This window comes from Lyngbya aestuarii BL J (genome assembly GCF_000478195.2).
Classification (GTDB): Bacteria; Cyanobacteriota; Cyanobacteriia; order Cyanobacteriales; family Microcoleaceae; genus Capilliphycus; species Capilliphycus aestuarii.
Genome location: NZ_AUZM01000003.1, coordinates 57,672 through 115,342, shown reverse-complemented (window position 1 = coordinate 115,342; position 57,671 = coordinate 57,672). Strand labels below are relative to the sequence as shown.

34 protein-coding genes, 2 tRNA genes and 1 pseudogene (2 of these 37 cut by a window edge) are annotated in these 57,671 nt (G+C 41.9%); 19 read left to right on the top strand and 18 right to left on the bottom strand.

Annotation, left to right across the window (positions count from 1 at the left end):
• Positions 1-3,666, top strand: partial view of a response regulator gene (locus tag M595_RS02275; protein ID WP_023064287.1) — the 3' portion only. 579 nt of this gene lie to the left of the window's left edge; 3,666 of the gene's 4,245 nt are visible here — the last part of the coding sequence; its start codon lies off the left edge, out of view; its stop codon occupies positions 3,664-3,666.
• A gap of 95 nt (positions 3,667-3,761) precedes the next feature.
• Here the strand turns inward: M595_RS02275 and M595_RS02270 are convergent, their stop codons facing one another.
• Positions 3,762-6,383 (bottom strand): dynamin family protein, encoded by a 2,622-nt coding sequence (locus M595_RS02270; protein WP_023064353.1) that lies wholly within the window; start codon positions 6,381-6,383, stop codon positions 3,762-3,764.
• A gap of 223 nt (positions 6,384-6,606) precedes the next feature.
• Here M595_RS02270 and M595_RS02265 point away from each other — a divergent pair, with 223 nt between their 5' ends.
• A complete protein-coding gene (locus M595_RS02265; RefSeq protein ID WP_023064292.1) occupies positions 6,607-7,872 on the top strand; it encodes a hypothetical protein in 1,266 nt (421 codons plus the stop codon).
• 470 nt (positions 7,873-8,342) lie between these two features.
• On the opposite strand, the gene pyrF is transcribed toward M595_RS02265, so the two are convergent.
• Both pyrF and tyrS read right to left on the bottom strand, forming a co-directional pair.
• On the bottom strand, positions 8,343-9,050 hold the full coding sequence (gene pyrF, locus M595_RS02260; protein ID WP_023064367.1) for an orotidine-5'-phosphate decarboxylase: 708 nt from the start codon (positions 9,048-9,050) through the stop codon (positions 8,343-8,345).
• Positions 9,050-10,300 carry a tyrosine--tRNA ligase gene (gene tyrS, locus M595_RS02255; protein ID WP_040483452.1) on the bottom strand — a complete coding sequence of 417 codons (1,251 nt, stop codon included), beginning with the start codon at positions 10,298-10,300 and terminating at the stop codon, positions 9,050-9,052. The genes pyrF and tyrS overlap by 1 nt, the downstream gene beginning before the upstream one ends.
• A 320-nt stretch (positions 10,301-10,620) precedes the next feature.
• On the opposite strand from tyrS, the gene M595_RS02250 reads away from it, so the two are divergent.
• The 4 genes from M595_RS02250 to folK all read left to right on the top strand — a co-directional run bounded on the left by M595_RS02250 (position 10,621) and on the right by folK (position 15,868).
• On the top strand, positions 10,621-12,549 hold the full coding sequence (locus tag M595_RS02250) for a transglycosylase domain-containing protein (RefSeq protein WP_023064390.1): 1,929 nt from the start codon (positions 10,621-10,623) through the stop codon (positions 12,547-12,549).
• 247 nt (positions 12,550-12,796) lie between these two features.
• Positions 12,797-13,027, top strand: coding sequence for a type II toxin-antitoxin system CcdA family antitoxin (locus M595_RS02245; RefSeq protein WP_023064360.1), 231 nt, complete (start codon positions 12,797-12,799; stop codon positions 13,025-13,027).
• 469 nt (positions 13,028-13,496) lie between these two features.
• Complete coding sequence (locus tag M595_RS02240; RefSeq protein ID WP_023064385.1) at positions 13,497-15,344, top strand: GAF domain-containing protein; 1,848 nt, start codon at positions 13,497-13,499, stop codon at positions 15,342-15,344.
• An 8-nt stretch (positions 15,345-15,352) separates the two neighbouring features.
• Entirely contained in the window at positions 15,353-15,868 is a 516-nt protein-coding gene (gene folK, locus M595_RS02235; RefSeq protein ID WP_023064395.1) for a 2-amino-4-hydroxy-6-hydroxymethyldihydropteridine diphosphokinase, read from the top strand.
• 31 nt (positions 15,869-15,899) lie between these two features.
• Here folK and M595_RS02230 read toward each other — a convergent pair whose 3' ends face one another.
• Both M595_RS02230 and M595_RS02225 read right to left on the bottom strand, forming a co-directional pair.
• Positions 15,900-17,822 carry a S8 family serine peptidase gene (locus M595_RS02230; RefSeq protein WP_023064334.1) on the bottom strand — a complete coding sequence of 641 codons (1,923 nt, stop codon included), beginning with the start codon at positions 17,820-17,822 and terminating at the stop codon, positions 15,900-15,902.
• A 1,146-nt stretch (positions 17,823-18,968) separates the two neighbouring features.
• Positions 18,969-21,719 (bottom strand): annotated as a pseudogene (locus tag M595_RS02225) (class I SAM-dependent DNA methyltransferase).
• 712 nt (positions 21,720-22,431) lie between these two features.
• Here M595_RS02225 and ltrA point away from each other — a divergent pair.
• Positions 22,432-24,174 (top strand): group II intron reverse transcriptase/maturase, encoded by a 1,743-nt coding sequence (gene ltrA, locus M595_RS02220; RefSeq protein ID WP_023064325.1) that lies wholly within the window; start codon positions 22,432-22,434, stop codon positions 24,172-24,174.
• Between the two features lie 168 nt (positions 24,175-24,342).
• On the opposite strand, the gene M595_RS29985 is transcribed toward ltrA, so the two are convergent.
• The 4 genes from M595_RS29985 to M595_RS02200 form a co-directional block, all read right to left on the bottom strand.
• Positions 24,343-24,738: a polyphosphate kinase 2 family protein gene (locus M595_RS29985; RefSeq protein ID WP_203418996.1), complete on the bottom strand. Its 396-nt coding sequence runs from the start codon at positions 24,736-24,738 to the stop codon at positions 24,343-24,345.
• A 399-nt stretch (positions 24,739-25,137) separates the two neighbouring features.
• Entirely contained in the window at positions 25,138-25,740 is a 603-nt protein-coding gene (locus tag M595_RS02210; RefSeq protein ID WP_023064392.1) for a pentapeptide repeat-containing protein, read from the bottom strand.
• A gap of 121 nt (positions 25,741-25,861) precedes the next feature.
• Positions 25,862-27,268 (bottom strand): HD domain-containing phosphohydrolase, encoded by a 1,407-nt coding sequence (locus M595_RS02205; RefSeq protein WP_023064406.1) that lies wholly within the window; start codon positions 27,266-27,268, stop codon positions 25,862-25,864.
• Positions 27,269-27,619: 351 nt separating this feature from the next.
• Positions 27,620-28,699, bottom strand: coding sequence for a PIN/TRAM domain-containing protein (locus tag M595_RS02200; RefSeq protein ID WP_023064435.1), 1,080 nt, complete (start codon positions 28,697-28,699; stop codon positions 27,620-27,622).
• Positions 28,700-28,986: 287 nt separating this feature from the next.
• Between M595_RS02200 and hemW the strand changes: the two genes are divergently transcribed.
• The 3 genes from hemW (at position 28,987) to M595_RS02185 (ending at position 31,333) form a co-directional block, all read left to right on the top strand.
• Complete coding sequence (hemW, locus tag M595_RS02195; protein ID WP_023064345.1) at positions 28,987-30,228, top strand: radical SAM family heme chaperone HemW; 1,242 nt, start codon at positions 28,987-28,989, stop codon at positions 30,226-30,228.
• Positions 30,229-30,791: 563 nt separating this feature from the next.
• Positions 30,792-31,085, top strand: a complete 294-nt coding sequence (locus tag M595_RS02190) for a DUF1830 domain-containing protein (RefSeq protein WP_023064405.1) — start codon at positions 30,792-30,794, stop codon at positions 31,083-31,085.
• Positions 31,086-31,256: 171 nt separating this feature from the next.
• Positions 31,257-31,333 (top strand) — tRNA-Met (locus M595_RS02185).
• Positions 31,334-31,690: 357 nt separating this feature from the next.
• On the opposite strand, the gene M595_RS02180 is transcribed toward M595_RS02185, so the two are convergent.
• Entirely contained in the window at positions 31,691-32,884 is a 1,194-nt protein-coding gene (locus tag M595_RS02180) for an aminotransferase class V-fold PLP-dependent enzyme (RefSeq protein ID WP_023064288.1), read from the bottom strand.
• A 198-nt stretch (positions 32,885-33,082) separates the two neighbouring features.
• Here M595_RS02180 and M595_RS02175 point away from each other — a divergent pair, with 198 nt between their 5' ends.
• Positions 33,083-34,624, top strand: coding sequence for a TM0106 family RecB-like putative nuclease (locus M595_RS02175; RefSeq protein WP_023064270.1), 1,542 nt, complete (start codon positions 33,083-33,085; stop codon positions 34,622-34,624).
• 23 nt (positions 34,625-34,647) lie between these two features.
• Complete coding sequence (locus tag M595_RS02170) at positions 34,648-35,841, top strand: esterase-like activity of phytase family protein (RefSeq protein ID WP_023064342.1); 1,194 nt, start codon at positions 34,648-34,650, stop codon at positions 35,839-35,841.
• 112 nt (positions 35,842-35,953) lie between these two features.
• Here M595_RS02170 and M595_RS02165 read toward each other — a convergent pair.
• Positions 35,954-36,025: transfer RNA gene (locus tag M595_RS02165), tRNA-Thr, on the bottom strand.
• 79 nt (positions 36,026-36,104) lie between these two features.
• Entirely contained in the window at positions 36,105-38,084 is a 1,980-nt protein-coding gene (locus M595_RS02160; protein WP_023064266.1) for a sensor histidine kinase, read from the bottom strand.
• 459 nt (positions 38,085-38,543) lie between these two features.
• On the opposite strand from M595_RS02160, the gene M595_RS02155 reads away from it, so the two are divergent.
• Positions 38,544-40,049: a cryptochrome/photolyase family protein gene (locus M595_RS02155; protein WP_023064358.1), complete on the top strand. Its 1,506-nt coding sequence runs from the start codon at positions 38,544-38,546 to the stop codon at positions 40,047-40,049.
• A 5-nt stretch (positions 40,050-40,054) separates the two neighbouring features.
• Here M595_RS02155 and M595_RS02150 read toward each other — a convergent pair whose 3' ends face one another.
• The gene (locus M595_RS02150) at positions 40,055-41,284 is read right to left on the bottom strand and encodes a class I SAM-dependent methyltransferase (protein ID WP_040483451.1); all 1,230 of its coding nucleotides are present in this window, start codon (positions 41,282-41,284) and stop codon (positions 40,055-40,057) included.
• 627 nt (positions 41,285-41,911) lie between these two features.
• Between M595_RS02150 and M595_RS02145 the strand changes: the two genes are divergently transcribed.
• Both M595_RS02145 and M595_RS32650 read left to right on the top strand, forming a co-directional pair.
• On the top strand, positions 41,912-44,023 hold the full coding sequence (locus M595_RS02145; protein WP_238987009.1) for an alginate lyase family protein: 2,112 nt from the start codon (positions 41,912-41,914) through the stop codon (positions 44,021-44,023).
• Entirely contained in the window at positions 43,948-44,181 is a 234-nt protein-coding gene (locus tag M595_RS32650; RefSeq protein WP_083492759.1) for a PEP-CTERM sorting domain-containing protein, read from the top strand. The genes M595_RS02145 and M595_RS32650 overlap by 76 nt, the downstream gene beginning before the upstream one ends.
• A 1,261-nt stretch (positions 44,182-45,442) precedes the next feature.
• On the opposite strand, the gene psaB is transcribed toward M595_RS32650, so the two are convergent.
• Both psaB and psaA read right to left on the bottom strand, forming a co-directional pair.
• Positions 45,443-47,671, bottom strand: coding sequence for a photosystem I core protein PsaB (gene psaB, locus M595_RS02140; RefSeq protein ID WP_023064332.1), 2,229 nt, complete (start codon positions 47,669-47,671; stop codon positions 45,443-45,445).
• 148 nt (positions 47,672-47,819) lie between these two features.
• The gene (gene psaA / locus M595_RS02135; protein WP_023064347.1) at positions 47,820-50,081 is read right to left on the bottom strand and encodes a photosystem I core protein PsaA; all 2,262 of its coding nucleotides are present in this window, start codon (positions 50,079-50,081) and stop codon (positions 47,820-47,822) included.
• A 523-nt stretch (positions 50,082-50,604) separates the two neighbouring features.
• On the opposite strand from psaA, the gene M595_RS28960 reads away from it, so the two are divergent.
• The 3 genes from M595_RS28960 (at position 50,605) to M595_RS02120 (ending at position 54,285) form a co-directional block, all read left to right on the top strand.
• The gene (locus M595_RS28960; protein WP_071809859.1) at positions 50,605-52,707 is read left to right on the top strand and encodes a hypothetical protein; all 2,103 of its coding nucleotides are present in this window, start codon (positions 50,605-50,607) and stop codon (positions 52,705-52,707) included.
• Between the two features lie 120 nt (positions 52,708-52,827).
• Positions 52,828-53,310 (top strand): pentapeptide repeat-containing protein, encoded by a 483-nt coding sequence (locus tag M595_RS02125; RefSeq protein WP_023064364.1) that lies wholly within the window; start codon positions 52,828-52,830, stop codon positions 53,308-53,310.
• Between the two features lie 51 nt (positions 53,311-53,361).
• The gene (locus M595_RS02120) at positions 53,362-54,285 is read left to right on the top strand and encodes an alpha/beta fold hydrolase (protein WP_023064437.1); all 924 of its coding nucleotides are present in this window, start codon (positions 53,362-53,364) and stop codon (positions 54,283-54,285) included.
• Between the two features lie 196 nt (positions 54,286-54,481).
• Here M595_RS02120 and M595_RS02115 read toward each other — a convergent pair whose 3' ends face one another.
• From M595_RS02115 to M595_RS02105, 3 genes are all read right to left on the bottom strand, one after another.
• A complete protein-coding gene (locus M595_RS02115; RefSeq protein ID WP_023064327.1) occupies positions 54,482-55,150 on the bottom strand; it encodes an HAS-barrel domain-containing protein in 669 nt (222 codons plus the stop codon).
• Positions 55,151-55,226: 76 nt separating this feature from the next.
• Complete coding sequence (locus tag M595_RS02110) at positions 55,227-55,427, bottom strand: NAD(P)H dehydrogenase subunit NdhS (protein WP_023064329.1); 201 nt, start codon at positions 55,425-55,427, stop codon at positions 55,227-55,229.
• 95 nt (positions 55,428-55,522) lie between these two features.
• The gene (locus M595_RS02105) at positions 55,523-56,593 is read right to left on the bottom strand and encodes an Mrp/NBP35 family ATP-binding protein (RefSeq protein ID WP_023064442.1); all 1,071 of its coding nucleotides are present in this window, start codon (positions 56,591-56,593) and stop codon (positions 55,523-55,525) included.
• A gap of 297 nt (positions 56,594-56,890) precedes the next feature.
• Between M595_RS02105 and hemF the strand changes: the two genes are divergently transcribed.
• A protein-coding gene (gene hemF / locus M595_RS02100; RefSeq protein WP_040483450.1) for an oxygen-dependent coproporphyrinogen oxidase crosses the window boundary here: on the top strand, positions 56,891-57,671 show its 5' portion. It continues 254 nt past the right edge of the window; 781 of the gene's 1,035 nt are visible here — the first part of the coding sequence; the start codon lies at positions 56,891-56,893; its stop codon lies off the right edge, out of view.

The following is a 57,671-nucleotide window of genomic DNA, read 5'->3' as shown; positions in this document are numbered from 1 at the left end:
GATTCTTCAAATATTCAAGGTGTTGTTCTATTAGGACATAATTTAAACCGCTTAGTTCCGGATATTGCCCAAAGGAGTCAATTATCTCTCCAGATCAAACCTTGGAGTTCCGAAATATTTCCTTCAGAAAAATCAGAAAATATTTGGGTTGAATCGCTAAATTATTCAATATTAGAGGGATATACAGTTCTGCGAGATATTCAAGGAAAAAATGCTTTAAAACTTGAAGTAAAAGTTAAGCGAATCTTCTCTAAAGCAGCCCAAGATAGTCAATATCACTTAATTCTAGCAGTTTTGTTTGTCGGTGCAATCTTAGGGGGAATTACTCTCTTTGTTTTAGAACGATTGGTATTATTCCGTATATCTGATTTAAACAATCAAGTGAGTCATATTAGCAGCAGTGGTGACTTATCTCTACAAATATCGGTATCGGGAGAAGATGAACTGGGGAATTTAGCTGAAACCATTAACCAAATGCTTCGCGCCCTAGAAGATGCTGATTGTGATCGCCTAGAACAAGAAGAACGTTATCGTTTATTAGCCGAACATTCAACCGATATGATTACTCGCCATTCGGTTGATGGAATCATTCTTTATGCTTCACCCGCTTGTCGAGTTTTACTCGGATATGAACCCGAAGAATTAATTAATTGTACTGCTGCTGATTTTCTTCATCCTCGGGATCTGAATGCTTTAGTGAAAGCTCATTTTTTTGTATTGCGTCAAAATGTAACTTACACCATAACTTATCGTATTCGTCACAAAAACGGGAATTATATTTGGTTTGAAACCACCAGTAGCGCGATTAGAACTTCTGAAAATGAAGATTCACAAGAAATTATTGGTGTTTCCCGAGATATTAGCGATCGCAAACAACGCGAACAACAACTCCAAGATAGTGAAGCTTCTATTCGAGCATTATATCAGATAACATCCGCCCGAGAGATAAATTTTCAAGAACGTCTTCGTCGAATTTTAAAAGTGGGTTGTTATAAGTTTGGTTTAGAAGTGGGGTTACTCTCTCGTTTAGAAGATATTAATCCTACTCAAAATCAATATAAACTGGAAATCATGGCTGCTATGTGTCCCTATCCAGAGATTCAGAAAGGAAAAGTTTTTGAGTTGACAGATAGTTTGTGTTTGATGACAGCCAAATCGAAAAAACCCCTTTATTTTGAATCCCTACAATTTTCGGGTTTACCCTGTTCAACTTCAACACCATTTAAAATTGAAGCTTATATGGGCATTCCGGTGATTGTTGAGAATAAAGTTTATGGAATTTTATGTTTTTGGAGTCAGCAAACAAAAACAGAACCTTTTAAAGCAGTTGATCGGGAACTATTAAAGTTAATGGCCCAATGGATAGGAAGTGAACTTGAACGTCAACAAACCGCCCAAGATTTAGCGAAAGCGCGAGATGAAGCCCTGGCTGCAACTAAAGCGAAAAGTGAGTTTTTAGCCACCATGAGTCACGAAATTCGCACTCCCATGAATGCGGTAATTGGGATGACGGGGTTATTGTTAGATACTCACCTCACCTCTACTCAACAAGATTATGTAGAAACGATTCGGAGTAGTAGCGATGCGTTGCTTTCATTGATCAATGATATTTTGGATTTCTCGAAAATAGAATCGGGAAAACTGGAGTTAGAACAACATCCCTTTGACTTGCGAACTTGCATTGAAGAATCGTTGGATTTACTCGCGACAAAAGCAGTGAGTAAGAATATTGAACTTGCTTATTTAATTGATCCTTTAACGCCTTCTAAAGTGATTGGAGATGGGGCGCGACTCCGACAAATTTTAGTAAATCTTCTCAGCAATGCGGTTAAATTTACAGAAACCGGAGAAGTGGTTATTTCTCTAAAAGCTGTTTCTTTAAAGCCTATTGCTTCTGAGGATAACTTAGACGATAACTCAGACAAAAATTCTACAGAAACGACAACTAAACCCAACCGTTATCAGATTCAATTTGCAGTGAGAGATACCGGAATTGGCATTCCACCCGCACGCATGAATCGTTTGTTTAAATCCTTTAGTCAGGTGGATTCTTCCACCAGTCGGCAATATGGCGGAACGGGTTTAGGATTAGTAATTAGCAAACGACTTGCTGAAATGATGGGCGGGCAAATGTGGGTAGAAAGTCACAAAACGATAGCAGGTGAACCGCCTGCTGATTTTACACCTTCAATGACAAATTCTATAGGTAATCGCCCCTTACCTGATCCTGTAAAAATTGATCAAGTTTCACAAACGTCTAAATCTTTTATTCCCAATAAAGCAGTCGGTTCAACCTTTTATTTTACCATTGTTGTAGAATCTTGTTCTCATCTCAAAAAAGAGTGGGGTAAAACGCCAGAGTTAACCGGAAAACGGTTATTAATTGTTGATAACAATGCCACAAATCGCCAAGTTTTGACTCTACAAACTCAAGCTTGGGGAATGCTAGCAAAAACCGCCGCAAATGGATTAGAAGCCTTAAATATTTTGCGTCAGGGTGAACCGTTTGATATGGCGTTGTTAGAAATGCAAATGCCTGATTTTGATGGGTTATCTTTGGCTAAAGAAATTCGCAAGCTGTCACCTTATAAAAGAGTTCCTTTGGTTTTGTTAACTTCGATGGGAAGGCAAAGTATTGATCGCGCCCAACTTTATGATTTTTCTGCTTGTTTAAATAAGCCGATTAAACAATCTCAGCTTTATAATGTATTGATGAATATTTTAGGTGGAGAATCGCTAGAAGTTCATTTAGTCGATAAAAATCGGTTGAAACTTAATAAAGATATTCCCTTACTCGCTAAGACATTACCCTTAAAAATTCTACTGGCTGAAGATCATTTGGTTAACCAAAAAGTCGCTTTGCAAATCTTACAACGGATGGGATATCGGGCGGATGTTGCCGGGAACGGTTTAGAAGTATTAGAAGCATTACGACGCCAATCTTATGACGTGGTTTTGATGGATATGCAAATGCCGGAAATGGATGGCTTGGAAGCGGCGCGACAGATTAAAAAACTCTATGGCGATCGCAAAAAAGATACCTCTGAACGTCCCCGAATTATTGCGGTAACTGCTAATGCAATGGAAAGCGATCGCAATGATTGTATTGCCGCAGGTATGGATGATTATATCAGTAAACCGATTAGAATGGAACAGCTAGTTTCTGTTTTGAAACAATGTCAACCGATTAATCAAGCTGTTTTAAATAATAATATCGATAGTGTCGTTTCTGAGGCTGTTCAGTTAACAAATGAAGCCAAACAAAACCAAGATTTTTCGACTCAAGTGGCGACTTCTCCCCGTGAAAAATTGGTTGTCCTTGATCCGAATGTGATTGAGAGTTTACGAGAAATTGAAGCTTTAGAAGAAGCTGTTGAAGCCTATTTAGAAACCACTCCAGAATTGTTAGAAAAAATAGAATCAGCGATTACAAACCTAGATGCGGAACAACTCAAACCCGCCGCCCATTCTCTCAAATCAATTAGCGGAACCTTGGGCGCTTTAACACTCTTTGAATTCTGCGAACAGTTAGAACTGAAAGCCCGTGAAACCTTAGAAAAAGGCGTTCCTTTATCAGAAGATATTACCACAATTTATGATAAAGTTACCGCAGAGTTTGGATGGGTAAAAGCTGCTTTAAAACTGGAAGTAAAACGTTCCCCGTAGGGGCGCATGGCAATGCGCCCATCAAACGCCCATCAAACGCCCATCAAACGCCCATCAAACGCCCATCAAACACTTCGCCAACCCCTCCTACAATTTTATTGATTGCTAACTGGGTTAACTTCTCGAACAATGGCTTCTATTTCCTGTCGAACTTGTTCTAGTCGTTGACGCTGTTGTTGTATCCAAGCTTGCTCTTGTTGGCGCTGTTGAACAGATTCTTGATAAACTTTTTGTTGCTGTTCTAGTAGATTTTCGCACAGTGAAATCGCCTGTTTAATTAAATCACTTGCCAATTCAACTCGGGTATTATACATTGATTGAATGTTAGCACAAATCTTGTCAAAAATTTCTTCTTGAGACTCATAAAAGTTGTTCAAACCTGCCTCACAAACTTCTTGCTTAACCTGAGCATGAATTTCCTCTTCACTTGGCCCACCAAATAAAAAAGATCCAATTGCTGCGGCTATCCCTCCAGCTATCAGTATGGGAAGAAATCCTATTCCTGTAAATGCCAGTAGAGCGCCGACTGTTAATCCGCCTGTTCCCAAACCACCAAACAAATTAAATCCCCCTTCTTCATTATTGTTAGAACCAAGTGCTGGATTAATTCCTAATTCATTAGCATTCAGATTTCCGATCAAAGTTGAGGTAAATTGATTGCCAACATTTGTATCAAGCCGACTATCTAATCTAGTTAAATTACTTCTGATTTCTTCAAGCTCATCTTGAATAAATCCGTTTAAATCTTTCAGCCGATCAGTCAAAATATTTTCTTCTAATGTTTTGACCCACTGCTCAAGTTCTTTTGAAAGAGAAGCTGTAAATTTATCTCCATAGTCTGCGATCAACTTTTTTTTATCCTCAAAGGCTGAATAGTTAGAATCCCATCGATCACTTGCTTCAAAAATCCGCACATCCAATTTTTCAACCCATTGATTCCAATATTCAACAGCATCATCAATCACATCTTCTACTTCTTGGTCTGCTATAACTTTTATTTTTACATCCCGTCCACTGATTTCTCCCATTTGTTCAATAATTTCTGTCTTTCCAGCCTCACTTAGTTGTAGTTTTCCTTCTAAAAGATTCTCGGCTTGATGCAAACCTTCTAACCCAGACCGAATTAATTGATTAACTTCTGTCGTTGCTTTCTTAACCTCCAAAATTCCTCGTTCCTCAGTCAGAAACTTTTCTATAGATTGGGTAAAATGAGAAAAACTTTGTAGATACTCATTCTCCGTTCCCGCTAAAATAGCATCGAGGGTTGCTTGTGCAGAAATAAAATGAATTCGGTTTTCTCCGCCAATGATGGGATTTTGCGCCATCACCAAATTTTCTATCCGTTTTTGTACCTGCTGACGACTGTTTTCGCTGCGAAGTAAATCCCAGAAATTCACCAACATAAACAAATTATTGGCGGGTTCCTGTTCATTGCCATTGAGTTGATTTTTCAGACTTTCCAGTAACTCTCGTTCTCCCTGTGTGAGAGGACGGGAAGCATTCGTTACAAAAATAACAACATCCGTATCTTTTAGCAGTTGTTGAGTGATTTCCGTTCGTTCTGGATGTTCGTTCAACCCCGGAGAATCAACAATTTCAACCCCATATCGACACAACTCTAAGTTAGGATGCTCAAAAATAATTTCGCTAATTTTACTAACTTCAGAATTCGCCAATCCTTCGGTAATATTTCCCAATGCAGCTTCTTCGGAAATCGCCGCTTTTTCTTGATACTGTTCTAACGGGATTTCTTCTTGTCGTTTATCTTTGTAACAACAAATCACCCGTTTTTGTTCTCCATATCTCAAAACCGTTACCGTTCCGCTACAGGGAATATCTCGAACGGGTTGGATTTCTTCACCCAGTAAAGCATTTAAAATCGTTGACTTTCCTTGACTAAATTCACCCACAACCGCAACTCGAAAACGTTGAGACTGTAGCTTTTTAGAAACTTTGCCAATTTCCTCTATTAAAGACGCCTGAAGAAACTCTCTCTCCGTACAATCCTGTACAATTTTCTCAATATCAACACATTTTCGATCAAGCTGGCGTTTGCATTCTTGAAAGGCTTGTAACGCCTCATAGGAAATCGTGCGATGCTGTTGACTTTTTTTCTTTTCGGAAACAACCGGAAGAACCGCTAACATTTGACTCGCCGCTTTCACAAACACGCTATCTAAATCGTGAAACCAAACCGGATCGAGTAAAAATCTGACTTTTTCTAAATATTCCTTATCTACAGAAGCGGGATTACTAAACGCCGATTCTAATACGTTTAAATATTGCGGTTCAAGTCTCAAGTGATTCGCCAAAATTTCTAAATATTTCTTCTCTCGTTCATCCATATCTCCATCTGCTGCTGACATTTCATAACCCAAGCCAATCAATAACAACTTTTCCGATTCCGAAAAAGAAGCAGTCAGCAACGACAAATCATTAGGATTTTGATAAACCTTTTGTTGACGAACTCCTTTTACCATTAATTTCACCAACTCGCTAACATTTCCCGATGGTGGAATAAACTGACGGAGAGTAATTTTCAGTCGCTGTACTTCCTCTTGGGTGACTTGTTGATCGACGAATATAACACCCAACAAAACGGAGACTAAAGCGGCGAGAAACACAACGGGAGGACTGAGATCTTTTTCACGAAGTTTAAGTCCGGTAATGCGAGACAGTAAATCGACGGTATCAGCGGTAATTAATGATAAATCCATGAGTCGTCAATCTCCTATATTTTAGTGATTGATAGGTTTTTATTGAGAACTTCCGTAAAAATACGGAGATGAAATTTCTCTAGTGAAAACTAACTAACAAATCAATTTTTATTGATTCACTACAATTCGAGTTAGAGTAGAATGAGAATAATGCTTCTACACGAAAATAGTATATCATTCGATTAGAAAGCAGGGTCATTCTTCAATAAAAAAGTTAACAATCATGGAATACATCTTCAGTGCAGGAAGTCAAGCTCTTTTAGCCGCAGGTAAACTGCTTCAAGTCACCACAAGTACAGGTCAAGTTTTGCCATTAGTACGAGATCCCGCTACGGGTCAATTTGTAGAAATGGCAAAAGGTGCAGTTTTTAACGGTGCTTCTTTATCGCCTCTAATTGGTGGAACTCCAGCCCAGATTCCTTTAGCGTTAGGACAAATGTACCAAAATCAACAAGTATTAGGACAATTAAACGTTATTAAATCGGGCTTGGGAGTCTTGCAAGCAACAACAGCATTTATCGGCGTGGGTGTGGCGGCGACGGCTGTACTTTCGGCCGTTAATTTATGGCAAACCTTTAAATTACGAGAAGATGTTAAACAATTAAAATTAGAACTCCGGGGCGGTTTTCTTGACCTCAAACAAGCCTTAAGAAGCCAGGGCGTTGAAATTGTTCAACATTTGGATAAAGTCGCGGAAGATATCAAATTTGAACAGCATCGCCTCGAATATCTCAAAGCCTATTCACGGTTTATTCAAGCGACAAAATTAATGAAAACAGCCACGACTATCGAAGATTTAGACGCGAGAAAAGTAGAACTTTCTAACGCCCGTCAAACCCTCGGAGAAGCGTTGGCGATTTACAATAGTCCCCATTTATTATCAGAAACTTCCGCACCCGGAAAACTGCGAAGACACGAATGTGCTTGGGCGATAGAACAAACCATTTGTCTCACCTATCAACTACAAAATGAACCCAAAGCGTTAAAACAATCCGTTTCAGACTTACAAGAAAAAATTCGTCAAGATGCGTTAGAAGTAATAAAATCTTGCCAAACAGAAGAAGAATTAGACTTTATATTCCCCGAATTGACTCATATTTACAACCATGATTTAGCGGCGTTGTCAGCGTGGGAAAATCAAATAGATTGGATGATGAGTTTACCACCCGAAGATTTAAAACTATTAGAAAGTGCAGATTTTCAAGAATCTCCCGAAACTTCAGAGACAGAATTAGTTACCGTTACAGAACCGCCTGAATACCAATATTATCAAGAGTTAAAGACCAAATCTCATTCAGCATCTTTACATGATCAACTTTTATTTTTAATGAACCCAGAATTGCGGCGAGAGTCGGAACGTTATGTGAGTGAACACGCAAAAAATGCGGGATTTAAAAGCCTCGTTTCTGCTAATTTACAACAGGCTTCTCACATGACAGTGGCAAACTTGTATTGGTATTTTAAAGTTCAAGCCGGAGTCAGAAGATGAACTCAAACCCGCAACCGTTCCTGCTTAATTTTATCTGGTAATTCTTCAGGGAATTTAGCATGATATAGCAGTGTGAAATGATTTGCAAAAATTTAATCTGTTCAAAGCCCCCAGTATTGGGGGTTTGGGGGCGATATCCTTTTCAAATGGTTTCTGATTGCTATAGTTCATCTAAAATCCTTAAATATTTGCTATTAATAATGTCAAGTTTATCATCCCCCTAGCCCCCAACTTTGGGCAGGGCCATTTCATTCTAAGTTAAAAATTACCGGGGGTGATGGGGTAATGGGGAGAGGATTTTTTTCTGATTAAAAATAGCTTTTTATTAATAAAAATTCTCCCTACTTCCCTACCTCCCTACCTCCCTACCTCCCTACCTCCCTACCTCCCTACCTCCCTACCTCCCTACCTCCCTACCTCCCTACCTCCCTACCTCCCTACCAATCAAATTTTAGGGGGATAATTTATGTTTAAGATATCTCCTCAACAATGCGTTGTAAAGCCGCTATGGGGTCTTCTGAGGCGGTTATGGGTCGTCCGATGACCAGGTAATCAGCACCCGCTTTCATCGCCTGAGACGGGGTAAATGAACGCTGTTGATCGCCTTTTTCCGCCCAAGTCGGACGTACACCCGGACAAACTAATAGAAAATCATGCCCACAAGTTCGCCGCAACTGTTCGACTTCTTGGGGTGAACAAACCGCCCCCGCCAACCCACTTTCTTGGGCGAGTAATGCCATTTGTAGGGCGTATTCTGGCAACTCCAAAGGGATTTTTAAATCAAAGGCTAATTCGCGGGAATTTAAACTCGTTAATAATGTAATTGCGATTAAATTTGGCACAGGTTTATCCGCTGCTTTCGCGCCTTCTTCTAGGGCATTTTGAGCGGCTTTTAATGCCACTTTTCCGGCTGTTGCATGAATGGTAATTAAATCTACGCCGTATTGGGAAGCCGCCCGACAAGCGCCCGCAACGGTGTTAGGAATATCGTGAAATTTCAGGTCGAGAAATATTCGTTTTTGTCGCTGTTTCAGTTGGGTTAAGATTTCAGGCCCGCTACTGATAAATAGTTCTAGACCGACTTTCCAGAAGGAAACTTGAGGCAATTGGTCAACTAAAGCGAGTGCTTCTGTAATCGTTGAAACATCGAGAGGAACGATTATTTTTTCTGTATTCATTATCCGACTAACCGCACAAATTTCTTTTTACCCAGTTGCAAAACTCGTCCGTTTAAATCATCTATAGAATCAAAGATGAGGTTAACATCGGTAATTTGTTCACCATCAAGTCGTACTCCTCCCCCTTGCATTTGTCGTCGGGCTTCGCTGCTGCTTTTGCACAAACCACTGGCATTGAGAATGTAGAATAACTTGGCTGGAAATTCGACTTCAGTTAGGGAAAATTCGGGAACCGCATCGGCTTGTTTAGCATTTCCTCCCGTGAGGTTGAGGGCGGCTTTTTGGGCGTCTTTAGCAGCTTCTTTTCCGTGATACTGAGAAACAACATCTAGGGCTAATAATTTTTGTCGTTCTCGGGGATTTTCCGGAAGCCCGTCGAGAGGAAGTTTGGTCAGCAGTTCAAAGTATTGTATAATTAAATCATCAGGAATTTTTTCCAATTTGGAATACATTGTTAGTGCATCTTCAGACAGTCCGACATAATTTCCCAGAGATTTTGACATTTTCTGAACGCCATCGGTACCGATTAAAATCGGCATTAACAAACCAAATTGAGGTTTTTGTTTGAAGTAGCGTTGTAAATCTCGACCGACCGCTAGGTTAAACTTTTGATCAGTGCCTCCGAGTTCGACATCAGCTTCAACGGCGACAGAATCATAACCTTGCATAATTGGGTAAAGAAATTCATGCAAATAAATCGGTGCTTCTTTCTCGTAGCGTAAGGCAAAGCCTTCTTTGGCTAACATTTGTCCAACGGTCATCGTGGAAAGCAAATCCAAAATTTTAGCTAAATCGAGTTGAGAAAGCCATTCGGAATTATAGCGAATTTCTAAGCGTCCGGGTGTGTCAAAATCAAGAATCGGACGAACTTGATCGAGATAAGTTTGAGCGTTTTGTTGAACTTGTTGAGTGGTGAGTTGTTTACGAACTTCAGATTTTCCGGTCGGATCACCAATTCTTGCGGTAAAATCACCAATAATCAAAACAGCAGTGTGTCCGGCATCTTGAAAATCACGGAGTTTGCGGAAAACAACACTATGTCCGAGGTGAATATCTGTTCCAGTGGGGTCAATCCCAAATTTAATTCGTAACGGTTGATTAGACTGAGCCAATCGTTCGTTAAAATTGTCATCGGGACTCTTAGAATCGAGTTGTTCAGGAAAAATTTCACTAACACCTCGACGCAGTTTCGTCATATGATCGAGAGGTGCTTCTGTTGATCTCTCTTTTGGAGGTTGACTCAATGCCATAATTTGATGAAGATTTTTATTATTGCAAATATTGGATCGATTAAGTTAACCTTGATCCCTGATCTCTTGTGTTAATCACTGATTTATATTCATACAGCATCTTACCATTGTCCGATGCGATTGGGGATAGATTGCGATGAGCGGAGGCAAACCCAAATTGTCGAACCCGGTTTTCTGAGAAAACTTTTAGAAAACCCATCAATAGCCACAAACTAATGCTGTATGCTATCACTTAGCCAGAGCGATCACCCTCTGGGCGCGATCCTAACCCCGGCTTGATCCCCTGTTGCCTTGTTTTCCTGAAGGGAGTGAAATCTAACGTGTCATCAACTAACGCTATCGGCCAAAAACCGGAAGTTAACAACTCAGAAGGTATTTTTGACTTCGTGCAGTCAGTGAGCAAGGTCACGGCTGGGACGCTACTCAGTGCTACCATGTTAGCGAGTTCGGTCATGGCTGGAGGGCTAGTCGGTTTAGCCGTCAGCTTCCGAAATTTGCCCGATGTGCGGGTTCTGCAAAGCTACGCCCCGACAGAAACCACCCACATTTACGATATTCAGGGTAGACCACTGGCGAGTCTTCACGATGAAGCCAACCGCGAAGTTATTTCCCTTGATGAAATTTCACCTCACCTCAAGCGTGCAGTTTTAGCAATTGAAGACAGCAACTTCTACTATCACAAAGGGATTTATCCGACAGGAATTATCCGGGCTTTTGTGGCCAACTTAGAGAGCGGAGAGACGGTAGAGGGGGGTTCAACCCTAACCATGCAGTTGGTGAAAAACCTGTTTCTGTCCCCAAACCGCACCATTAGCCGGAAAGCCGCAGAAGCGGTGATGGCCATTCGGTTAGAACAAATTTTAGCCAAAGACGAGATTTTAGAGCTATATCTCAACCAAGTCTATTGGGGTCATAACCTGTATGGTGTAGAAACCGCATCTCTAAGTTATTTTAATAAATCAGCCAAGGATCTGACGCTGGCCGAAGCGTCCATGCTGGCGGGTTTAATTCCGGCGCCGGAAGATTTCAGCCCGTTTGTAGACTACAAAAAATCCAAGCAGAGACAAGCCACCGTTCTCAAACGAATGCGGGATTTAAAATGGATTACGGCCGAAGAAGAAGCCGAAGCCCTCAAACAACCTCTGCTGGTCGGGTCTATCACCTCATTTCGCCAGAGTCAGTTACCCTACGTGACTGAAGCTGTTGTTCAGGAGTTAACCCGCAAGTTTGGCCGGGATGCAGTCCTCAAAGGCGGAATGCGCGTACAAACAACGATTGATGTCAACTTCCAACGGATGGCCGAACAAGTCGTGAGTACATGGCATGAACGCCTGTATTATTGGGGAGTTTACCGCAGTTGGGATAACGGTCAAATCGCTCTGGCTGCTGTTGACCCCCGAACCCATTTTGTTAAGGCAATGGTGGGCGGTGCCGACTACAAAACCAGTCAATATAACCGGGCGATTCAAGCTCAACGTCAACCGGGTTCGGCGTTTAAACCGTTTGTTTACTATACTGCTTTTGCAACCGGTAAATATTCCCCAGAGTCAACTGTTTATGATTCCCCAGTCAGTTATCCCGATGGTTATGGCTACTATTCTCCCCGCAACTACGGAGGGGGCTTCTCTGGGGCGGTGAGTATTCGCTCCGCTTTGACCAATTCTCTCAATATTCCGGCGGTGAAATTAGGTCAGGCGGTTGGACTCAATCAAGTGATTGAAGTCTGCCGGATTCTGGGTTTCAGAAGTCCGATAGACCCGGTAATTTCCTTACCGTTGGGTTCAGTCGATGTTACCCCCATGGAAATGGCCGGAGGCTATGCCACCTTTGCTAATAATGGTTGGCACTCAGATCCGACATTTATTGTACAAGTCACCGACAGTCAGGGAAATATATTGTTGGATAATACGCCTAAACCGAGATTAGTCTTAAATCAATGGGCGGCGGCATCCCTCAATAGTGTTTTACAAGGGGTGATTTCAGGGGGAACTGGAACCCGCGCGCAAATTGGCCGTCCGGCAGCCGGAAAGACAGGAACCACCTCCTCCGAGCGGGATGTCTGGTTTGTAGGCTATACCCCGCAATTATCCACTGCGGTTTGGGTGGGAAATGATGATTACACTCCCCTGGCTTCCGGGTCTACCGGAGGAACAACGGTGGCTCCGATTTGGCGAGATTTTATGAGTCGCGCCCTCTCCGGTCAGCCCGCTCAAGGGTTTCAATCTCCATCTAAGTTTGAACGACCCTAAAGAATCGTTATTTTTGGGGCTTCAGGAGTAAACTCCCAACAACCCAGTTAGTTTGTTGGATTGTGGAACGAGCATCGTACAATAGAAATAGGCACGGAATCAGGGGTTGCTCTGTCTTGCTGCAAATCAAAGAAATGAAGCGAGTCTTCCTGGGTAAAGTCACCCCAAGTTTCAGGTGAAAATCATACTCAGCCGTGCTTATTCCCCCGAAAGATTTAGATTTTGATTGGCTAGGATTTTTTACGTTATGAACCAGCAGAACCCCATATCTTCCTCCGATGCGCCCACAAAAGTCGAAGTTTCTATTAAGATAGACTCCGAGCTGCTCGATCAGATTCAGCATCTGACAAATGATCCGAGTAAAGTCATAGAAACGGCTTTGCGTCAGTGGCTTAGGGGTGAGCGTCCTGAAGATGAATTGGCTTTAACTCTCCAGCGCAATCCTCCCGTCCCACCTCGGGGTGAGTGGAATGATTAGCTCAACTCCACACTTTCCACTCTGTCTGAATTAGATAGAACGGAAAGTCCCGGTTCGGTTTTTGTGAGTCACTTTTCCAGTCTTGAACAAGCATGGATTTGAGTGTATCGGGGGGTTTAGACTCGTCCCCAAAACGGTAAAAACGAGTCAGCTAAAAGAGTTGAGAGGTCAGGTTTTAACCCGCCTCAAAACATCCTTTTAGAGTCCCCGCTAATCGAGAGTAGGGGAAGAAGTCACAGATTACGACTTGAAGACCTCCAGGAAAGAAGCTGACTCTATTGCTCTGTGACCGAATAGATCCGGGAGCGAGAATCAAAAGCTAGAATCAAAGATTAGTAGTCTTAAGTTCCTTTTATCTCGATCAATTGATTGGTCTGAGGCTTTCAAATTCTCAGATTCTCTTGAGTCGAAGGTGAAGCTTAATTTCCCTAAACTGCGTTGAGGTAAAGGTTCCCTGTCGCGAACACTGATGAACTCTAATACAGACTTTCAGCTTTCAAACTCATTTCCTGCCGAAATTTGGCGAGAGTTGGGGGCTGATTTAGTATTTATTCAGGATGCATCGGGTAAGTATCTGTCGTTTTATTGGCAACAGAGCGAATCCTATGGTCTTGGTGCTGACCCAGTAGTAGGCTCTCAAATGGGGGAAACGTTTGGGCCTGCTTTGTTAGAACCCTATCTAGAACGAATTCACCGTGTTCTCGAAAATTCAATCCCAGAGCGATTTAGCTATCCCTTTGTTTATCAAGACCATTATATTCCTTTAGAATTAGTCGTCAGTCCCATTTTGACCCTGAATGCCAAACCGAGTCGAGTCTTGGTTATGGGTCGCTCTCTGGAGCAAAATGAGATGAATTCGGAGGCAAATCTCGACGAAATCATTGCTTATCGTTCTTTGCCTTCTAACTTTGATATTCAGCAAAAAATGCTGGTGCAAATTGCCGGAACAATTTGTCGGACAGTCCCTCCGAGTTCCCAGATTTATCAAACCCTTCTCAGTCAAATTACCCAAAAAATTCGCCGCACCCTTGATCTCAAGCAAATCTGGCAGCAAACCGTGGCGAGTTTAGGTCAGGTTTTGCGAGTTAACCGTTGTATTATTTGTCCCTACAAACCCGATCAGACTCACACGGATATTCGGTTCCAGCACACCCAAGTTGTGGCAGAGTATCTGCAAAATCCCTACGAAAGTATGCTCGGTTCAGAAATCTCTATTAGTTACGAGTGGGGTTGGAGTCAAGCCTTGGCAACCCTCGAACCCATCGCCCTCGAACGCACTTCTGCTTCTGAAGACCCCTACAAACGTCGTTCTGTTTTGGTGGTGGCGACATCCTATCTCGATCAACCCAATGGAGTGATCCGCCCGAATGGTTTGATCGCCCTCCATCAATGCGATCGCTTTCGTCAGTGGACACTCGCTGAGATTGATTTTGTGCGCGAACTGGCGACTCATGTGGGAACAGCAATTGCTCATGCAACTTTATATCAAGAACTTGAAGAAGCCCGAGCAGAAGCAGAAGCCTCCTCCCGTCTCAAAAGTGAATTTCTCGCTAATACTTCCCACGAACTCCGTACCCCGCTTAATGGTATTATTGGCTTTCTCAAACTCGTTATTGATGGGATGGTTGATGATCCTGAAGAAGAACGAGAGTTTGTGCAAGAAGGTCATCGCGCTGCTTTACATTTGCTCAATTTAATTAATGATGTATTAGATATTGCCAAGATCGAAGCCGGAAAAATGGAAATTGACTTGGCTTTAGTTAAAGTGAGTGAACTTTTAAAAGAAGTCGAACAGTTTACCAAAACTCAAGTTCAACAAAAAGGATTAAATTTATCGATTCACGAACACTCTTACGCCCCAGGTTTAATTGTTTATGCCAACTATCAACGCCTTCTACAAGTGATGCTGAACTTGGTGGGAAATGCCATTAAATTCACTCACGAAGGAGGAGTTAGTATCAGTTTAGGAGTCCTGAACCAAAAAGTCATCCTTCAGAATCAAGAATTTCCCGGTTTTGTAGAATTTCGAGTCACAGATACCGGAATTGGTGTCCCTTTAGAAAAGCAAGATCGCCTTTTTAAAGCCTTTTCTCAGGTCGATACAGGCTACACTCGTCAATATGGGGGTACGGGTTTGGGATTAGTGATTTCTCAGAAATTGGTACAAGCGATGGGAGGCAGTGTGAAGTTCTATAGTCTTGGCGAAGGTTTAGGCTCAACCGTCACATTTACCGTTCCTTTGTATCAAGAACCTCGACAAAATAACGCTGAAAATTATAATATTTTGTTGGATGACACGCCCAACTCTATCTCTTAATTTTTAATATGAACTTTGCACAAGCGGCAATTGCTCTCGGTAGCAACTTAGGAGACTCCCTCGCCACAGTTAAAACCGCTTTAGAACTGTTGGACAGTTACCCCAGTATTACCGTCAAATCTCACTCGAGTTGGTATCAAACAGCCCCGGTTGGGCCGCCTCAACCTAATTATATCAATGGTTGTGCTATTTTAACAGTCGAGAACACCGAAAAAACTCCCGCTCAAACCGCAGAACTCTTAATGCAAACCTTACTGAATGTTGAAACTCAGTTTGGGCGAGTTCGACGAGAACGTTGGGGACCAAGAACTTTAGATTTAGATTTGCTACTCTTTGATGATTTAATTCTCAAAACACCGACTTTAGAAATTCCTCATCCCCGAATGCGAGAACGGGCTTTTGTGTTGGTTCCGCTCGCTGAAATTGTACCCCATTGGATCGATCCAGTCAGTGGAAAAGATATGACTCAATTAGTGGAGAAAATAGACTGTTTTGGGGTAAACAAAATTTCTGAAGATGAATAATTGGAATTAATCTAGATGATAACCAGACAGATTAGATAGAAACAAAATTCTGTTCACTCAGAGAATGTAACCCGTCTACTGTCGCCAGGGTTTGATTTTGAGCTGCGATGAGAGTTGCGCCATCTTGGAAACTGAGCGTTAAATCGGTAAAAGCCAAGCCATCACTCAAACTGATAATATCTTCTCCAGGCGTAAAGTCTTTGATCACATCGACACCCGCTTCTAAACCTAAATCAAAGCGGTCATTTCCTTTTCCACCAATCAAAACATCATCGCCTAAATTTCCACTTAAAACATCGTTTCCTTGTCGTCCCAGTAAAATATCATTTCCTTGACCCCCGTAGAGCGCATCATCTCCCGCTTCTCCTAACAGTTGGTCATTTCCTTGAGCGCCCAGAAGAACATCAGACCCAGCACTACCTGTAAGAATATCATCTTCTACAGTACCCATCACGTCATTGTTCGCATCCCGAGATACCCGAGTAATGGCTGTATCATCTTCGGCGACTCCCGCAGACTGAGGCGCAATTAATTCTACCGCTGCATCCGCTTGAATTAAACCCGAACCGCTTTTAAAATCTAACCCCGGAAAATCAGCATCAAGTGCAGTTTCCTCTAGAATACTGCGAACTTCCGCCGGGGTTAAAGATTCCGCACCGCCACCCGCTTGTAACATCAGCGCCGCAACACCAGCCGCGTGGGGAGCAGCAGCAGAAGTACCGCTAAAGTTCGGAAACGCATCACTATCAGAAGAATTATCCACACCGAAAAAGGTGGTATTTACGCCGTCTGTGGCGAGTAAGTTCGGTTTTTGACGAATTAGAGAACTCTCTAGGTAAGTTCCATCTGCTGCGATTAAGATGGGGGTTCCACCGACAGACGAAGTAGATTTAGCTTTGGGAATACTTGTACCGAATGCTGGAGTATCATTGTAGCTTGTCGCCCCAATTGCGATCGCGCCTTCTGCGTTGGGATGTCCGAAGACTGTTGAACTATTATGACCGTATTCAAAGTTGTCTGCGTCGTTGGAAAAGCTGATGTATTTGATTTGATTCGGTTCGGTAGAGTCTACTCGTTTACCAATCAAAACGTGAAACTTGCTGCTGTCGGTATTATTGGTGAAAGAAATGGTTTCGAGGGGGTCTGCTCCCACGTTGTTGTCGGCGCTAGAAGCAACAATATCATCTGCACTCAGGTTGAGAGAGTCTTTTTTAACGATAAAGATATCTAAATCACTGGTTGCTCCCGAACCATTATTCACAGAGGCGAAGGGTTCATCCCATTGTAGTGTTAATGGCCCGAGTTTCTTTCCTGCATCCAAGCTAAATTGGTTAAAGACATCAACACCTGCTCCGCTATTAAAATCATGGGCTTCGTAGGTGATACCGTTGACGGTGAATGTGTTCGCTGAGTTGCTGAATTCTGACTCGTAGGAGCGTTGACCATCGTTTCCAGCAGCGGAGAAATAAACTACACCTTGGTCTACCACTCGATTAACCGCTTGGGCTGCAATTCCATCTTGGAAAAAGGGCTGATTGGTAAAGCCCATATCATCAACAATTATATCTGCTCCGGCTGCGGCTAAAGCATCAATAGCCTGAGCCATTTCTACATTATTAGATACTCCATAAAACATCAGTTCAGAACCCGGTGCAATGTCGTGAACGATTTGCAACATCGCCCGACCTTCATCTTTACCTTTAGAGCCTTCATTTATGACTTGTACCGGAGTTGTATAACCATCTGGATTACTGACACCCGGAAGATCGCCACTTCTAATGTCATCTGCTGCGGTTACTCCGTCTTTTAATAAGTTGAAGCTATCAGAAATGATCCCAATTTTAATACCGCTACCATCGAGGTTAAGTATATTACGAATTTCGTCTGTATTCAGAGCAACATCACCTTGACTAATGACTGAGTTTGAGCGGGTAATGGGTTGATTAGAAAACATGACGACGATCTCCTGGGCTTGCTTTTTGTAAATTTGTTTGAGTAATTAATATGAAAAAATGAGTTAATCTGTAGCCTTTTATGGTTGATTTAGATTGGTTTGATTAACTTGTTAGGTTTACAGCAATTTTTAATGTTGTCCGTAAATATCAAAGGTTTTTGTAAAGATAGAGTGATTAGCTTGCCGTATCTTTTTTAACCTTTCATAATTAAATTATTGCAGTTCACTCTAGGGTCTGTCATCGGTTATCCCACTGAACTTTAGTGATCTATTAAAGTAAAAAAAAGAGAGTGAAAACAAATACACGGAGATGAATATGGAGATAATTTATGCCTAGCTAAAAACAAAATCTACGTATTTATTCGGATAAAAAATGAAATCAAAGTCTCCGTAAAAATACCAGAATATAACTTTTGAATATTTAATCAATATATTTTCAGTGAAATTACTGACTGGTGGAAAAGTAATTTGCTACAACTCGAAATAAAAATCAGTCAGTAGTTTCTCGGATTACATCAATAATTAGTAAATAAAAAAACTAAAAATCCCTAGATACTGTTGTGGAGACTCAGTATTTCTACGGAGATTTAATTTAAAAAAACACTAACCTCAAGCCCGAGGCTGCCAGCCCCGAACAATTGGGTTTTTATTCAGAATCCGGAATCAGAACTGGGACAAATGTAGTATATATGTAGTGCAAAAAAGCTCATGTAGGAAACAGAATGTCTGCTCGGGGGCGAATCGACTCCCTCCGAGTTAATTGTACAGACCATTCGACCTTCAACGCTAAACCTAGAACTCACTCGGACAACTCAAACGAATGCACGTTAATAAACAGGAGGATATCGACCCCCGCGATCGCATACCGCAAAGCCTTTAGTAGATAGATAATTGAGGCGACCGCCTAAAAATCACGACTCACAATAATAGCGATCGCAATCATTACTCCCCTGAGTCGCCGATTTTGTAGGGTTTGTTAATACAATGTAACGCACCCAAACGTTACTGAATGCTAATTGTTTGTGCGTTACTCTCAGTTAAGCACTAAAAATGATGCTGATCCAGCAGAAAGAGACATCAGAAAGAAGCATGAGTTAGTCTCAGCTAAAGGATTGTTGTTCCTATTTCTGAACATCATCCAATTTATTAACTATCTTTTTTCTTACTTCGCTTTTTTTTCTCGACTTTGAGCAATGGCGCACTTAGGGCTTCATAGAGGCTAAATAAATACTCAATGCGATTTAGTTCGCTAACGAAGGGCTGGGGACGATAGCAAAGGTCTACAGCTTTGTCTAGGGCTTGATGGGCTTTTACCAAGTCGGGCGGCATGGTGAGAGGATCGTAAAGAGCGGCGAGGCTGCTATCAGGATATTTTGCCCTTGTGTCTAATACTTTTTGTGCGGCAGTTTCAACTTTTTTCTTTTGTTTGTCGTTTGCAGTTTCAGGGAATGGATAGTTGTTGTAAACAATATCTTTGGAATAGCGATAATCGCTTTTTAATCGTCCACAGACATACCTAACCCAAGTCATGTGCATTTCTGAAGTGAGAACACCAAAGTGATAAAGTGTGGCTTCAGAAATAATTAGACATAGATTACTTGTAATAACTTCTTGCGGCATAAACCCAAGAGGGATATAGTTTCGGTTTTCAGATGAGACACTTGGTACAAGTAAATAGTCTGTTGAAGGCATATTTTCCACATGAAAACGAGTTGGAGTTTGTGCTAGTTTCTGAGTAGGAATACTTTTACTTTATAATCTTACTTTTTTAACTGCTTCAACCCTCTTTAAGGCTTGGGGCATCTGTTTTAATTCATTAGGTGGGCAATCTCCCAACCATAAACACCATCTCTCACGATTATTAATAAATTCATCAGATCCTACCCATTTTCTAAACCATTTAGCAGATTTTGGTTCTATTTTAATAAATTCTCCTTTTTCTGGAGTTGTAAATAGATAGTTGCCACCATCAATTGGTTTATTGCCAATACCTATTGATGGGATATTAGATAATGGCTTTCGTCTTCTTTGAATTGTTGTGTCTGTCCCATTGACTAAGTAAGGATTAATATTTTTTGCCTTTATTTCTAGCGGTTCACCCTTTATATCTTCATACTCAAAAATACGTTTCTCTAAAATATCAAAGTTTGCAAACCCAATAATGACGCAATATACAGCAGCATTTTTTCTGGCTTCGTTGGCCCACTTAAAAGTTCTATGAGCAAAATGAATTTTAATTTTGTACTTATTAAAGAGAATATTCCACAAAATACCAACTTGCTCACCTTGAGAAATTGAGTTTGTACTAACAAAAGCTACTTGGATGTTTGAATTTTGAATGAGTTCTGCTGCTTTGATATACCAAGCTGAGACATAATCCATAACTCCAGCACCTTTAGGCTCGTTAAATACACCAAGAAGATCATTCCTTTGTGTTTCATTCATCATTTTAGAACCGACAAATGGAGGATTACCCAAAATAAAATTTAACTTCTCTTTTGCAACAATCGACTCCCAATCAATTCGCAACGAATTACCATGCACAATCTTCGCGGATTTCTTCAAAGGCAAACGCACAAAATACTGCCCAAACTCATTACTCACCTTCACATTCATCTGATGATCAATCAACCACATCGCCACCTCAGCCACCCGCACCGCAAACTCATTATATTCAATCCCTGCAAACTGATCCACATCGACTTGAATAATCGAGCTAATATCCGTCACTAATTGCCCATTTTTATTCAACTCCAACAAAATCAAAATCTCTAAATATCGCAATTCCCGATAGGTAATAATCAAGAAATTACCACAACCACAAGCAGGATCAAGGAAATATAAATTGGCAATCTTTTTATGTAATGTTTCTAGTTTTCCCTTGCTACTTTTTCCCTTCTCAAAATCAGCATACAAATCATCCAAAAAAAGCGGCTTAATCAATTTTTGGATATTCTTTTCAGAAGTGTAATGCGCCCCTAAATTGCGCCGTTCCGTCTGATTCATTACCGCCTGAAACATCGACCCAAAAATCGCAGGAGAAATCTTACCCCAATCAAATGCACAAGCCTTTAACAATATTTCACGCATCTGCTTATCAAACGCCGCAGGTTGTACAGTCTCCTCAAATAACTTCCCATTCACATAGGGAAACTGCACCAAATTCTCATCTAAATTCCTTAAGCGTCGCTCATTCGGCGTATTCAAAACATGGAAAATTGAAGCAATGTGCATCGCCAAATCACTGCCATCTTCCTTCGTATGCAAATCGATATATTCCCAGAAAATTCCCTTATTAAAAATGGCCGTATCATCAGCAAACATACAGAACAATAGCCGCACCAGATACACTTCTAAATCATGCCCTATATAGCCAATTTCTTTGAGGCGATCGTGCAGTTCTCCCATCAATTCCGCCGCTTTAATATTGACAGGATCTTCATCCTTATAAACCCGTTTTTCATATCCCGCCATAAAGCCGAATAGATGCACATGATTTACAAAATCCTTTAGCTCAAACTCTTTGGTTTCGTTCGTATCTAAATCATAAAGCCTGAATTTATGAAAATCCGAAACCAAAATATATTTCGGTAATTCATGCTCCTTTAAATTTGGAAAATAATCTTTTGCTTGTTGTGTAGCCTTATCTAAGTCCTTACCCCTAGACTTATGCTCCACCAAAATCGTCCCCTTCCACAGCAAATCAATAAACCCTTGCTGATTGTCTGCCTTTTTAATTGGTAGCTCAAAACTCCCCACCCGCCGCCGTGAAATGCCAAACACATTAAAAAAGTCATTCCAGAATGATTGCGACTCTGACTTCTCTGAAGTTTCAGTTTCCCATTCCTTAGAAAAGGTGATCGCCCTTTGCTTAATCTCATTCCAACTTAGAGGCATATCGGCAAATGTTAAGACATAATGTTAGGCAACCTTTATACTATCATTCAGTTCCTAAAATTACTTATAATTGAGATAGCCGTGCGATTCGTTTAGGTAAAAGTTAGGGCTGAAATGCTCAAAAAAACGTAAGCCTAGCAGGAAATAAATCTTCCTGATAATTGTTACAAAGTCCCAAGGAACATCAATATTCCGAGGTAAGGGATGGGCAGAGTCAACGGGATAAAAACCCGAAGCCCAACGTCTAATGCAGCCCTAGTTTTAGAACTGACAATTCTAGGATTAAAGCGGGCTTGGCAAGGCACTGAGAGGGAACTGACCCTCAACACCGTGACCACTGACAATCTGACATGGTTAAGCATTTTGCTGAACATCTGTCCTGAACCCCGATAAAAAGTAAGTAGCCAAACTCAGTTGATAGGCTGCGTTCAAAACGAACAATGGGAAAGGTAGGGACTTAACTATATTACCTACATCGACTCTCAAAAGTACCACCGGGGATAGGATGAACCTAAATCAGAAACACCCTTTGCAACGAAACGAAGTAACCCCATAGTTGCTATCAAGTTATTGGTCGATAACTTGATAAGTAATAAGTCTAAGCGCAAGGGCTATGCGGATGAGATGGAGTAAGAAGCAAATGCCTATCTGTAATGGATATGGATAAGCAGACGTACTTCGGTCTGATTAAACGATAAAGTGGTCATTAGCAATGAAAACGGCGATAGCGAGTTTAAAGACTACGAACAACGCATGGAACACAATGCCATGGGGTAAAATCCAACGCAAAGTATTCAAGTTGCAAAAGTCAATTTATCAAGCAGTCAAATCGGGACAGAAAGCAAAAGCTAGACGACTTCAACGTTTACTCAACAAGTCCTATTTTGCAAGACTCTTAGCAGTACGCAAAGTAAGTCAAGATAACCAGGGTAAGCGAACCGCAGGGGTTGATGGAATCAAAAACCTAAGCCCCAAAGACCGGATTCACCTGGTAGACAAGCTGAAGCAACGACAAAAAGCCAAAAGCCTACGTCGAATATGGATACCAAAACCAGGCAGAGACGAAAAACGCCCTCTAGGTATCCCTACTCTGCACGATAGAGCCTTGCAAGCCTTGGTTAAATTGGGATTAGAACCCTATTGGGAAGCACAGTTTGAAGCCGAATCTTACGGGTTTCGACCCGGACGTTCAGCCCATGACGCTATTGATGCAATCTTTAAGAAAGCATTGATAAAACCTCAATACGTTCTAGATGCAGACATTGCCAAATGTTTCGACCAAATTAACCATGATCACCTCCTGTCCAAACTAGATTGTCCCTCTGTGTATAAACGGAGTATCAAACAATGGCTTAAAGCTGGAGTATTGGACAATGGCGTATTTGAAGCAACAAAAACAGGAACACCACAAGGTGGGGTTATTAGCCCACTCCTTGCCAACATTGCTTTACATGGAATGTTAAATACGGTTGTCAACCATTTCCCACAAAGTATCATGGTTGATGGAAAACAGATACAAAAATACCGCCCGAAAATCATTCGATATGCCGATGACTTCGTAGTTATAGCAAATAACCCTGAAGTCATACTAGAAGCCCAAGACCTGATTAAAGAATGGTTAAAACCTGTTGGATTAACCCTCAAACCTGAAAAAACGAGGCTGTGTAACACCTTGTACGAATGGAATGGGGAAAAACCGGGGTTTGACTTCTTAGGCTTTAATATCCGACATTATCCTTTAAGTATTCACAAGGGAATCAATGCCGGACAAGCCGGGGGAAAAAAACCATACCAACTAAACATCAAACCATCTCAAAAGGCAATCAAGAGTCACTACGACAACTGCAAAAAGGTCATCAAGACCCACCGCACAGCACCCCAAAGTGCCTTGGTTAAGCAACTCAACCCGGTCATCAAAGGATGGAGCAACTACTTCTCTAAAGTAGTCAGTAAAAATGTCTTCTCCAAACTTGACCATATGATATGGAATGCTTTAAGGGCATGGACAGCCTCTCGATGTGGTAAAGCGTCCTACAACAAACTTAAAAACTATTACAGATATGGAGTCAATGGAAAATGGACGTTCCAAACTAAAGAAGGGTTTCGACTGATAAACCACATAGAAACCCCCATCAAGAGACACATCAAAGTCAAAAGGGAGAAATCACCTTATGACGGCGATTGGACATACTGGAGTAAACGGATGAGCAACGGCTACACAGGGATACCAAACCGCGTAACCAAACTCATCAAACGTCAAAAAGGACGATGTACATACTGTGGACAATTCTTCACAATTAATGACCTGATTGAGACAGACCATATTATACCTCAATCTAGGGGCGGAAAAGATATTTACAAAAATCTTCAAGCCTTACACCGTCACTGTCACGATTCCAAAACCCAACAAGACGGAAATCTAAACCGGGATGATTGTACCCATAAAAAGGGTTAACAGACTAGGAGCCGTGTGAGGTAAAAGTCTCATGCACGGTTTTGAATGGGAGGGGGAGAAGGTGACTTCTCTCTCGACCCCTAATTTATCTTGAAACGAATCGGTTAGAATTTGAGGAGAGGAAAAAACAGGAATATGGCGATCGCCAAAATTAACTAATTCTCATCCTTATTTCTGGCTCTCCAGAATTTCCTTCGCATTTAAAAGTTCCTGATGTTGCTCTTTGCTGACCTTTGGATATTTGAGATTCAGTTCCTTTAACTGCGTGTAAATGATGCCCGCCACAACTAGACGAGTAAACCATTTGTGATCGGCGGGGATAATGTACCAAGGAGCATATTTTGTACTGGTGTGATTGAACATATCTTCATAGACACTCATATAGTCATCCCAAAAACTACGCGCTTTCGCATCATTTATAGCGCTACGCGCTATGGTTAGGACAAAAAAACGTTCTTTTTGCTCCTCTTTAGATACATTGAGAAAAAACTTGAGGATGATCGTTCCATTATTAACCAGATGCTTCTCAAAGTTGTTGATTTCTTCAAAGCGGCGCTTCCAAATATCATTATCAATGACACTAACAGAGAGCGGTCGCTGCTCTAGGATTTCTGGATGTACTCTTGTAACTAAACTTCGTAATAAGATCGATTAAGAGACTGTTTGTAAACAAAAGGTATGGAAGAAGGTTACGACCCAATGGGATTGAATAACAATCTTCCCCAAGCTGAGGGTTTAATTGATGCCGAACTGCTTCAGGGCGATTTGTCTGCCCGTCGGGGATTATTATTGTGATCACGCGCCTCAATTTGGGGAGCGCGATTATTCAAGCTGAAGTACAGTTAGTGAAGATGTTTGGCTATTCTAATTAACTGCAATTGCTAATCGCTAACATCGGGAATCGCAACATTTACAATGGAGTTTGCCTGTTATCGTCAAATTCACTAATATTTTGGGATATCCCTAACTCTGTTTTAGGGCTAGAGGTGTTCCTTCTAAACAGGCTCCATCCAAAACGGTTCCCAACCATTGAGTTTGTTCGACAATCGCACAAAGTAAGTTCGCTCGTTCTAAGTTGGTTCCCCGTAAAACCGCACCACTGAGATTCGCTTCTTCTAGATCCGCTTGGGATAAATCGGCTCCAGAAAGATTAGTATTTCTCAAGTCTGCTTGTAATAAAACAGCTTGACACAGGTTAACTCCTCGCAAGTCAGCCCCTCGTAAATCGACTCCTGTTAGATCTAAGGCGCCACAACTGACACCCGTTAAAAAGGCTCCAGCAAAACTCGCTCTATGGACATCCGCATCAAGTAAAATCGCACCCCTCAAATCAGCATTTCGTAAGTCAGCCTCAATTAAATTAGCACCAGTTAAGTCAGCCCCCCGTAAATTAGCGCGTAACTTTGCTCTTTGTAAATTGGCTCCCGTTAAACTCGCACCTGTTAAATTGGCTTGAGACAAATCGGCATCGCTTAAGTCTGCGCCCGATAAGTCTGCACCCGCAAGGTAAGCATAAGTGAGTTCTTTCAGTTTTCCCCGTCGAATAGCACTTAGGTCAAGATTCATAACATTTCAATCAACATTCAATAAAGAGTTCAGAAGTTCAAGGAGTTTGAGAAGTTCGAGAAGTTCAGAGGTTCTAAACTCTTTATTCCTGTCACTCCTAAACTTCTTAATTGATCAAACTTCAACTATTTGATTTAATCTGATCCAAAGGAGAGCTGTCCTCTAACCAGACATTGGGGAGTTGAGCAGGTCGATCCGGTAACTGCATTAAACCAATTTCTGAGAGTCGCACCACGGTACTGAGTGACTCAACTAACTGAGGATCAAAGCGAGTTCCGCTCAATTTTTGGCATTTTTCTAGGGCTTCAGACAAACTCAACGCCGGACGATTTCCCCGAGGTTGAATCCATTCTTGGAAGTAAGAAACTAATCCTAAAATTCGCGCTTTGATATTAATTTCTTCCCCCTGTTGACCATCTGGTTTACCGCTACCATCCCAATGTTCGAGTTGATGAGCCACAACATCCTTAATGATCGCAATTTCGGGCATCGCCTCTAATAGTCTTGCTCCAATTACGGCTCGTTCTTTCCAGAAGGCGAGAGTTGCATCGTCCATTTCTTCTGGGCTTTGAGTAAAGACTTCTAGGGGTGCAGAGGCTAAACCAATGCGATGCAGTAACCCCGCCAGGCGTAAACGCCTTAACCTCACCGTGGGTAAATCTAATAGTTGACCTATGGTTTCGCACAAAGCGGAGACTTGCAGGGAAGCAAAGGGGTTGTCTTTGTCTCGTTCATCGACTCGTTGGGCCATGCGGAGAAAAGCCTGTAATTTATTGGCATTAATATTACGGCTGACTCGCTTGGCTTGGCCTTCAAGTTCTCGCAGTTCACGGGCTTGGCGGTTGACGGCGATCAGTTCTTGCTGGGAGGTTTGCAAATAAGTCACTATCCGGGAAACTACCCCGGTCAAGTCGGGAACCGCCGGACAGGTGGTTTTGAGAATATCTTGGTGCTGCTGCTGGAGTCGGCCAGCCAACTCCGGGTTGTAAGGCCCGATGCGCTCGATTAAGATTTCCGCCGACTTGCGAACCAATTCGCAGTCAAACGTCCACAACCCGTAAAATTTCCGCTCGGTATCGTCCTTCGGTTTTCCCTGGGGGAGATATTCTTCCTCCGAGAGTTCGTGACACAACACCATCGCCGTGTAACCCGGCGCCAGAATGATCAAATTCCATTCTTCCACCAAGCTATCGCTATCTTCCAAGTTGATCAAAGAGACGTTTTCCAACTGTCCCGTGCGATGGTTGATAAATCCACTATCCGGTTTGGCGGCGATCGCAACATGACGGCAACACGGAGCAATATCATAGTAACGTTCAGCTTCTTGTAGATACCACTTTCCTTCTTGAAATGTGACTAAAACAAGGGGTTGTTGGCTGGGTTCAGGAGTAGAGGTTTGTAAAATGTGGTCTTCTAAGGCATGGCACAGCGACACTAAGGTGTTTTTATAGTAAACTCCAAAGCTTGAAGGCAGTTGACCATTAGGCTGTGCTGTTTTGAGTTGATGTAATGTGGATTCTGGATTCATATCGACAGGCAATCCTGACTGTTCTTTAAATCTTAACTTAAACTGTGGAAAGCCCGACATCTCGAATGGTACGCTCCGTTGTCGGAGGAGAACCATTCAGGGTAGGCATAGATTCTTCACCTAAAATTGATCCCAGATTGTCAGATCGGGTTTTGTAAATCTGCAATCTCAATCAAGTTCAGAGACTCCGCTCCAAAATTGTGCCATAGTGAGCGGCTAAAATACCATCTTAAGATGGTTTGAGCAGATCATCGCACAAAAAACACGACGATCAGATGAGATTGCCGTGTCTTGGGGGGGTTGTTTTTCGGGTGGTTTCCCTGATTCAAGATTCACCAACTGAAGTCAACCCTAAGCCATAACAGATTGTTCGGTTCGAGCAAAAATCATCCGTCCCGCCGAAGTTTGTAAAGAACTGGTGACAATCACTCTGACCTGATCACCGACATAATCACTTCCGGCTTCTACAACAACCATTGTGCCATCTTCGAGGTAGCCAATGCCTTGGGAGGGTTCTTTTCCTTCTTTGCGAATTTTTAAGTCTAGACCATCTCCGGGTAAGTAGTTGGGGCGTAACGCTTGAGTTAAGTCGTTAATGTTCAATACCGAGATTTGCTGCACAGTTGCCACTTGAGACAAGTTATAGTCATTGGTGAGCAAGGTAGCATTGATATCTAGAGCGAGTCGCACCAATTTAGCATCAACAGTTTGTACATCTTCGTAGTCTGCTGAATGAATCTGAATGCGATCAGGATAATTTTCTCGAATTTGATTTAAGATTTCTAATCCTCGGCGTCCACGCGCTCGCTTTTGGTCATTGGCTGCATCTGCCACCAGTTGCAACTCTTGTAAAATGAAGCCCGGGACTAAGATTTGTCCTTCGAGAAAGCCCGTTTCTAACAACTTCTCTACTCGACCGTCAATAATACAACTCGTATCGAGAATTTTGCTGGAAGCTGGTTTGAGTGTACCTTCAGCGATGAGCATACTTTCTAGACTGTTGGGGTTCAGCAGTCGTAAAAAAGCTCGTCCGTGGGTATCGGCTAGATTTACTCCGGTAAACCCTAACATTACACTGAACAATACAGCGACTAACGGCTTGATAAAGCCAAATTCTCTCGGAATTGGCAACAGAAATAAGGGTGCTAGCATCAGGTTCGCCACTAATAGCCCAATGACTAAGCCAATGGCACGAGTCAGCAGTACGTCAATAGGCATCTGTCGGACTTGCTCTTCGAGTCGGCGATAGGTGGTTTGAACCACTAAGCCTAGCACTCCTCCGATGAGGGCCGTGAATGCAGCCGTAACTGATCGCAGTCCCTCGATATTGGTGACTTGCTCCAGTACATTGTAAGGAAGCAGTTCAATACCATAGAAGCCCATTCCTGCGCCCGCTAGGATGAATAGAATGATAATGATTGCATCTAGCATTGCTTTAGGCTAATGGAATTGGATAGGGAAATCCCTATGGGAATTTCCACAGGTTTTCGTTCTATTATATCGTTCCATCAAACTTTACTGTTTTCGTGATCGTCTTTCGGTAAACCCTACAATTTTTTTAGGATGATCAGACTATTTTTTTTGCTCAATCGGCTGTAGCACCAATCCTTTTGAGGATCGTGACTGAGCTTGAATCAGATTATCCCACAATGGGTTTAAGTTTGAGGATAATAGATTGAGTGAAATTTTGTTAATACGAGCCACACAACATTCTTGAGATGGTAAACTCCCCAATTTTCTCAATTCCAACCTCAGCTTATCTTCATATTCCCTTTTGTCGTCGTCGATGCTACTACTGTGATTTTGCGGTGTCTGTTGTCGGCGATCGCAAACGGGGTGAAAATTCGACTTGGATACAACAGTATGTCGATGTGTTGTGTGAGGAAATTACTCAAGCCCCTGTCGAAGATCAGCCTCTAGAAACGATTTTTTTTGGCGGGGGAACCCCTTCGCTGTTATCGGTGAGTCAGTTGGGTCAAATTCTTGATAGACTTGAGCAACGTTTTGGGATTGACGCTCAGGCTGAAATCTCGATGGAAATGGACCCTGACACGTTTGATCTTCATCGGTTACAAGGATTTATCAATTTAGGGATCAATCGAGTTAGTTTGGGTGTACAAGCCTTTCAAGATGAACTTTTACAAGCCTGTGGGCGATCGCATACGGTAGCTGATGTTTGGAAGGCTATTGATTTAATTCACGCTGTCGGAGTTTCTAATTATAGTCTGGATCTGATTTCGGGTTTACCCCATCAAACTCTAGAACTTTGGCAACAGTCTGTAGAGCAGGTTTTAACCCTCAATCCTCCTCATATTTCCCATTATGATCTAATTGTCGAACCTAAAACGGTCTTTGGACGATATTATTCTCCGGGAGAGTCACCGCTACCGACGGATGAAAGCACAACGGCGATGTATCGTTGGGCGCAAAAAATCCTCACTCAAGCGGGTTATACTCACTATGAAATCTCGAATTATGCCCAACCGGGTATGCAGTGTCGCCATAATTTAGTGTACTGGCATTGTCAGCCCTACTACGGGTTTGGAATGGGGGCTGCGAGTTATTTACAGGGATATCGCCTCACTCGCCCTCGACAGACTCAACTTTATCATCAGTGGGTACACTCTGAAGATCAAATGCAAAATGCCGAATGGGTTAATCGTGCTTGTGATCAGTTACTTGAAAGGCTAATGTTGGGGCTGCGATTGTCTGAAGGACTGAATTTAAGGAGTTTGAGTCAACAATTTGGACAACAAACGGTTAAAGATATTCTCCATTGCTTGCATCCCTACCAAGAACAAGGATGGGTGGAAGTTGTAGCGAGGGATGGGGAGGCTGATATGACGATTTCTGGATCTCTGAGATTAACTGATCCAGAAGGCTTCTTATTTTCCAATACAATTTTAGCCAGCCTATTTCGCTATTTTACGGATTCTGAAATTTCTGACCAGTACAGTTGAGGAATATTTTTACCAAAACAGTTCTTTTTTGAGGCTTAAATCTAGTCTTTAATAAATTCTTTATAAAAATAAAAACACAAAGTAAAAATTTGTATAATAGCTAATTGTAATTTATACAACTCCTGTGGTGATAGAGGATGGCTGATCATCGCTCTCTAGCTCAAGAGAGATTTATCAAACTGATCTTGCAAAAAGGCTTTAACAAGCAGTAGAATTAGAATAAGGATTGACCTAAACGCAAAGTTAAGATGTAAGGGATCAAGACAGCAAAATGGGTCAACTCCAGAGTTGGCGAAAAAAAATTGAGTCCAATCTACTTCTATAGAAAATTGATCGGGTTAAGCCCAATTCGGATAGATCGGCTGAAAAGCTACAAGTCTGTCCGTTTGAGTTAAAGCCAACTGACCCAATGGGTAAAGCTGTTTTTTTTGACGGTAGAAAGGGAGAGGACATTTCGGGGATTTTCAAACATCTCAGAAATTTCTAGACAATTGGGGATCATACCTCGGCAAAATGAGGAATGGGTCTTTGATAAAAACAACATTTGAAATGAGGATTTCACAATGACATTAACATTGGATAAATTGCCTGCAAGTTGTGGGATTAAGAAACTTTGCTGCTATTTTAACGAGAGTGACAAAGTACAGGTTGTGCGGATTAGTAATATTCAAAATTGGTATTTAGAACGAGTGGTTTTCCCTCAGGAAGACTTTCTATTTGAAGCCCCTTCACAAGCGGAGTTAGAAGTCTATCAAGACGCCAATGAGGGAGTACAATTACTAGCCAAGCATTCCTGCTCTAGCCTGCAAGTTGAAGAAGGGAATGAGCCGAAATCCGCCAACTCCTCCAATTCTTAGCATCCTCACTAAAAATACGATCGCGCCTCTCCCTGTGTTGTTGATCGATGCAAGGCGATCGCGATTGCTCAAAGCCTTAACAGTATTGGAATTGAGGAAGACTCAATTCATTGATTTGAATTAGGGGGTTGTCAGTTTGGTGTTGATCAGGTTATAGTAATAGAAGTGCGACGCGGGGTAGAGCAGTCTGGTAGCTCGTCGGGCTCATAACCCGAAGGTCAGTGGTTCAAATCCGCTCCCCGCCACCAAATCTAACAGCAGTGATCAAGTCAGTTTGTTACACTGACTTTTATTCTGTTTTTAAACTTTCCCCTCATATTCCTCTAAGAGGATACTATCCTAACAGCAGGGCGAGAAACGGTGTATCTTGTTATCTAACCCCCAACAATCGGATAACTCTATATCTGTTAACTCTTATATTTAACCCATAAAAGTAACTTTGAACTCTGAAACCCTTAACTGTAGTTGGGTTTTATACCTTCCCTGATTTTTCCCTCACTCAATTTTCAAGATTCAAATCTGAGGGATTTAAGGTTAAACTGGAGTAGGTCAAAGCCAGTAGAAATGGTTCGAGTCCTACCCCACCCGTCAAAGCCTGATTGTCTCTAGATCAAGCCAGTCGGTGAAGAATTTAGAGTAGCGATGGCAATGACCAATCGATCAATTTCTGATTTCTCTGTAAAATAGTGAATACAAGCGCGAATACAATCAGGATTTAAAATCGTTCGCACACAAATATTCTGCTTTTCCAACGACTCAACAACGGCTTGATGAACTAAACCATTTGTCAGTTGAAACGACACTAACCCTGCTTCTGGGGGTGCAGTTCGTAAACAATGAACATCAGACAATTCCGATAACCTTTGCCACAAATATTGACTGAGATGACAGATTTGTTGATAACGTTCCTCCGTCGTTCCCCATTCGTGATGCAGTGTAATTGAACGTCTCAAACCTGCATACAACGGATAAGCAGAAGTCGCTACTTCATACCGTCTCGCATCCGGTTTCCAATTCACCGGAGTTCCGGTTTTGTCGTATTGAATTGAACGCCAACCAACATAAGACGGAGAAAGAGTTGTTAAAGCATCTGGACTCAGATAAAATCCCCCACTCCCTTCTGGCCCACACCACCATTTATGACCCGTAAACGCATAAAAATCAACCTCTAACGCCGTTAAATTGAGCGGTAAAACCCCCACCGACTGCGCCGCATCTACCAACACTCTAACTTTCCCTTGGGACTGGCTGTGACAACATTTAACAATCTCACCCAATGGCAAAACTTGACCCGTATTCCATAAAATATGACTAATCACCAATAAGCGAGTATTCGGTTGTAAATGCGTCTCAATCACAGAAACCGGATCACCTTGGTTTAAAGTTTCTCTCAACGGACACACCGATACCTCTATCTGAAAACGCCGTTGAAGTTCTTGAATAATCGCAATAATACCAGGATGTTCACAATCCGACAGTAACAGATGATCTCCCGGTTGCCAATCGATTCCCCACAGGGCAATATTACAGCCTACAGTCACATTTTCCGTCAAAGTGATCGTTTCTGCACTCACCCCCAACTCACGCGCCATACAGTCTCGCATCTGGGCTGATTCTTCAGTAACCCAACTTCCCGCTTTCCCCGAAAATGGCCCTTTTTGTTGAACTTGTTCGTAGGATTGATAAATGGCATCGAGAGAAAGCTGAGGTAGTGGGCCTTGTCCACCATAATTAAAGTAGGCTTTGTTTGCTAAAGCGGGAAACTGTTGTCGATAAGTTTCTAATGTCAAATTCGTCATAATTAGTTCAATCGGTCGTAAGTCATCATCTGTTACTGCCTAACTACCGTATACCACAAAGCTAGATTTAACTCATAATAAGGAATAGGAGAGAGAATCGCTTCAGGAGTGGAAGTTGTAATTTACCGCTTTGCTTTCTGTTCGTTTCCCGATCTTCTACAAATCGCCTGCTATTTTCATCCCTTCAACTCAGATTTCATGTTGATTACCGACCAAAAACTTTTGTTCTACCAACGGTGTTCTAGACGCACCTATCTTGATGTTTATGGAGATTTTAGCCAAAAAGATCCCCCAAGTGATTTTTTACTCAAATTGATGCAAGATAGTTTTAATTTTCAGCAAACCATTTTAGCCGATCACCCTTACCAACAACCGGATTATCCCAAACGAAACTGGTTTTTAGGCGCACAAGCGACGTTGAACTTGATGAAACAAGGGGTTGAATGTATTCATAAAGGTGTGTTACTTCTGAGTGAAGAACCGATAGAAAATATTCAGTCTATTGAAAGTTCCTCTCAAGTGATTTTACTCAGTTATCCTGATTTATTGGTCAAACATCCCGGACAGTCTAAATTTGGGGACTGGATCTATATTCCGACTGATATTAGACTCGGTAAACGTCCTAAACTTGATTATCAAATTATTTCCGCCTTTCATGCTTATGTTTTAGCTGAAGTTCAAGGGGGTAAACCGGAAAAGTCTAGGCTGATTTTAAGGACAAAAAGGGTCTGTGATGTTAACTTAAATCAGCGCATTCCTCAGATGCAAGAAATTTTAACAGACTGTATTGAAACCCTGCAAAAACAACAAGAACCGGAAGTTTTTATTGCGCGTCAAAAATGTAATTTATGTCAGTGGTATAGTCGGTGTTATGCGAGCGCTCAATCTCAAAATCATCTTTCTTTACTTCCGGGTGTAACACCGAGTCGTTATAGTCGTTTACAAACTTTAAATATTACAACAGTTGATTCTCTTGCTGAAACGTCTCTAGACTTTTTACTGAATTATCCTGAGTTTAATGAAGGTGTTGCGGCGCAAATTATTCAACAAGCAGGAGCGACTTTAAATAATCAAGCAGTTCTTCGTTCTTCCCCAGAAAATCTCAAAAATGGCAAATCTATTGATATAAAAATAGAAAATAATTCAGTTAAATCGGTTCTAAATTATCTACCTAATGTGTTGCAACGTTCACCGATTGAACTTTATTTTGATATTGAAGCACAACCGGAGTTAAACTTAGATTATCTTCATGGTGTGTTAGTGGTAGATCGACAGAACAATACTCAAAAGCTCTATTCATTTTTAGCTGAAAGTAAAGCCGAAGAAGAAAGAATTTGGTCTGAGTTTTTAAACTTGGTTTGGACTTATCCAATTGCACCTATTTTTCATTTTTGTGACTATGAATCCCAAACAATTAAGCGGTTAGCAAAAGTCTATAATACACCAGATTATCTGTGGAAACCTTTACTCAAACGTCTAATTGATATTCATCAACAAGTGACTTACTGGGTTACACTTCCCGTCGAAAGTTATGCGTTAAAACCAATTGCACGTTGGATGGGGTTTGAGTGGAATGATCCTAGCGCAAATGGCGCTCAGTGTGTTTACTGGTATGAACAATGGCTAAAAACAGGTGATCGCACTTTACTTGATACGATTGTCCGTTATAATCAAGATGATTGTCAAGCTACTTTTCATGTCAAAGAATGGTTAACTAATTTCTTAGAAAATGTTGATTAATTTAAAGCTGTAGTTCAAAATACATGAATGCAAAAGTAAACTCTATTCTGATTTTAATCTGTGGATGGTTAATTCTGATCGCCATTTTGATCAATCCATCAAAAATGACTTTAGCCACAGATATCAGGTTTGATTTGATCGGACAAGTTATTTTTCCAACCGGATTTTTATTTGAAGAAACTGAAGTTGGAGGATTATCAGGAATTACTTACAGCCCCGATCAACAAGTTTATTATGCAATTTCTGATGATCGCAGCAGTAAAGCACCCGCTCGATTTTATACTCTGAAAATTGACTTGAGTTCAGATACCCTTTCTGCCGATGGTGTTAATATTATTGACGAAATAACTTTACTCAATTCTCTCGGTGAACCCTTTCCTGCAATGAGTTTAGATCCCGAAGGAATTGCATTTACAGGAGACAGTGTATTGATTTCCTCAGAAGGAGATGTTCAGCGATCGCAACCCCCTTTTATTAAAGAATTTTCCCTCGATGGACAAGAAATCAGAAGCTTTCCCATTCCTGATAAATTTCAGGCTACTGTTGAGGAAAAAGAATGGGGAATTCGCAATAATTTAGCGTTAGAAAGTTTAACCCTAACTCCCGATCAACATTATCTCTTTACCGCGACAGAAAATGCACTGGTTCAGGATGGAAAAACTGCGAGTCCAACAGCAGGAAGTCCTTGTCGAATTTTAAGATATAATATGGAGACGGGTCAACCCGATCAAGAATTTCTCTACATTACCGATCCTATTGTCACCGCACCCCGTTTCCCAACCAATTTTCAGATTAATGGTTTAGTGGATCTGCTAGCCTTGGATGAAAATCATTTACTGGCTTTAGAACGTTCTTTTGCACTTGGTGTTGGAAATACGATAAAATTATTTAAACTCTCTTTAGATGCAGCCGATCGCATTCAGGGAATAGATCGCCTTCAAGGTGAAATTGCGGATTTATCTCCAGTTCGCAAAACCCTGTTGTTGAATTTGAATACATTGAACCTTCGTTTAGACAATATCGAAGGCTTAACCTGGGGTTCAATACTGTCTGATGGTCGGCGATCGCTAATTTTGATTAGTGATAATAATTTTAATTCCCTACAGTTCACCCAAATTATCACCTTAGCTGTAGAGATGGAGGAGGTGAGGAAATACTCTAAAAAGAGGACAGAGAATTCGATAAGCTACCGAAAAGCTGGGAATTACCCCGTTTAACTTCTATCTCTATCCCTGGCTTGATTTCGGTGTCAGTCTCTAACTTTTATCCAGCTTACAATTGATCACAAGTTCTAGACAAGTCACTTCTGAAACTATTATTTAAAAAAGAAGCCGATGAGGGGATTTGAACCCCTGACCTACGCATTACGAGTGCGCCGCTCTACCACTGAGCCACATCGGCACAACTAATAACTATAGCACATTGTCAGCGTTTACTTCTGTCTTTTCTCTCTTGCTTCCGATTAATGTTAGAAACTGCATCACAGGTTGGAAAACAACTTAGTCTCAGAAGAGGATAGGGCGACAGGTATGAACAGAGTAACTGTGGTTCCTTGATTTTCGCCTTTGCTATAAAGTTCAATAGAACCACCCATCATGGTCATTAAACTTTGGGAAATGCTTAATCCTAAGCCAATACCACCAAACTCACGAGTGGTTGAACCATCAACGACAGCAAAGGGTTGAAAGAGTTTATCCTGTTTTTCTACCGCTATACCGATTCCGGTATCTTGGACGATAATAACAGCTTGAAATTTCTCCTCACAGGATTCATAGGATATTCGATCACATTGTACGATGGGGTGAACTTCAGCAGTGATCATAATCCGACCTTTTTTTGTAAATTTAACCGCATTACTTAAAATATTGAGAAAAACCTGTTTCAGTTTATCTGGGTCAGCCCAGACTTTGATCGGGTCTTGAAGATGTACTTTTAAAGATAAACCTTTTTGATGAATTTCTAAGCTTTGAGTGGCGATTACTTCTCGAATGATTTGAACTAAGTCTACCGGTTTTTGAGTAATGGAGAGTTGTCCTTCTTGAATGAGAGCAATATCTAAAATATCATTAACAATACTATAAAGATGCAAAGCTGATTGATTCGCCATGTCTAAATATTGTTGTTCTTCTTCAGGAGTATCACACAAATCATCTCGGAGAAATTGGAGAGAATTAATAATACCGTTGAGTGGGGTTCTCAGTTCGTGAGAAATAATTCGTAAAAATTCATCTTTGAGTTGATTGGCGATTTGAGCTTCTTTAGTGGCGAGTTCTAATGCAGATGCTCTTGATTGTAGCCGTTCAACCATAATACTAATCGCTTGTCCGAGTTGGATAAATTCTCTGATTTTTAAGTTTTGAGGAATTGATCTAGGTGATTTTCGGCTATTAATGGTTAAAGCATAATCTCTCAATCGTTCAAGTGGACGCGCTAAATCTCGAGATAAATAAAGTGCTGCAATTATACTAGCTGCAATTAAACTAATCGTTAAATAAAATAAAACGGAGTTGATTTCTTTTAAACCGGAGAGTGCATCATCTAAACTGGTGACGGCTAAAATCACCCATTGACTTTCTTTGTCCTGAGAAATTGGACTGGAAACTGCGCCATATCCAGCGAGTAATTCATTCCCGTGTTGGTCAAAAAAGAATAAATGTACAAAATCTTTCTCTCCAGATAATGCACTATCAATGATCTTTTGAAGGCGGGGGCCATCAGTTTCCTCATTGATGTTAACTCCGACTCTTTCAGGTTCAGGATGAGCAATAATTCGACCGGCTTCATCCAGAACTACTGTAAAACCTGTTAAGGATTTGGGTCTGTCTTTAGAGGATAAGGGCAAATAGGATTCTAAGATTAAAACGTATTTTAGTTGATTTAAGTTTGGGGATTCTGTTACATAAACAGGAGTCATAAAAACAAGCTGTATTTTATTGTTCCAGGGAGGAATAGAGGGTGATTTTTCAAGTTTTGTCAGGGGAGAAAATTGAGAACCAAACACTCTATTTTGGATATAAACGCTTGTCGGGGTTAATATCTGATCTTGAGATTTTGTCTCAGCCCATAGGTTCGGAGGAATTTCAATAATCGCTTGATTTCCACAACTACTGGCTTGAATCTGATTGGTTTGAATATTCACCAATTGTAAACAGTTTACTTGAGTCGGAAGTTGTTGTTCTAGTTCTTTAATAAATTGTTGATAATCTTTGGACTGTTCTGATTGTAATATTGTGCTTTCTGTTGCTAAGATTAGATTAGACTGGAGGGATTTTACCCAGTAGTTAATATCTTGTGCCATCTCAACTGCGCTTTCAGTTAAATTGAGACGAGCAGTTTCGAGTAAACCTGATCTCGCCTTCCGATAGGTGACATATTCTCCGACAAGGAGAACTGGAACACTTAGCAGTAAAATCCGAGACAGAAGTATTCGACGAAATGAGGATTGACCGAGTTTAGGCATGGTCTGTTCTAAACTGTTTGAACTGAAGGTGCATGATCGGCCAATAGCTTGACCTAAATTAAACGAGGACTAGAGTTAGAAAAAGGGAGATGTGAATTGAAAAGTTGAGTGAGTAGGAAGTTAACTAACTCTATGGTGAGAGTGCAAACCTAATCCGGTGAGGTTATAGGTTCTAATTCTATGATAAGTGATTTTTCAGTTTTCTCTTTATATCGTAACCCTTATTAACCTCAATTGCATCCAAACCATATATTAGTTGTGATAAAATACTGTAATTGCGTACAATTTATCCCTTCAATTAAAATATTTTCTGATCTTCTTTAGCAACCCAGTCTATGATTTTTATTCCTAATCATTTTCTGGATTTTAGAGAGAGTTTGGGAAGGGGTAATGACAAGATAGAAATATTTGTTTAAAATCTTTTATATTCTGACTATAAATTTTCAGGAAATTAGTTTAATGACAGTAGGAATTTGGATTTTAGGAGATCAGCTTTGGAGTCAACAAGCTGCATTACAAAGTGCAGACTCTGATTTTGAGATACCGATTATTTTGATTGAATCTCTAGAATTTGTCAGAGTTAGACCTGATCATCGCCAAAAACTGGTGTTGGTCTGGTCAGCAATGCGACATTTTGCAGCAGAATTGCGAGAGGCTGGTTGGTCTGTCACTTATATTATTACAGAAAAATCTGTGGAAGTTCCTCTCAAAAAATGGATTAAAGATCATCAAATTACTCAGTTGCGAGTGATGATTCCCAATGATCGACCTTTCCAGGAATTTATCCAAAATTTAAACTTATCTTGTCAAATCGATTGGTTAGAAAACAACCATTTCCTTTGGAAGAAAATCGAGTTTAAGCAATGGTCAAAAGGTCGTAAACGTTTATTAATGGAAGACTTTTATCGAGAAAGCCGCAAACGATTTAATATTTTGATGGAGGATAAACAACCGATTGGTAATCGCTGGAATTTTGATTCAGAAAATCGTAAACCACCTAAAGTAAAGTTAAATCCTCCTCATCCGCTTTGGTTTGAACCCGATGAAATAACTCAGACAACTATTGAACAGGTTAACCAAATTTCACTTCCATTATACGGGAAAACAGAGCCGTTTAGATGGGCAGTCACTCGTCAACAAGCACTTAAAGTTTTGCAATCCTTTATCGCCGAACGTCTACCTAATTTTGGTGCTTATCAAGATGCAATGGTTACAGGTGAACAAACTTTATGGCACGCTTTATTGTCTCCCTATTTGAATTTAGGTTTGTTGAATCCATTAGAAGTGATTCAAGCCGCAGAAACTGCTTATTATCAGCAAAATTTACCCCTAAATTGTGTAGAAGGATTTATTCGTCAGGTTCTCGGTTGGCGAGAATATATGCAGGGGATTTATCAATTAATGGATGCTGATTATTCCCAACACAATTATTTCAATCATACTCAATCTTTACCGAAGTTTTTTTGGGATGCTGAAAAAACGGATATGAATTGTTTATCTCAAGTGTTGTCTCAGGTGGAAAACACAGGATATGCTCATCATATTCAACGGTTAATGATCTTAAGTAATTTTGCTTTAATTGCAGGACTTTCCCCTCAAGAGGTTGAAAACTGGTTTCATGCGGTTTTTATTGATGCCTATGATTGGGTTATGCAAACTAATGTGATTGGGATGGGGTTATTTGCCGATGGCGGAATTCTGGCTTCTAAACCCTATGCTGCTTCTGCGAATTATGTTAATAAAATGAGCGATTACTGCAAAGGTTGTGTTTATAATCCTCGAAGTCGGACGGGCGAAAAAGCTTGTCCTTTTAATATTTTTTACTGGGATTTTCTCGATAGACATCGGGAAACACTCAAGTCTCTGGGGCGGATGAATTTGGTTCTTCGTCATTTGGATAAAATGTCGGAAAATGAACGTCAAATGATTCATCAACAGGCGGTTAATTGGCGTAGTCGATTTTAAGAATGTTAAAGTGTAGGAATGGTTAAACCTTTGAGTTGAATAGGATTTTCTGTGGCTAATCCTTTACTTTGTATTAAAACTCCAAAATTACCTAAACCCATCGGATTAATTAGAGAATGTAAAGCTTCCCGTCTTCGCAAAACTTCGGATAAATTTTGTCCTTGAGTTTGAGAGATAGCCGCAATGCGATCGCCAAGTCCTAATGCCATTAAAAACAGGGCTTGTTGGGTAAACCCAATAACTTCTAATCCTAATAATTCTCCTTGTTTTTCTAAGGCTGTAAAATCAACATGAGCGGTGATATCTTGTTGACCAATATGGATATAAGGATTATTATGATGACGATGTTGATAGTAACATTGTAATGTTCCACTCGCCCGAGTTGGGCTATAATAACGTTCAGCCGAATAACCGTAATCAATTGTCAATACAAATCCCTGTTGTAATTTGTTCGTAACTGTTGTCATCCAATCGAGTGCAGCCAAATTAATTTCAGTCCGATATCCATCAGAATAAATATCAGAGAATAAGTCAATTTTTAGCGTTTCAAAATAGGTTTGAAGTTGGGGGGTTGACAAATCAGCCTCAATTTCCGTAAAATAAGCGTTAATGCTATTGTTACCCTCACTGTGCGTGTTAAGGGAAACATAGATTTCTCGCAGTTGACGATTGCGAACAACGACTTGGTGTACAGGTAAAGCATCTACGAGTTCGTTGGAGAAGAAACAGCCTGTAATGGAATCGTTAGGAATGTCATCCCATTCACACCAACGCACCGAGACGGAAGAACCGATTTGATCACTGAGTTTCTGTTGTTGTTCTGCTTTGAGGGCGGCTGATTTTTCAATAATGATATAGTCTACAGCGTTGAAACAGTGCGGATACCGTTGCTGAATGTATTGTAAGATATCTGCGGCGAGAATACCTTGTCCAGCGCCCATTTCTACAAGAGTAAAAGGCTGAGGTTGATGTAAAACCTCCCACATCTCCACCAATTGTTCAGCCAGTAATTCTCCAAAGTCCTTACCCAAATGGGGCGCTGTAAAAAAGTCTCCAGAGGCGCCGATGCGAGTTGGAGGGGTAGCGTAATATCCCTGTTGAGGATGATAAAGAACCCAACTCATATATTCAGCGAAAGAGATACGCTGATTTGGGCTTTTGTTAATGTGCTGAGTTATGAACTCACGCAGTATTAAATTTGACTCATTACCGTTATTTTGAGGTTGAACAGTCATTGCTACTGTGGATTACAGGGTTTATGGGTTCATTTAAAGTCTAACAAAAGTTATCGCTTTACAGGCTAAAAACAATGCTTCATCAACTTACCACATTCCAGGCAACAGTGTAGTTATGAGTTTTAGCGATCACTAAAGTTTAGCTTTGATTTACTCTAATTTTTTAAGAATATCAAAAGTCATCTCTTTATTAATTTATCTATACATCCTAGATCTTTAGATGTTGATCAAGTAAGATTGAGGTTTTTATAAGCTTTAAAACAAGAATTTTTGATATGAAATTGTAAATTTTTTTGAGTTAGTCTTGTGATTTTATCAAATTTTGTATATTGTGAGATAGACTGAAGATTATAATTTATAGCTTTTTTTGGGTTATTCACACTTTGGGTGCTATCTATAAATATTCTCAGCTTTACGTAATTGTCTTTCTATTCACTGATTATAATAATTGATTTAATAATCAATTATTGAGATTAAAAATCAAAACCAGGGTAAGTTATCATGATTGAAAGTTGGTTTAATACAGAAAGATTTAAAGATTTTAAAAACCTGACTAAAACTTATTTAAAAAAAGCGAAAATAAAAATAAAAATTAAGTGTATATATCCTTTAACTAAAAACTGGCTGATGTCAGTTAATACGGCAAAAAAAATAATTAGATATCAGTACAAAACAGATTGGAGTGCTATCTCACTTCCAGAAATTTGTGAACTATACCCCCAGCGAATTAAAAATATATTTTTGAGTCTGAACTTAGACACGGAAGGTTTACAAACAGTTAAAATAGCGACCTCTAAAGGGAATTGGTTAGAAGCTTGTGAAGCGTTACTCGAATATTACTGTCATTATAATCCCACAGTATGGCAACATCAGCTTGCTGTTAAACCGAATACTATCCATTATTCTGATCCTGAATTATTACTCAAAGATACCTTTACCTTTCAATTAGTGACAGGGAAAGTACCCCGTCTATCTGATCATCATTTAGACTGGTCATATAAAGGCCCAAAAGATGATGAACAATGGGCTTGGTTTCTCAATCGTCACTATCATTTAATAGATTTGTTAATTGCTTATAAAAAAACGAATAATTTAGACTATATTTGCTGTTTAAATAATCAGATTATCGATGGGATTATTTCTAGTTCATCATCAACAAATACATCGACCTGGGCGCAATTGCGAGGGTTAGAAGTGGCTTGGCGCATGATCCATTGGTCATCGGTTTTTTATAGTTTACAACCTATTGAAGCTTTTTCTCCTGTGGCTTGTATCCTGATGTTATCAAGTATTTCCGATCATGCTAATTATCTACGACATTTTCATGCTTGGGGAGCCAATTGGTTGTGTCGAGAAATGAATGGTTTAGCAACGCTTGCTTTATACTGGCCGGAATTTAAACAGTCTCAAGAATGGTTTAAATATGCTCAATATCATTTAGTTAGCCAGATCAATATTCAGGTCTATCCCGATGGAGTTCACAAGGAATTAACAAGCCATTATCACCGAGTTACAATGGATGATTTTCAGAGTTTTGCTCATTTACTCTTGCAATCAGGTCAGCCTGTTCCCCCATTGTTTCAAGAACGTTTAGAACAGATGTGGAGTTACTTGGCTTATTCAATGCGTCCCGATGGCTATGGTGTTCTTAATAATGACTCAGATAGAGATTATAATCAAACCATTGTCAAAAAAGCCGCAATTGGTTATGAGCGATTAGACTGGACTTATATTACTACCCATGGAAAATACGGTCAAAAGCCGATGGTCAGACCTTCTATTATTTTTCCTTGGGCGGGTCAAATGGTGATGCGAAGTGGTTGGGATAAACAAGCTCACTGGGCATTTTTTGATATGGGGCCGATGGGAATTAACTATCATATTCATAATGATAAACTGCATCTTTCTGTCGCTGCTTATGGACGGGATTTATTAGTTGATAGTGGTCGATATAGTTATGTTCGCAGTCCTTATTGGCATTATTTTCGAGGGTCAGCCAGTCATAATGTGATTTTAGTTGATGGCGGTGGACAAAAAATGGATATTCGGGAAACTTATCGTCCGCTTACGGCAAATATTAGCTATAGTATTTCTGATGAGTTAGACTATGCCCGAGGTTGTTTTAAAGCTGGATTTATTGGGGTTTCAGGAATAGTTACTCATACTCGGGCGGTTGTCTATCTCCGTGATCAATACTGGGTCGTTGTCGATCAAATTTTCACGAACCGTCCCCGTCAAATAGAAACACTATGGCATTTTCATCCAGATTGTACTGTCGTTACTGAAGCAGATACTGTAGGTTCTGTGGATGAAGGGTTAGGAAATCTGAAAATTATTCCTGTTTCTACTCTTGATTGGACGGTGAATTTGGTTCAAGGTCAAGAAAATCCGGTTCAGGGTTGGTGGAGTCGGAAGTATAATCATAAGCAACCGAACCCAACGGCGATGTATTCAACTCAAATACAAACTTCAACTTGTTTTGCTTGGGTTTTGGTTCCTGCAAAAGATCGAGTTCTTGGGGTTGATGTTCATGTGTTTTCGGCTACTTCTGATACAATAATTTTATCGGTTAAAATTGGAGATCACAGTCCTGCTAAAATAGCAGTGAATTTCAATAAAAATAAATCCTTAAAACTTAGTTCAGACTTAATATTGTTCGGTGAATGTGCGGTTTTACGTCAGGGAAAAGTCCCTTTGTTGGCTGGCGGTTCTGTAGAGGAAAGGTTTCAGGAACTTTAATTGCTAGAGATATCGCTTTGCAGAATGCTACAATTGATGGAGTCTATTTTGTTCCGGAACCATTTACGATTCTAGGAACAGGTACAGCTTTAGGATTTGGAGTTTTATTTAAGAAGGAATCTTCTAAAAAGCGAAAGAAGGAGAAAGCAAAAGTCTAAATAATAAATACCGTTCAAACTCATTTTCAATATAGATTCAAGATAGACTATTTGTTGATGAGATCATCAGTACATAGTCTATTTTTTAGATTTTTTTAAAGTTAATCAGAAACCCTACAACAATAACAGCATCCTAACTTGTTTTCTCAGTGACTTCCTCCTATGTAAAAATAGATCCAGAGTTACACTAAAAATGATCATTTAGTTGCATTGCTCTCTGTTAACTATTTGAGGAAATATGAGAATACTTTGTGGATGCTGTTACCGATATTTGACGAGACAGATTTGAACTTAAACAGCTTTCTTAACCTCCTAGTTAAGCAGATTGACTTCCTCTTTATTCAAATTGAAATAGAGTTACATTAAAGAGTGTTATTGGTTTTAATGTATTGCTCCCAAATCACCATTTGAGGAAATTTCTGCAACTCAGGCAGGTGATGCTATGTGAAATGACAGACTTCAGATGAAACAGTGTGTTGACCTCCTTGTTTCAAAGTAAACTGCGATGATTAGCTTTGTCAGATTGAGTTCGAGTGAACCCTTCAAACATTGCCTGTTTATCTGTCAAATGAAGCTTGATTAGCTTCTATTAATAATGTAATTCTTTATCTATTGATCGGCAAGCCAATTCAACTAAAGTTTACAATCGTAAGTGTAATGACTGTAAATGATATTAATTTAGGTAAATAATATTCTTCTGATATAGCGCGAAGCGCTCTTGCAATAGGCAATCTTGCGGCCCGGCAACAGCAGACTATGAAAGCGGTGCGACCCCCTAAAGGGTTCATTAGTTGCGTGACTGTCGGGGAACCCGCCTCTCGCAGTCACTCATGGGGGAAACCCGCGCGCCCCCTTGCTGCTTCACCAACGCACTGCACTCACCACCTGCGGGCGCTAGCGCTTGCCTCGCGACTTGCGGTCAGACCCCAGCGAGGTTTCCTCGCTATGGGAACGCTGACCAAGACAGGCGGAATAGTCGAGAGCGCAAAGTCCGGTCTTGGTGGTTTCCATCAAGGAGGAACTTTGCAATCTTAGTGCTTGCCTTGCGACGGGCGCGGAATAGTCGCTCTGGAAGTTCGCAATCTTAGCGAAGTTTGCAATCTTAGGGAACGCGCACCAAGAGAGGATTCTAGGATTTAGAAATGTCAAACACCGAATTTTGTACTGCTATATCTAATAGTTGTAATTTTTAACTCATAAAAAAACCCCCGTCATGTGACGAGGGATTCAGCTTCAATTAAGCAAGTTTAGCAAATCTAAATTAACCAAACTTACCCGCAGTCGAGGCAATCAGGAAGGCCGCATAGGTCAGAACATAACCGACCGTAAAGTGAGCCAAACCAATCAAACGACCTTGAACGATGGACATTGCCACAGGCTTATCCTTCCAGCGAACTAAGTTAGCCAGGGGAGTACGCTCGTGAGCCCAGACCAAAGTTTCGATCAACTCTTGCCAATAACCGCGCCAAGAGATCAGGAACATGAAGCCTGTTGCCCAAACCAGGTGTCCAAACAGGAACATCCAAGCCCAGACAGATAAGTTATTCGTTCCAAAGGGGTTGTATCCGTTAATCAGCTGGGAAGAGTTCAGCCAGAGATAATCCCGTAACCATCCCATCAGGTAGGTTGAGGATTCATTGAACTGAGCTACATTACCCTGCCAGATACCCAGATGTTTCCAGTGCCAGTAGAAGGTTACCCAACCTAGCGTGTTTAACATCCAGAACATAGCCAGATAGAAAGCATCCCAAGCGGAGATGTCGCAAGTACCGCCACGACCAGGACCGTCGCAGGGGAAGGAATAACCAAAATCCTTCTTATCCGGCATCAACTTGGAACCGCGAGCATCCAACGCACCTTTAACCAAAATCAAAGTGGTGGTATGCAGACCCAGAGCGATCGCATGGTGAACCAGGAAGTCGCCAGGGCCAATGGTTAAGAACAGAGAGTTCTTACCAGAGTTAATCGCGTCTAACCAACCAGGTAACCAAACGTTACCGTGATTGGGCCATGCAGTGGTTGCAATGCTATCGGGGTTCGACAGCAAAACATCCATGGCATAAACAGCTTTTCCGTGAGCCGCCTGAATGAACTGAGCAAATACAGGTTCAATCAGGATTTGCTTTTCAGGAGTACCGAACGCAACAACAACGTCATTGTGAACGTAGATTCCTAAAGTGTGGAAGCCCAAGAACAGAGACACCCAGCTCAGGTGAGAGATGATTGCCTCTTTATGTTCGAGCATCCGAGCCAACACATTACCTTTGTTTGCTTCTGCGTCATAGTCACGGACGAAGAAGATCGCACCGTGAGCAAAAGCACCAACCATCAGAAAACCAGCAATATACTGATGATGGGTGTACAGTGCAGCTTGAGTGGTGTAGTCCCGCGCTATAAATGCGTAAGGCGGTAGGGCATACATATGCTGGGCAACCAAAGAAGTGATTACGCCCAAAGCAGCCAACGCCAAGCCTAACTGGAAGTGCAGAGAGTTGTTGATGGTGTCATACAACCCTTGATGAGGCAGATTAAACTGACCTTCATTCTTAAAGCCGAACAGGGGATCTTTGGAATTGAGCATTTCTTTAATGCTATGACCAATTCCAAATTGAGTCCGGTACATATGTCCAGCGATGATGAATAGCACAGCGATCGCTAGATGGTGGTGAGCCATATCCGTCAGCCACAGAGATTCAGTCTGAGGATGGAATCCACCCAGGAAGGTCAGAATAGCTGTTCCTGAACCTTCAGAAGTCCCAAACACGTGGCTCGCAGTATCCGGATTTTGAGCGTAAACACCCCAGTTTCCGGTGAAGAAGGGAGCCAAGCCTGCCGGGTGAGGCAGAGTGCTGAGGAAGTTATCCCAACCCACGTGCTGTCCGCGAGACTCAGGAATGGCAACGTGTACCAGGTGTCCTGTCCAAGCCAAAGAACTGACCCCAAATAGACCAGCCAAATGATGGTTTAAACGAGATTCCGCGTTTTTGAACCAGGAGAGGCTAGGACGATATTTGGGCTGGAGGTGCAGCCAACCTGCAAACAGGAAGATTGCAGACATTAACAGCAAGAAGATAGAACCTTGGTAGAGATCACCATTGGTTCTCATTCCGATGGTGTACCACCAGTGGTAAACACCTGAGTAAGCGATATTAACCGGATTAGAAGCACCTGCTTGCGTGAAAGCATCTACCGCAGGCTGTCCGAATTGGGGGTCCCAAATCGCGTGAGCGATCGGACGGACATTTAAGGGATCTTTAATCCACTGTTCAAAATTACCTTGCCAGGCGACGTGGAACAGGCTGCCAGAAGTCCAGAGAAAGATGATGGCGATGTGACCGAAGTGGGAAGCAAAAATCTTTTGGTAAAGATTTTCTTCCGTCATGCCATCATGACTCTCAAAATCATGGGCTGTGGCAATCCCGTACCAAATCCGACGGGTGGTCGGATCTTGAGCCAATCCCTGACTAAATTTGGGGAATTTGGTTGCCATAAGTCCTAACTAAATCGTCTTCTCTTACGAAGTTGCTCCTTGACGTTTTTCGCCAAGATCGCACTTCGCGCTCTCTTGCGATGGTCCGCTCAAGGAATTAGAGCAAGGCGTGAATAATCCTTCACCCTAACCCTTAAGCGGCAGACTCTCATCCTACTGAAATGATTCGAGCCAGGAAGAACGCCCAAGTGGTGACGATTCCTCCAAGAAGGTAGTGAGCGACTCCAACAGCCCGACCCTGAATAATGCTCAGAGCGCGAGGTTGAATAGCGGGAGCTACCTTGAGTTTATTATGTGCCCAAACGATCGATTCGATCAGTTCTTGCCAGTAGCCACGACCACTGAACAGGAACATTAAGCTGAATGCCCAGACAAAATGCGCTCCTAAGAACAGCAAACCATAGGCAGACAGGGCAGATCCGTAGGAGGTAATTACCTGAGAAGCTTGCGCCCACAGGAAATCACGCAACCATCCGTTAATGGTAATGGCACTTTGGGCAAAGTTACCATTAGTGATGTGAGAAATTGTACCGTCTGCTCCTACAGTTCCCCAGACGTCAGACTGCATCTTCCAACTGAAGTGGAAAATCACAATCGAGAGGGAATTGTACATCCAGAACAGACCCAGGAACACGTGATCCCAACCGGAAACCTGGCAGGTACCACCCCGACCCGGACCATCGCAGGGGAAGCGGAAGCCTAATTCACTCTTATCTGGAACCAGGCGAGAACTGCGGGCGAACAGAACACCCTTCAGCAAAATCAAAACGGTAACGTGAATGGTAAAGGCATGGATATGGTGAATCATGAAATCCGCCGTACCCAATGTAATTGGCATCATTGCCACTTTACCGCCCACTGCAACGACATCGCCGCCAAAGGCTGGGCTAACGCTCGCCAAAGCGTTCGGTGCCGTGCTACCGGGAGCCAAAGTATGTAGGTGTTGAACCCACTGAGCGAAGACTGGCTGGAGCTGAATCCCGGTATCTGAGAACATATCTTGAGGACGACCAAAGGCTCGCATTGTATCGTTATGAACGTACAAGCCAAAGCTATGGAAGCCTAGGAAAATACAAACCCAGTTTAAGTGAGAAATAATCGCGTCACGGTGACGAATTACCCGATCCAAAACGTTATTGACGTTCTTCGCTGGATCATAATCACGCACCATGAAAATGGCACCATGAGCACCTGCACCCACAATCAAGAATCCGCCAATCCACATATGGTGGGTAAACAGCGATAGTTGAGTGGGATAATCGGTGGCAATGTAGGGGTAAGGCGGCATCGCATACATATGATGAGCGACGATGATGGTCAAAGAACCCAACATTGCGAGGTTAATCGCTAGCTGTGCGTGCCAAGAAGTGGTTAGCGTTTCGTAGAGACCTTTATGACCTGTACCACCGATCAGTAGTGGATCTTTATGGGCCTCTAGAATTTCCTTCATGCTGTGACCAATACCCCAGTTGGTACGGTACATATGACCAGCAATGATGAAGAGTACAGCTAAGGCTAAGTGATGGTGTGCTGTATCTGACAACCACAACCCACCTGTTACCGGATTTAAACCGCCTTTGAAGGTTAAGAAGTCTGAGTAGACTCCCCAGTTTAAGGTGAAGAAGGGTCTTAATCCTTCTGCAAAGCTGGGATACAGCTCGGTCATTAAATCCCGGTTCAGAATAAACTCATGGGGCAGGGGGATGTCAGCGGGGGCAACCCCAGAATCCAGAAGCTTATTGATCGGTAAGGACACATGAATTTGGTGTCCAGCCCAACCTAAGCATCCCAAGCCGAGCAATCCTGCTAAGTGGTGGTTCATCATCGACTCCACATTCTGGAACCATTCCAGTTTGGGAGCGCGTTTGTGATAGTGGAACCAACCTGCAAACAGCATCAAGCCTGCCATAACCAGCCCACCAATAGCGGTGCAGTAAAGCTGGAATTCATTTGTGATGCCGGATGCACGCCAGAGTTGGAACAATCCAGAGGTGATTTGAATACCCTGGAAGCCTCCTCCCACATCTGCATTTAAAATTTCTTGACCGAAGATTGGCCAAACAACCTGGGCACTCGGTTTGATGCCTGTGGGGTTTGTTAACCAAGCTTCATAGTTTGAAAACTTCGCGCCGTGGAAGTATGCGCCACTTAGCCAGATAAAGATCACAGCTAAATGACCGAAGTGGGCGCTAAAGATTTTGCGCGAAATATCTTCTAAATCACTGGTATGACTATCGAAGTCGTGAGCGTCGGCGTGGAGGTTCCAAATCCAGGTGGTGGTATTTGGACCTTTCGCTAGATCACGTCGGAAGTGACCGGGTTTTGCCCATTTTTCAAACGAGGTATTGACCGGATCTTTATCGACCGTAACCTTCACCTTCGCCTCCGGCTCTGGAGGACTGATGGTCATTGAGACTCTCCTCTCCCTATGACAAAAACTCTACGTGTTGCTGATTATGAAACAAGTGATTAAACTTTTTCAAAATCCTTAGCAAAAGTTAATGTATTACTAACATTTGCTAGAGGGCAACATAACTCCCTTTTACTTTACTACAAGAGTGGAAAATTTGAATTTCACACTCAACCCCTCTTTAGCACTTCGGAAATTTCCGCGCGCCGCTTTCAAAGGGCTGTTGTATCTAAATGATATATCATCTTTACCTGTCAGGGGGAAATGGCTTGTTAACAATAATTAAACGCATCTATAACTATTGCTGTATATGGGTTATAGTCTGTTTTGAGTCAAAAAAATCACGAAAAATCATTGATAAATGTTACAAAACTTAAACTAAATGAGAGTAAGTTCTTAAACTTATAAAGCTCTTGAGAGGCTAAAATTCGCTCGCGCTGTTTAGTCAATGATCCTTTTGGGCTATAGTTCCCTATGGAAGCCTTCTATACAAAATTGGATTTGGGAGTTTCAGGAGAACTCAATGTTGAACAGGAATTGCGGTCGGACAACCCTAAGAAAACGGTTAATATCTGCCCTAGCCGTCATCTTGGTCTTAAATCTTCTCGGATGTGAGCAACCCGAATTACCCGAACCCAGTCCCCCGAATTTGTCAGCCCCTCGACCAACAACCCAGATGGCGGAAGTCTCACCTCCAAAAGCGATTCAAATGCTTCATCAGCCCCTGGATGTCTATCAACCTCAAATCACCATCCTGAGTCCTCAACCCGACGAAATCCTTCAGGACAATACCCTCAATGTCCAACTGCAAGTGCAGGACTTACCCCTATTTCGAGATAAAACTTTAGGTTTGGGGCCACATTTACAAATCCTTCTCGATAATCAACCCCTAGAAAATATCTACACCCTCGACAAGCCCCTGGTTTTATCCAATCTAGAAGCCGGAACCCATACCCTGCGAATGTTTGCGGCTTACCCGTGGGAAGAAAGCTTCAAAAACGATGGCGCTTATGCTCAAACCACCTTTCATGTTTTCACCAAAACTCCAGAAAACAACCCCAATCCCCAACTTCCCCTGTTAACTTATAACCAACCCCGAGGAACCTATGGAGCCGAACCCGTTCTGTTAGACTTCTACCTGGCGAATGCTCCCCTGCATTTGGTGGCTCAAGAAAATCCCGAAGATGAAATTGTCGATTGGCGAATTCGCGTCACTGTCAACGGCGATAGCTTTATCCTTGATCAATGGCAACCGATCTATATAAAAGGTATAAAACCAGGAAAAAACTGGGTACAACTCGAATATCTCGACGAACTCGGTGAACCCCTAACCAACGTCTACAATAAAACAGCTCGCGTTTTTACCTATAATCCCAACAGTCAAGACACCCTCTCTAAACTGGTACGCGGTGAACTGAGCATCGCCGAAGCCCGTCCCATTGTTGATCGTCGCTATGATGTTAAAGCCGTCACTCCAGTCGTTGAAGAAACGCCAGAACCCGATCTTTCTATCCCGCCAGTTGAACTGACTCCAGAAGTCGATATTTCCCCAGAAGTCGATATTTCCCCAGAAATTGAAACGGTTCCCTCAGAAGAAGAAATTCCTGAAACTCCAGAAGCCGATATTTCCCCAGAAATTGAAACGGTTCCCTCAGAAGAAGAAATTCCTGAAACTTCAGAAGCCGATATTTCCCCAGAAATTGAAACGGTTCCCTCAGCAGAAGAAATTCCTGAAACATTAGAACCCTTAGAAGAAACCGAAGACATCGAAGTAATTCCTGAAACAGATATTCCTTCAACCGTCGAAGAAGCATCTGTTTCAGCAGTCGAGGAAATTACACCCGCAGAAGAAGAACCCTCACCCTCACCCATTACTGCTGTTCCCGTAGAACCCTCACCCTCACCCATTCCCATTCCCCAAACAGGTGGATGGTTGAACCGCCTTCAAGGTCAAATTCGTCAACTCCCCGTATTCGAGAACAACAATTCTGAAGCGAGTCCCTCAATAACTCCAACGCCTACCCAAGAACCCTCGGAAACTGATAATGTATTCAAACGCATTTTGAGCCGTTTTCAGCAAATTCCTCTATTTCAGCAAAATACTTCCCAACCCTCACCTGAACCCGTCCAAACCTTACCCGAAATTGTTGATCAGGCTCCTATTCCCGAACCCACTCAACCCATAGAACCCGAAGACTCTCCCGAACTTGTTCCCGACGAGTTACAGCCATCGACAGAAATTTCGCCCACACAGCCAACTGATGAAATAGTAGAGGAAACCCCTGTTGTTGAACCCGAACCTGTTCCTGAAATAGTAGAGGAAACCCCTGTTGTTGAACCCGAACCTGTTCCTGAAATAGTTGAGGAAACACCTGTTGTCGAAGCCTCACCTGTTCCTGAAATAGTCGAGGAAACACCTGTTGTCGAGTCGCAAACGCCTGTTGTTGAACCCGAACCTGTTCCTGAAATAGTCGAGGAAACACCTGTTGTCGAAGCCTCACCCGAACTAGAAGAACCCGTAGTAATTACCCCAGAAGCCTCACCCGAACCCCTTCCTGAAATTGTTGAGGAAACTTCACTTGTGGAACCCGAAGTTGAGTCAAAAGAATCTAACCTAAGCCCCTAACAAGGCAGTTAAGTTTAAGCTAACCTAGATAGACGTGGCTTTTTTCTGTAAAAGCTGCGTTTTTTATTGGGCAAATTGTCAGAGATTGAGCCAGATTTTTATTCAGGGAGTTAATCTTAGATGACTGATACACGACATCTTGCCATACTCAAACAAGGGGTTGCAGTCTGGAACCACTGGAGAAAACAGAACCCCGAAATTCAACCCGATTTTAAAAGTGCTGATTTAAGATCGGCGATGCTACGATTATCTAGCCTGAAAGGACTCAATTTAACTCAAGCGGATCTCCGTCAAGCGGATCTCAAAGGTGCTGATTTGTGGGAAGCAAACCTCAAAGGTGCTGATCTCACAGGTGCAGACTTGAGAGGTGCTAACCTTTGGGGAGCAGATCTTTCCCAAACTCAAACTTTTGGTGCAAATTTTCAAGGTGCAATTCTCACAGGTGCTTGTCTTTTAGACTGGAGAATTGATCGCCAAACAAACTTTAATAATGTTTTATGTCGGTTTATCTACTGTCAAGCCAACCAACAAGAACGATTTCCCCTCGATCCCGAGGTGAGTTTTGCACCAGGAGATTTCGTTCGCTGGGTTCAAACACTATAGAATCGAAGTAAATTTTGGAATAAATAAGTTGTGATCTCAACACCATTGGTTATGGAACCGTCAGCAACCCCAACACCGCAGTTTTATACCTGGAAAGGATATCGTTGTGCTTATGAAGTTCATTCGACAATCGATTCTGAGTCTTCACAACATTTACCTTTGCTGTTGATCCATCCTATTGGTGTGGGATTATCCCGTCGGTTTTGGTATCGGTTTTGCGATCGCTGGCAACAACAAGGTTATCAAAATCCGATTTATAATCCTGATTTACTGGGGTGTGGTGACAGTGAAATGCCTCATGTGGCTTACCAACCTCAAGATTGGGCTGAACAATTGAACGAATTTCTGCAAACGGTCATCAAAAAACCTGTATTACTGGTGGTACAGGGAGCGCTTCTCCCAACGGCGATCGCTTTAGTTGAGTTACAGCAACAAAAACAAACCCAGTTAATTAAAGGTTTAGTGTTATCTGGCCCTCCGGCTTGGCGAGTAATGACGGACGGGGGTTCACCGACTCAACATCGACTCCTGTGGAATTTGTTTTTTGATGCTCCAATTGGGAGTTTATTCTGGCTTTATGCTCGTCGTCGTCAATTTGTCGAGTCTTTTTCAATTCGTCAATTGTTTGCTGAAACTGAAGCGGTGGATCAACATTGGCTTGATATGCTAGAAGCGGGTGCGATTAACCCCAAGAGTCGATATGCGGTATTTGCATTTTTAGCCGGGTTTTGGCGAAAAGATTATGAGTCTGCAATGGCGGAGATTCAACAACCGACGTTAGTGGCGATCGGCGACTTGGCTTCTAGTATTAGCCGCAAAGGGTTTTCAGAAACGCCTGAACAACGCGCGGCAGCTTATCATAAGGGATGGCCGAATGGTCAGTCTCGGATTATTCCGGGTCGAAATGTCCTACCTTACGAATCAACAGAGGACTTTATTGATCTTGTTGCTAAGTTTATGTCCAGTCTCCAGTAAGTTTTCTTCCATAATATTAAGGATCATGCTGAAACCTGAACCCGGATTTTGGGTTTGGGTTTTTGTCTTTTGAGTCTCTGAGGGAGGCGATCAGTTGTTGATATCCAATCTACATCACTTGAAAAAGGTTTTTGTTCTTATTTGAGAAAGGTTATAAGTCAAAAGTGATAAGTGTTGACTATCTCCCTAACTCTCCTCAAGGATGAATTTGTTTAAGAATTACCCGCAAACGATCATAGTCATCTCGTAACACAAGACTTAAAGTGCGCCCCGCTTCCACAAGCCAAGAACGATCACAATTTCGCAGTTGATAAATATGACGAATCGCCGCAGCAACCAAAGACTCAACAGGTGCTTGATTGACTTGCAGTAAGGTTCGCAGAAAATCAAATTCCTCGCTAAAGTAAATAATATCTGTAGATTCACAGTGGTAAACCGCCTGATGAATTTGCGGAGGACGAGGCGGAATGTATTGATAAACCAAACCTCGGGGGGGTTCAATCCCATTATTACCCGTAGCCGGAGTTTCAAACCCGACAATCGCCGCTCTAAATTCAGTTTTCAGCATTGCAAAAATCTGCGGTTGTTCTTCCCGTAACTCTTGCAAGGATAACCCCAAGGCTCGCGCTCGGTGTACCGAATCAATCGGACTGGTGGTCACATGATATACGATCGCATAAATTTGATTACCCGACTCCTCATCACTCGATTTGATCCAACTGCCAAACGGAGGCATAATCGGAAATGTCAGATCTTCAGATTCAAGACACTGAGCTAAAAATTCACAAGTTGTTGTCTCAATCACCTCTCCAATATGACGGGGATGACGAGGAGTGGTACTAAATTGAGGAAAGGGAAGACGCATGAGCAAATACCCGACAAATCATTACAGACAGGCAGGTAGAGGACTGTTGAATTGATCCTGAACCTGCCCGATTTTATTATTTTTTCTTCGCTTTCCGTCCGGCTGTCGCATCAACGGGTTCGATCTCAGAAAGTCGAAACGTGACTAATTTATCCCAGTTTCCCCCTTCAAACAAAATCGCAACTTTTCCATCGCTAATCCGTTGCACCTGTCCTTGAAAACCGAAGTAGGTATCACTTGCATTAATGACACGAACTGCTGAACCGGGGAGAATCATTGCTTTATCCTAAATTGATCTCTACATTCCTCAGTCTACAGAAAATTCGAGAATTCGGAACAGCTTTAAAGTGATTAGATTTTTGGCAACAATCGTTAAGCAAGAGCCGCAACAGAGACTTTCGCCGCAATTCGTTGAGCAATTGCCATTAACTCTATCGCAGCAGCAGACTCGGGATGAGCGATGACGATGGGAACTCCGTTATCACAGCCTTCTCGCACAGGCATTTCTAGAGGAATTCCGCCTAAGAGGGAAACACCGAGTTCTTTCGCCGTTTTCTCGCCACCCCCCGAACCAAAGATGTCATATTTTTTCTCTGGGAGATCGGGCGGGATAAAATAACTCATATTTTCAACAATTCCCAGGATAGAAACTCCCAGTTGTTGGAACATTCGTAAACCTTTGCGAGAGTCCAGGAGTGAAACGGTTTGCGGTGTCGTCACAATCACAACACCCGACATGGGAACCGCTTGCACCAAGGTAAGTTGAGCATCTCCAGTTCCTGGTGGCATATCCACAATCAGATAATCGAGTTCGCCCCATTCGACTTGGTAAAGAAACTGACGAATAATCCCATTCAACATCGGGCCACGCCAGATCACGGGTTGATCGCGATCAATCAAAAACGCCATAGAAACCAACTTAACACCATAGTTAAAAGCCGGTTCTAAGACTTCACCCTGTTTGCCCTGATGAACCACGACTTGGTAATCTGAAAGTCCCATCATGGTGGGGTCATTGGGGCCGTAGATATCCGCATCAATTAACCCAACTTTGGCACCCATTTGGGCAAGAGCAACCGCAACATTGACTGCAACGGTACTTTTTCCCACTCCTCCTTTTCCACTCGAAATGGCGAGAATATTCTTGACCCCTTCTATGCCTTGGCGATCTGGTATCGATTTCTGTTGGGGAGTTTCAGCCGTGACATCAACGGTAACTTGTTCGACTCCCGGAAGTTGCTTGACTGCTTTTTGACAATCTTCAACGATGAACTCTCGTAACGGACAAGCCGGAGTGGTGAGAACCAGGGTAAAGCTGACATCACCTTGATTGATTTCGATATTGCGAATCATATTCAGTTCGACCAAACTTTTTTGAAGTTCGGGATCTTGTACGGGTCGCAGGATTTCTAACACAGAGTTAACATCGAGGGAATTTGACATCTTGGTTTTTGATTAAATAAGCCAGATCAATGGGGGTTGCTGATCGCATCGAGTACGATTTCCTCCCTACTCTATTTTTGGGCAGAGCCGGAATAATTAAGTTTTGATGACGATATTTTAACGAAAAGAGACAATCTCTGGAAGCGCAATTCACTCAAAGATCAAAGAGTTGACGCGATCAGGTTAAAATTAAAATTTGTGAGATTAACCTATTGACCAAGTTGGGTTAAAGCTCGGATGATTAAATAGCTTGGCAACGAGCAATGGTTTAGCAACCACGAATGTTTAGGAGCGGTTATGACAGCTTCGAGAGTATCTGAAAAAACTAAAATGCCGAATCCGCCAGGGGCAGACTCCCAAGCTAGAGTCAGCCAATTTATGAAGCAGATTCAAGATGAAATTTGTCAGGGTTTGGAACAGCTTGATGGTAAAAGCAAGTTTCAAGAGGACTCCTGGGAACGTCCTGAAGGGGGCGGAGGCCGATCTCGTGTACTTCGCGATGGTGATGTATTTGAGCAAGGGGGGGTGAATTTTTCGGAGGTTTGGGGTAAAAATTTACCGCCTTCGATTTTGGCTCAACGTCCGGAAGCTGAAGGTCATGGATTTTACGCTACAGGCACTTCTATGGTGTTGCATCCGCGTAATCCCTACATTCCCACTGTGCATTTGAATTATCGCTATTTTGAAGCCGGGCCGGTTTGGTGGTTTGGAGGCGGTGTAGATCTGACGCCTTATTATCCCTTTGCTGAAGATGCGGCTCATTTTCACAAAACCTTTAAAGCGGCTTGCGATCGCCATCATGATCAGTATTATCCGGTGTTTAAACATTGGTGTGATGAATATTTTTACATCAAGCACCGTCAAGAAGCCCGAGGAATTGGCGGGATTTTCTTTGACTACCAAGATGGTCAAGGAGAACTCTATCGCGGCCCCCATAGCGACAGTGAGGCGGCAAAATACTCCGGACAAATAGGCTCCCTGGAAACCCGAGATTGGGAAGCGTTATTTGCTTTTGTACAGGACTGTGGACGCGCCTTTTTACCGAGCTATCAGCCGATTGTTGAGCGTCATCGAGGGA

Excerpts from the sequence above, each read along its gene's own strand:
- M595_RS28960 (WP_071809859.1), top strand. The coding sequence starts at position 50,605 with ATGTTGAACAGGAATTGCGGTCGGACAACCCTAAGAAAACGGTTAATA.
- M595_RS02190 (WP_023064405.1), top strand. The coding sequence starts at position 30,792 with ATGACATTAACATTGGATAAATTGCCTGCAAGTTGTGGGATTAAGAAA.
- psaB (WP_023064332.1), bottom strand. The coding sequence starts at position 47,671 with ATGGCAACCAAATTCCCCAAATTTAGTCAGGGATTGGCTCAAGATCCG.
- M595_RS02240 (WP_023064385.1), top strand. The coding sequence starts at position 13,497 with ATGAACTCTAATACAGACTTTCAGCTTTCAAACTCATTTCCTGCCGAA.
- pyrF (WP_023064367.1), bottom strand. The coding sequence starts at position 9,050 with ATGAATACAGAAAAAATAATCGTTCCTCTCGATGTTTCAACGATTACA.
- M595_RS02270 (WP_023064353.1), bottom strand. The coding sequence starts at position 6,383 with ATGGATTTATCATTAATTACCGCTGATACCGTCGATTTACTGTCTCGC.
- M595_RS02175 (WP_023064270.1), top strand. The coding sequence starts at position 33,083 with ATGTTGATTACCGACCAAAAACTTTTGTTCTACCAACGGTGTTCTAGA.
- M595_RS02200 (WP_023064435.1), bottom strand. The coding sequence starts at position 28,699 with ATGCTAGATGCAATCATTATCATTCTATTCATCCTAGCGGGCGCAGGA.
- M595_RS02110 (WP_023064329.1), bottom strand. The coding sequence starts at position 55,427 with ATGATTCTCCCCGGTTCAGCAGTTCGTGTCATTAATGCAAGTGATACC.
- M595_RS02265 (WP_023064292.1), top strand. The coding sequence starts at position 6,607 with ATGGAATACATCTTCAGTGCAGGAAGTCAAGCTCTTTTAGCCGCAGGT.
- M595_RS02155 (WP_023064358.1), top strand. The coding sequence starts at position 38,544 with ATGACAGTAGGAATTTGGATTTTAGGAGATCAGCTTTGGAGTCAACAA.
- M595_RS32650 (WP_083492759.1), top strand. The coding sequence starts at position 43,948 with ATGTGCGGTTTTACGTCAGGGAAAAGTCCCTTTGTTGGCTGGCGGTTC.
- M595_RS02205 (WP_023064406.1), bottom strand. The coding sequence starts at position 27,268 with ATGAATCCAGAATCCACATTACATCAACTCAAAACAGCACAGCCTAAT.
- M595_RS02170 (WP_023064342.1), top strand. The coding sequence starts at position 34,648 with ATGAATGCAAAAGTAAACTCTATTCTGATTTTAATCTGTGGATGGTTA.
- hemW (WP_023064345.1), top strand. The coding sequence starts at position 28,987 with ATGGTAAACTCCCCAATTTTCTCAATTCCAACCTCAGCTTATCTTCAT.
- M595_RS02120 (WP_023064437.1), top strand. The coding sequence starts at position 53,362 with ATGGAACCGTCAGCAACCCCAACACCGCAGTTTTATACCTGGAAAGGA.
- psaA (WP_023064347.1), bottom strand. The coding sequence starts at position 50,081 with ATGACCATCAGTCCTCCAGAGCCGGAGGCGAAGGTGAAGGTTACGGTC.
- M595_RS02210 (WP_023064392.1), bottom strand. The coding sequence starts at position 25,740 with ATGAATCTTGACCTAAGTGCTATTCGACGGGGAAAACTGAAAGAACTC.
- M595_RS02160 (WP_023064266.1), bottom strand. The coding sequence starts at position 38,084 with ATGCCTAAACTCGGTCAATCCTCATTTCGTCGAATACTTCTGTCTCGG.
- M595_RS02150 (WP_040483451.1), bottom strand. The coding sequence starts at position 41,284 with ATGACTGTTCAACCTCAAAATAACGGTAATGAGTCAAATTTAATACTG.
- M595_RS02105 (WP_023064442.1), bottom strand. The coding sequence starts at position 56,593 with ATGTCAAATTCCCTCGATGTTAACTCTGTGTTAGAAATCCTGCGACCC.
- M595_RS02115 (WP_023064327.1), bottom strand. The coding sequence starts at position 55,150 with ATGCGTCTTCCCTTTCCTCAATTTAGTACCACTCCTCGTCATCCCCGT.
- folK (WP_023064395.1), top strand. The coding sequence starts at position 15,353 with ATGAACTTTGCACAAGCGGCAATTGCTCTCGGTAGCAACTTAGGAGAC.
- tyrS (WP_040483452.1), bottom strand. The coding sequence starts at position 10,300 with ATGGCATTGAGTCAACCTCCAAAAGAGAGATCAACAGAAGCACCTCTC.
- ltrA (WP_023064325.1), top strand. The coding sequence starts at position 22,432 with ATGAAAACGGCGATAGCGAGTTTAAAGACTACGAACAACGCATGGAAC.
- M595_RS02245 (WP_023064360.1), top strand. The coding sequence starts at position 12,797 with ATGAACCAGCAGAACCCCATATCTTCCTCCGATGCGCCCACAAAAGTC.
- M595_RS02125 (WP_023064364.1), top strand. The coding sequence starts at position 52,828 with ATGACTGATACACGACATCTTGCCATACTCAAACAAGGGGTTGCAGTC.
- M595_RS02230 (WP_023064334.1), bottom strand. The coding sequence starts at position 17,822 with ATGTTTTCTAATCAACCCATTACCCGCTCAAACTCAGTCATTAGTCAA.
- M595_RS02180 (WP_023064288.1), bottom strand. The coding sequence starts at position 32,884 with ATGACGAATTTGACATTAGAAACTTATCGACAACAGTTTCCCGCTTTA.
- M595_RS02145 (WP_238987009.1), top strand. The coding sequence starts at position 41,912 with ATGTCAGTTAATACGGCAAAAAAAATAATTAGATATCAGTACAAAACA.